The organism is Ignatzschineria sp. PL_is040 (assembly GCF_055813795.1).
Genome location: NZ_JBVPGU010000010.1, coordinates 1 through 57,671, shown reverse-complemented (window position 1 = coordinate 57,671; position 57,671 = coordinate 1). Strand labels below are relative to the sequence as shown.

Sequence of the window (57,671 nt, the reverse complement as noted above, 5' to 3'; positions counted from 1 at the left end):
CTTTTGTAGTTCTGTATGCTTTTTTATTTTATCTTTTTATCTTTCCCCATAAATACTTAATTTAAAAGACCTTATGTGATAATTTTTGTGATTGCATACCGTACTAGAGATTTTTTATATTTCTATAAATTTAATCTAAAATCATTATTTAATATTGACTTAGCAATCTGATCTATATCATTTAGCTATACAGTGCTCTCTATATTAGATCTATACTAGATCAATATTAATAAATAAATTAAATATCTATATACATTAGTCAATTTATTTAAATCGGTATTAGTGGTAGTCTGTTAATAATTAATCACAAATTTAAATGAAAATTAAATGAAAAATTAGATAAAATTTAAGTCTAACTTGAATAATGAATTTATTATTTTTTAACGTTCCTTAAGTGGAGTTTAAATTTAATGGTGTTATTCATTTTCATTTAATTAGATTATTCCGGTCAGTCGATTGAGATGGGTTGGCGAGATAGGTTAATAGACTCAGAGCGAGTCCTAGATAAGAGGAGTACTGTATGGCTCAAGATGATAAAAAGGTGAATCAGTTTAGACGGGGATTTTTGGGGACGACCCTAAAAGCGATCCCTGTAGCGGCGATTACGGCAGTGGGTGCCGGAAAGGTGGCAAGCGCCATTCCTGAAGCGCCTGGATCTGTCGATTCAATGGCAGATCTTTCAGAAAATCCGGCAAAATATATGCCGACATTCTTTAACGATGAGGAGTATGACTTTATTCAGAGTGCAGTAGACCTCTTAATTCCAGAAGATGAGTTAGGTCCAGGTGCCATTGCAACAGGTGTGCCTGAATTTATCGACCGACAGATGGATACCCCTTATGGGCATGGGCAACTTTGGTATATGAAAGGCCCTTTTCATCCTGAGATTATGAAGCAGACCCCTACATTGGGTTATCAACTCAATATGACTCCGAGAGATATCTATAAATCAGGAATAGCGGCATTTAATCAATGGTGCATCGATCGGTATAAGCGTCAATTTGTTGATCTCAACCATCAAGAGCAGACAGAAGCGATGACACTTTTAAGTGATGGGAAAATTGAGTTCCCTGATGACGCTGTCTTTGCATCGGTCTTCTTCTCTCAATTATGGGGTAATTGTAAAGAGGGCTTCTTCTCCGATCCGATGTATGGCGGAAATCGCGATATGGCCGGTTGGCAGATGGTCGGGTTCCCCGGCGCAAGAGGAGATTATCTCGATTGGGCAGATCGATATAATGTGGAATATCCATTACCACCTGTCTCCATCCTTCCTAAGAAATAGCGCAGAATAAAGGCATATTATGGCAATAGAGAAAGAAAAAGTAGATGTAGTATTAGTTGGGTTTGGTTGGACGGGTGCGATCTATGGTGTCGAGCTGACAGCTGCCGGTCAGAGTGTTGTTGCACTTGAGCGTGGACATATGCAGACGACAGCAACCGATGCGAAGTATCCGCAAGTGATCGATGAGCTCAATTACGCAGTGAGAGGCAGAATGTTTCAGCCCTTAGCGAAAGATACCTTAACCATTCGACATAAAGAGGGTGATACCGCAGTTCCTTACCGTGAGTATGGTTCATTCCTACTTGGAAATAATGTCGGTGGTGCCGGATTGCATTGGAATGGTATGTTTTATCGTTATCTTCCGAACCAACTGCGTCTTAGAAGTTATTATGAAGAGAAGTATGGCGAAGATGCGATTCCCCAAGATATGTATCTGCAAGATTATCCTGTTACTTATGAAGAGTTAGAACCTTTCTTTGCAAAATTTGAAGAGGTGTGTGGTGTTTCGGGGCAGGCCGGTAATATTAAAGGGGTACAACAGCCGGGCGGAAATCCATTTGAAGGCTGGCGTTCAACGGCGTTTCCCAATAAGCCTTTAATCAATTCTTATGCTTCAGAACTCTTTAAAAAAGGGTGTGAGGCGATGGGGTATAATCCTTATCCTGCGCCGGCGGCGAATGCTTCCGCGCCTTATACCAATCAGTATGGCGTCCGTTTAGGCCCTTGTAATTATTGTGGTTTCTGTGAGCGATTTGCTTGTTATAACTACTCTAAGGCATCACCGCAAACGACGATTCTTCCAGTATTACTGAAGCGCCCTAATTTTGAATTAAGAACCAATGCCAATGTTATTAAGGTTAATACGGATAGCAGCGGAAAAAAGGCAACCGGTGTGACTTATATTGATGCACAAGGTAATGAGGTGTTTCAGCCGGCAGAGATGGTCATTCTCAATGCTTATGCAATTCATAATGTTCGTCTGTTGCTCTTATCGAAGATTGGTCAGGTGTATGATCCCAAGACTGAGACAGGTACTTTAGGGCGAAGTTACGCCTATCAGCGTAGTGTGGGTGTAAAAGTCGTGATGCCGGAAGGAACAAAACTCAATACCTTTATCGGTACAGGTGCCGGTGGCGTGACGATGGATGACTTCAATGAGGTCACCTTTGATCATACAGGATTAGGCTTCTTAGGAGGCGCGAGTATCCGGACCACCATTTCGGGGGGACGTCCTATTTTACAAACCCCAACAAAAGCAGGTTCACCAAAGTGGGGAAGTGGTTGGAAAAAAGCGACGCAAGAGGGATATCAGCGAATCTTCTCGATCGGTATCTCTGGTTCAGTGATGTCTTATCGTGATGCCTATCTCGATCTTGATCCAACCTACACTGATAATCATGGGCTACCGCTTCTTCGACTTACCTTCAATTGGCATGAGAATGAGAATAAGATGGTCAATTACTTGATGGAGAAGATGGCAAAAGTAGGGGAGGCAGCTGGAGGTAAAGTGGAGTATAAGCCTTATGCATTAGATGCACCTTACGATACTCGAATCTATCAAAGTACACATAATACCGGTGGTGCAATTATGGGAGATGATCCGAAAACGAGTGTGGTGAATAAGTATCTGCAACATTGGGATGTGCCTAATCTCTTTGTCTCTGGTGCAAGTGCTTTCCCACAGAACGTTGGTTATAACCCAACAGCGCTTGTAGGCGCGTTAGCTTACCATTCGGTACACAATATTGTGACCAAATATCTTAAAAACCCCGGGCCGATGGCTTAATAACTAGAAGGAGATAGCGATGAGAATTATCAGAAATATTATAATTTTAGTTATTATTTTAGCCATTGTTGTAATTGGTTTCTTTAGTTTCTATAAAGGGGCGAGTTCAGAAATTCAGCCTACTGCAAAGTTGAGTAAAGAAGAGCTGATTACGCGCGGTGAGTATCTTGCAAAAGCAGGGGATTGTGCCGCTTGTCACACTAGCGATAAAGGAGATTTTGCCGGCGGTATAGGGCTCGATTCCGGGACGCCTGTCGGTTTGATCTATCCAAGCAATATCACGCCTGATAAGGAGACCGGGATAGGAAATTACTCCTTAACAGATTTTGATAATGCAGTGCGATATGGATTGAAAAAATCGGGTGATGCGCTCTATCCGGCAATGCCTTATCCTTCATTTGCTTCTGTGGCTAGTGAAGATGTGGAAGCGCTCTATAACTACTTTATGTATGCGGTAAAACCGGTCAATAATAAGATGCCGGTTGTGTCGGGCAGTTGGCCTTTTAATATGAATTGGCCGGTTAATGCTTGGCGTTTAGCTTTTGCGCCGGAGGTAACGAAGTTAACTGCTTTTACAAGTAATGATCCGATAGAGCGGGGGGCTTATTTAGTTGAAGGGTTAGCACATTGTGGAACTTGCCATACACCACGGGATGAAGCGATGGCGGAAGTCGCCTATAAGAATGATCCTGATCGCCGTTATCTCTCTGGTGGTAAAACTTTAGAGGGATGGAATGCGGTTAATCTCCGTGGTGATGATATGGATGGATTAGGGCGAATGAGTCACGATGAGCTTGTAATGTTGTTAAAGAGTGGACGCAATAGTACCTCTGCCGTATTTGGCTCGATGGTTGCTGTTGTCAATGATAGCTTACAGCACTTAACAGATGCCGATATTGATGCGATTGCAAGTTATATCAAATCTCTATCGCCAGTGAATCCTAATGGTCAGAAATATCACTATAATCCTGCCACATTTGATGCGCTCTCCAATGGTCATGTTGATGAGCCGGGCGCGTTAACTTATCTTAATAATTGTGCTGCTTGTCACCGTTCTGATGGTAAAGGCTATGCCGAGACATTCCCTGCGCTTGCCGGTAATTCAGCGATCTTAAATGAGAATGCGGACTCCTTAATTACATTGATTTTGAAAGGAAGCCATATGCCGGGAACGATTGAAGCGCCGACAGAGTATGCAATGTTAGGTTATGCATGGCGCCTTGATAATCGTGAAGTAGCCGATCTTGTGAACTTTGTCCGTAATAGTTGGGGCAATAGTGCAAAGCGGATCGAAGCGCATGATGTGCGAGTGATTCGTGATCAGGTTACAACGCCAGAGATGATTCGTTATCAAGAATCAGAGATCAATAGTGTACCGCCTTATAATGTAGAGTAGATTACTGTGTGTCGATACTAGATGTAGTAAGAGATAAGTAAGAGATAAGAGTTTATCCTGATGGGTAAGCTCTTTTTTTATATTCTCTTGCAAGAGTCTCTTGTAGGAGGCTGTGTAGGCTAACTATTTTTAGTTTTTATAGACTCAATTATTGGGTTTTTTATTAGATCAATTATTAGATTTAAAAAATAAATAAAAATATAGTATTTATGTAATATATAATGAATCAAGTAATCTCTATTTTCTCTATTTGATGAGATCATCGATTAGGTCATCAATTAGGTCGTTAATTAGATCAAACTTCTTGATATTTAAATAGTTGATTTTAAGTAGTCGATATTTAGATAGAAGATCTACTAGAGAGAAGATAGAACCATCTTTAATTTAATAGAGAGGTATAGTTATATGAGTAAAAAGAGAGTCCTAGTTCTTGGTGGGAATTTTGCCGGTTTAGGCGCAGCCCAAAAGATTCGTGAATATGCGAAGGATGAAGTTGATATCACCGTTATTGACCGTAAGTCCTACTTGCTCTATGTACCCAATATTCCGGCAGAAGTGTTAGAGAATCGTAATCCGGAATATTCATTAAAGATGGATATTCCAAAAACATTAAAGAAAGATAAGATCGACTTTATTCATGCAGAAGTGACAAAGATCGATCCGGCGGCACAAACAGTCTCTATTATCCCTAATGAGCGTCCTGGCGCAGAAGCGCATGAGATGAGTTACGATTATCTTGTGATCGCACTAGGTGCTAAGTTAGCTTTTGATAAGATTGAAGGTTTCGCAGAGTATGGTGATACCGTATCAGATTTCTATCATGGTAATAAATTACGTAAAAAATTGCATGATGGAACCTATAAAGGGGGGCCTATTGTTGTTGGGTCTGCTCGATTCCATCAGGGTGATGGCGCAAAAGGTTTAGAGCCTTATCCTGGCGGACAGATTCCTGATGCGATGGCGGCGTGTGAAGGACCACCTGTTGAGATCAGTTTAGGTTTAGCTGACTGGCTTCAACGCCATAAAATGGGAGATGCCTCAAAGATCACTATCACAACACCCGCTGAGATGATTGCAGAAGATGCGGGCGATAAAGTTGTTCCGCAGTTGCTTGAAGTTGCCGGAAAGATGGGTTTTAAATATGTGAACAATACCAAAGATATTGTGAAGCTAACGAAAGATTCCATCATCTTTGCCAATGGAATGGAGTTGCCAGCAGAGCTTAAGATTGTCTTCCCTGATTGGGTCGCGCACGATTTCTTAAAAGGCTTAGAGATTAGTGATAATCAAGGTTTTATTATTACAGATCTCTTAATGAGAAATCCTAAGTATAAAAATATCTTTGCCGCCGGAGATTGTGCTGCGGTAACGATGCCAAAATTAGGGGCGATCGGTCACCAGCAGTGTGAAATCATTGGTCGTCAAGTAGCTATGGATCTAGGTAAGATGGTGCCAGAAAAAGCAAATGAGCCATTGAAACCTTGGGTCTTCTGTATCGGTGATATTGGAAGCGGTAAAGGATTCTATATCCGATCTAATTCTTGGTTTGGTGGTGACACACAAGTTCTAAAGATGGGGCGCCTCCCTTATATGTTGAAGATGCAGTATAAGACCCTCTTCTTTGAAACAGATGGAAAAGTTCCTGTTTGGGGCCCGGATGTTGCCGAGATTATGGCAGAGAAGCTTTAAGAAAGTCATTTAGATGATAAAGAGCTATAGCAAGTGTAGAATAGCTTAAAACCGAAGACCTCAGTATTCATAATTAATACTGGGGTCTTTTGCGGTTTAACTCTTTAAATGCAAGTTGCAGAGGTCTTTATTTTACTCCGCTTAGAATTTTGGTTTGTTCAGTGAGTAGCAATTATATGTTACTTCTGTAAAATGGGGCTAATCTCAATATCTATTCATATCTATTAACATCTATTTATGCCTATTTATATCTATTGGTGTTTGTTGAATAGCCTGCTTCCATCTATCTGTTTATCTGTTTATATTTACATTTGATCTCATTGTTTAATGAATGCCTGATAGATATTTCAGATATTGATATTTCAGATATTAAAACTTCAGGTATTGAAACTATTTAAAATTATTTAACTTTATTTGAAAGTTATTTGTGACAGACTTTGATCAAGGTGAAAATACGATATTGCGTATATATCACTTATGGAGAAAGAGAAGAGTCTTAGAAGATTAAATCTTAAACGCATATCAGTTTTATGCAAAGTAGAGGAATTTTGGTTAAAAAAGGAATGCAGAAAAATATTTTTCATCGCTCCAGTGGGGGCATTCTCTTAATAGCGATACTCCTACTCTCTTTGATGGGGGGTGGGTTAACATTTGCACAGAGCAATACGCAAAGTAGCGAACCACGAAGTGTTGTGCAGGAGAATACTGCATCGCTTAATCAGATTCGGGGCAATCTCGATGATGTAAATGCAAAACGAGAAGTGATTATTGCAGAATTGAAAGAGACTACCGATCCTGATCACCGAATGAGTCTTGAGGTGACGCTCTCACAGCTCGATCAGCAGAAGCGTAATTTTGAACGAATGTTTGAAAGGACTGCGCTTGGGGGATTAGAGGTTGAGCTCTTTGATATCTCCGATAATGAAGAGGAGGAGATTCTCCATTATGATTGGCAAAAAGAGCTGATCAAGATTGTTCAGCCTGTCTTCAGTTCACTTCAAAATTTAACGGAATCACAGCGCAAGCGTGATTTTATCCGTACAACTCGTGCTGAGCTAGAGCAGAACCTTATTGCGATTGATGAAGCATTGATCCATCTTAATGAGATTGATGAGTCTGAACTCAATCCCGCCTCTTTAAAGCAACTCGATAAGATCAAAAATAGTTGGGAGATTAAGCGTGCTTACTATGCCAATCAATTAGAGTTGATTAACTTACAATATCGAGAACTTGAGAAGGAGGGAACGCTCTCTGAACGGATTACTCAAGGAACTTGGAACTTTATTACCAATGAAGGAAAGATTCTTCTCTATAGCTTAGGGACATTTTTTGGACTACTCTATATTTTTTCTTGGATTTTGCGTCGTCTTGTTAAACGTCATGAGCGTAAAGTGCAAGAGAACCGACATACAAAACGAGCGAATCTTCCTTGGCGTTTAATGTTGTTGCTCTATGAGATCTTCTCATTTATTATCGCCTTTTCAGCGATGCTCGTTATTTTGCACTCATCGGGCAATATGGTGCTCTTCGGCTTTGCGATCTTAATTATCTTAGCAATGCTGATCAGCTTCCGTAATTCGGTGCCAGCTTATTTTAAGCGTCTTCGCACCTTCCTCAATATGGGGTTAGCACGTGAAGGGGAGCGTGTAATGTATCAAGGGATTCCATGGGAGATTGAGCATATCAACCTCTATTCTGTCTTTCTCTATAATCCCCTTCTCGATAATGGAAGAATTCGGCTCACAATCGATCTACTTGAGAATATGATCTCTCGGGATGTTCCGCATGATGAAGCGTATTACCCAACAAAAGCGGGAGATATTGTCATTATCGATTCAATTTATGCAGAGATTGTGCGACAGACGCCAGAGACGATCTATCTCAATAGTTATGGAGCGGCGATTGAGTACGGAACCGAGGAGTTTGTAAATCGTAAGCCCAAAAATATCACTGATGGCTATGCAGCGAGTACACAGTTTGTTTTAGATCAAGATCATCGACATGATGATATCGATGCAATTTTAGAAGCGCTTAAAGTCACTGCAACGGCAGAGATTGAGAAAGATCCTGAGATGGCGGCAACAGTTTTAGGCGTTCATTCCAACTATCGTGGAATAAACCCTTACGGCGATCTGATCTTTGGAATGAGTATTAGCTTTGGCCCTAATGCCGCAGGTTACTACAACTCGGCACCGCGACTGTTACAGAGAAGCGCGCTAATTGCCGCTGAGAAGAATCAGTGGAAATTGCCACGTAAGGGATATATTGCCGTAGCGGAGTAATCTAGTGGAATAATATCTCTTATCTTATTACAAGACCTTTATTGGTCTAATAGAGTCGATAAGCGCTAATGAAGGAGTACTTTTGATAAGTGCTCCTTTTTTATCAAAATATTTTTTTGAGATCTTTTCTTTTGAGATCTCTTTCATTTGATCTTTTAATTTTGTGATATTCAGCATACTTTTTGTCAATAATCGAAAGAAATCTTTTACTTACCATGATTAATTGCTAATATCTTCTAACAATAATTTATAACTTATCTCTATGCGGTTACATCGATTAGGTTATCGATAAGTAAGTTACAAGTAAGTTATATCTTAAAAAATGATACATCTTAAATAGGGCCCAGATCGTTATAGGGATTGTAAGGTGAGATATGCAGAAAATAATAAAAAAGAGTGAGCATATAGGTAGGCACGGAAAAGAGAAGGTCACCGTTGCCGCGATCGATTTTATTCCGGCATGGGGTGATTTAGAAGGCAATATTACGCGTCTTGTTGCTGCTGTTGAAAAAATCGGTCAGGAAGAGATCGATTATGCTGTTTTTCCTGAAACGGCGACTTGTGGTTATCTTTTCCGGGATTATCAAGAGATCTCTCCTTTTTTAGATACCATTCCCGGCAAAACAACTGCGGCACTTCTACCTCTGCTCAAGAGATATAATCTCTATATCAGCGTAGGTATCGCAGAGCGAGATCAAGAGAGTGGACTTGCTTACAATAGCGCGGTCTTATTAGGGCCTGAGGGGATTATCGGGACTTATCGTAAACGGGGGCTTAATAGTCAAGATCAGCGTATTTTTGCCCCGGGAAATAGTGAAACGACGGTCTTTGATACAGCGCTCGGTAAAATTGGACTTCTGATCTGTTATGACGATACCTATTGGCAATATGCGCGTCTCTTGACGTTAAAGGGGGCGCAGATTATTGGTTGGCACTCGGTGTCGGATCGGATTATGCCTAATGCAGCGCCGAGTGAGCGAGTTGGTGATCACTCTACAATTGCACATGTGCAACATATTAGTGCGCTTAATGGCGTTTGGTCGATCTGTGCAACTCGCAGTGGAATTGAGACTAATCCATTGACGGGAGCCGAGCTCTACTATAATGGTGGATCGAGTATTTGGGCACCAACAGGAGAAAAAGTATTGCAAGCCCCCGTGATTCCTCCTGAAGAACTTGCTCCTGGTTTAAATGGAATTTATCGCGCTACAATTGAGCCGGCAGAAGCAGATACTTATCGTGATGCAATTTTGGCAAGAAGAAGAGTTCAGCTTTATATGCCTCATTTAGCCCTTCATCGTGCGCCTGATGATGCTAATGCAACTCAAGAGCGCCGGCAGGTATTGTTGAGCGCAGCTCAATGGCCTAAAGAGAGTTCTCTGCTTGATAAGGTGCGCGTTCAAAAGAATCAGCTTTTAGTTTTACCAGCATTCTCTACGATTGCTGATCCCCATTCAGAAACGGAGATTTTTGCAGCAGCTGAAGGGCAAGGTGGTTCTTTTGAGACAAAAATATCGCAAATTGCAGTGAAGGGGGGCGGTTATGTTGTGGGATCCTATCCTGAAGTTGAGTATGACCGACTCTACCATACAGTTGTTTTAGCAGGGCCTGAGGGCAATATTTTAGGTCGTTATCGTGCAACTCATCTTGATGCATCTGATAAGGGATGGGCGGTTGCAGGAGATCGGATCACGGTCGTGGAGACTTCGATCGGACGAATCGGACTGGCACTGGAGTATGAATTAGCGGTAGCAGAACTAGGGGCGCTCTATAGTGTTGAGCGTACCGATATTATTGCCGCACCGGCGCGATTACCACTTCCTTTAAAGGTAGAGATCGATGCAGCGCTCTATTCGACCGCTAATCCCCCTACAGGAAGGGCTAATTATTATCCTTATGCAGCGGCAACATTACATCAACTCTGGGTTGTTTGTGGTGGAAGAGAGGAGAGTGGTTTTACCTCCAGCGCTATCTATGGGCCTGAGCCTATCGTATTAACGCCGGCATTATTAGCAAAATCTGGAGAGGATTTGCTCTATTGTAAGACGGTCGTACCCGCACCTGACTCATGGATTAGTCAAGAGCGATTAATTCATGGGCAAGCTGCCATTTGGTTCCCCCCATTAGTGCAAGAGTAGAGGGTAAGAGAGGGTGTTGATAGATCATATGTGTAATATTAATTCAGTAAATAATGGGAGAAGCTCTTTATTGATAGCGATTCACCCCTATTATATGAAGTAGGAGCATTAAAGAATAGAAAATAGAAAATAGAAAAATAAATTTTATATAGTGGAGTTAGCGTAATAACAAGTTTTATGACAAGTTTTGCAACTAGATAACAGACATAGAGATATAACATAAATAGCATTCAAAGGAGCCATTCCCTGTTATATAGATTATGAACGTTATATGTAAAAATATAATATATATCGATCTGTTTTTATTACCATCTCTTCTTAAGATTAACTTTTTAATTAACTGCTTAATTAACTGTTTGATTAATTTTTTAATTGGTTTTTAATTAAATATTTAAGCCGACACTGGTATTTATATTAGCTTTTAAATCTTTATAGCGAGTTTGTAGAAATAGATTATTAAAAAAATTGTAAATAATGGTATGTTGGAGTAAATGTATCGCAGTGAGTATGTAGAAGAAAATAAGACTTACAAAATAAGATTTACTATTTAACCTTATAGGTTTTATCACGATTTATCATTATTTGAGGGGATCTACTATGAAAAGTTCTTCATCACAGCCGGAGCAGTCGGTGAAAAGTCGGAATACATTGGCTTCTTCAATGTTAAATCCTGCTTCAACTGCCGTCCCGATTATGGAGCGTCCTGAAATCGCTTTTGTATTAGCGATTATCGCAGGATTGATGAATGGTTATACCTACCATGTCTCTAAAATCTTTAGTACGGTGCAGTCGGGTAATATTATTCTTTTAGGGGAGACGATCGCAACTAAAAATTGGCCCCATTTCTATGCGATTATGTTTACCGTGTTAGCCTTTGGCGTTGGCTCGATGTTAACCGCGATTGTTGAGAGGATCTATCGAAATAAGAATAGCCATAGTTGGACCTTCGTGATCATCGCTATTGAAGCGCTGGTACTTATTATTCTGGCGAGTGGTTATTTTAATAATATTCTCTCCATCTCAACAATCTGCATCATTATCTCATTTGTTGCAGGCCTTCAGGGAAATGCCTTTCATAAGGTGAAAGGGATGCTCTACGGGAATGTGGCCGTCACTTTAGTGGTACAGTTAGCATTTAGTAATTTAATGCAAGCGATTCAAGGGGATAGAGGTACATGGCGAAAAGCTGTGATCTTCTTCTCAGTATTATTAGGGTTTGGTTTAGGAGGTTATGCTGGCACATTAGCGACGATTCGCTTTGGTGAGGCGGCCCTTCTTTTACCGGCAATTTTATTAATTTTACTCTTAATCTACCTTCTTTTGGCAAAAGAGAAGGGGGATGATTCAATCGATCCTGCTTCTTAAGCATCATTTCTGGAGAGTAAGGAGTAGTTCGTTTTTTCAATCAGTGATTCAATCGATATGCTTGATTGCTGATGATATTAACTTAGATAGACAATGGAGATTTTCTATGCCTATAGATAAGAATACCCCGCAGCCGTTTCGCCCATCAGATGGTAAAGGTTGGATCGACCATGGTCCACGTAACATCATGCGTGATCGTGAAAATCCAGATATTTTAGTGCCACCACCAACGGATCATGGCACCATTCCTAACTTACGTTTTAGCTTCTCTGATGCTCATATGCGTTTAGAAGAGGGGGGTTGGACGCGTGAGATTACTAATCGTGAACTACCGGCATCGCTCGATATTGCTGGCGTGAATATGTCGCTTGAGCCAGGTGCTTATCGTGAGCTTCATTGGCATAAAGAGGCAGAGTGGGGCTATATGCTCTATGGTAATGCTCGTGTTACAGCGATTGATGAAGATGGCCGAATCTTTATTGATGATGTTAAAGAGGGTGATATCTGGAACTTTGAAGCTGGAATTCCCCACTCTATTCAAGGATTAGATCAAGGGTGTGAATTCCTTTTAGTCTTTAGTGAAGCTGATTTCTCTGAAAATAACACCTTCCTCTTAACAGAGCTAATTTCTCATATTCCACAAGATGTGATCGCAGCAAACTTCAAGATGGATGTGGATACACTGAAAAAATTACCACAAGTTGAGAAGTATATCTTTAAAGGCGAGGTTCCAGGGCCGATCAATGTTGTGCGCAAGCATAATGAACATGGTGATGTTCCTTCACCATTTACATTCCATCGTGATTCAATCACGCCTCATGAGTGTGAAGCAGGTAAAGTCTACTTTGTAGATGAGCGTAACTTCCCTGAAGCGAAGACGATTTCAGCAGCATTTGTAGAGATCGAACCTGGTGGTATGCGTGAAATCCATTGGCATCCACGTGCGCAAGAGTGGCTCTACTTTATTGAGGGTAAGGCGCGTATGACGGTCTTTAACTCACAAGGAACGGCAAGAACATTCAACTATCAAGCAGGTGATGTAGGGGTTGTTCCTATTGTAGCGGGACACTATATCCAAAATATTGGTGATGAGCCTGTTCGCTTTATCGAAGTATTTAAACGTCCAGATGCTTATCCGATCTCTCGTTACTCCGATATTTCTCTTAATGCTTGGTTAGCGAGTACACCTACACAGATCGTTGCAGATCATCTCAATTTAACGTTTGAAGAGGCAGAAGCGCTCCCAAATCCAGGGCGTCCAGAGCCTGTTATTTGGTATAAAAAGCCAGAAGGTAAATAGTTGCTGTCGTGAGTGATCTATTGTGTTGATGGATCTGGAAGTATAGTAAATCCATTATCGATCTACCATTAACTCACTTACAATTGACGCACAATTCTATTTTTATTTTTTATTTTTAATATCACCAGTATCGATTCATCTACTTATTTTGAATCGATACTGGTTTTTTGATTGGTTATTTAAATCATCTATTTAAATCATCTATTTGAATCATCTATTTGAATTACTCATTGTGAATTGGTCATTAGTAATCTAAGTAGATCGAGATTTTACTTCAGCTAGACTCCGTTAGATTCAACTAGATTTAGTCCGCTCGGTCTGTTGCAATAGAGGATAATATAGAGAGAGTAGATAGAGATCGATCCGATCGTGATCGATTATAAAAGATTAAGTAAGGGGTAAGTCATGAGTATGGAGATCTCCCGCCGAGGCTTTATTAAACTCGGTGTTATTGCTGGTATTACGATAATGGTAGGAAAGCTTCCAATCGCGGAAGCTGTAGAGATCAATTCAGGACCGACATCCACAGATTGGATGGGGCGTGATGGTCGGGCAAAGATGCGTTGGGATGCGATTCGTAAAATAACAGGTGAGAAAAACTTTGCCCGAGATTATCGTGCGAAAGATCTGGAGGGTTGGCCAGATCAACAAGCTTACGCCTTTATGCTTAAAAGTACGAAGGCTGATCGAACTTTTGAAGGGATTGATCTTTCGATTCTAGGAAGCGAGCTACAGCCCGATCGCCTTGTGATGCAGGAAGATCTAGTGCGAGATGGACTCAATACTCCTCAAGATACCAGCATGGGTGCCGGCTTTTATGGGAGTAATATTCTTCTTCCGAAAGGGGAGACGCCCCCTATCTATGGTCATCCTGTTGCGATTTTGATCTATAAGAATTTTGACCGATTTAGTGCCGCACAACGTCTATTACAATTTGATGAGAGCGTTATTCAATATGGCGCAGTGACCGGTATTAAACCGCCCAAAAATTATGGTGCTGCTCGCTATGTACGGATTGGCGGAGAGACACCGATAGCCCCTTCAAAATTTTCCCCTTATCAAGACTCGGCAATTAAAGGCGTCTTTGATGGCAATGAGGTGATTTGGCCTCCCGAGGGGTATTCTACTGACTCTTTAGTCGCAAGTCTTAAGCATAAGGATCGTGGTGGTGGGTTTATCCGTGCTTTAGAGAAGGCCGATAAGAAGCCGGAGATTCAACATATAGGGATGCAACATGCTAAAGCGATAGCTGCTGAGGTAGAGCGGGCAAAAGAGGATCCTAATAAAATTGTTCTAACGCGAAAAGGCTTTTCGCAGTCGATCGATCCGAGTGCGATGGAACCCGATAACTGTAATGCTTGGTATGATGCTGAGAATAAGACGCTTCATATCTTAACAGCGACGCAATCGCCGGCAGGAGTTGCGAATATGGCAGCAGATCTGCTAAAGGAGAGTCGTTTTAAAGAGGTTGAAAATATCCTACTTTTGACGGGTTCGACAGTAGGCTATGGTTCTAAGGATTACTCTGTTTTCCCAATCTATGCGATGGCGGCTAGTTTCTATAGTGATGGATTGCCGGTACGAATGGCTAATAACCGCTATGAGCAATTTCAGATGGGCATGAAGCGACATGCGGTGGAGATGGAGGTTACTATTACAGCAGATCGACAAAGTGGCCAATTTGAGATTTTAAAAGGAACTTATCAATGTAATGGTGGGGGGAGAGAGAATCTTTCTGTTGCAGTTTCTCATGTGGCCGTGCGGGGCGCGCAGTCGATCTACTATTTTCCTAAGTCTGATTTGACCGCTTTAGCGATGGCAACACCGGCAGTTGAAGCCGGTTCAATGCGTGGCTTTGGCTCTCTCCAATCGATGGCAATTACAGAATTATTGGTCGATGAGTTAGCACATGAATTGGGGATCGACCCGATAGAGTTACGTAAAAAGAATGCGGTTCGAGAAGGGTATACCAATACTCAAGGAGGCGTTTTTGCCGGAGATCCCCGTAATATCGAGATGTTAGAGATGGCACAAAAGCATCCACTTTGGCGTCATCGTCATGAAGCAAAAGTGAAGTATGAGGCAGAAAATCCTGGTCGACTCTATGGTGTAGGATTTGCCCAAGTACAGCAAGTTTATGGCTCAAGTGGTGTTCCTACAATTCTCTCTCTAGAATTTGATGAGATGGGAAAACTCTCAATGCGCCATTGTGTTCAAGAGATTGGAACGGGTGGAACAACAGCGCAACAGGTGATGATTTGGCAAGCGTTAGGAAAGGTTCCTGATTATGTCGAATTTGGTGTGACGCAATTTGATGAATTGCCGCTCTATACCAGTTGGGCAGATCAGAAAAAACAGGATCAACTCGCGAAGAATGATCCCTATTGGGTGCCGGCATTGATTCCTGATATGAGTTCTTCAAGTGGTGTTTACTATATCGGCTTTGGAACGCGACAAGCCGGGAAGTTTCTTTTAGAACATTCACTCTGGCCGGCGGCAAAAGCGATCTGGAGTGAAGGGATTGGGGGTGGATCTTTTAATAGCCTCAATATGTCTCTGGCAGATCTTCGAATTACAGAGCTCGGTATCGGTGGTGGCGGTATGACACCACTCCCCTTTGAGGTTGTGGCGAAAAAAGCACATGAAATGGGGTTGGTCACTGGTGTTGCCGTACATGCTTACTCTAGCTGGCAGTGGGCACGTGCAGAGTTTGATATTCCCACAGTAGGGATGCTCAATCTCCCCTTAGATGCGCTTGCCGTAAAATATGGGAAAGGGGCACCGGCAAGCTTAAAAGCGAGGATGACGACAGGGGGATATGATTTTATTAAACGAAAGGTTGCCTATTTCCCAGATACAGATCGATCAGGAGCAGATCCAACGACAGTCACGCCGGCATCGTCACTTGTAGAGTTGAGTGTTGATAGCTTTAGTGGTGAGGTGGAGATTCTTTCACATCATATGATTATGAATCCCGGTAAGCTCATCGTTCCTGAATTAGTCTCAGGACAGATCCAGGGCGGAACGGCAATGGGGTTAGGGCATGCGCTAATGGAGGAGCTTCCGCTCTATGAGGATGGTCCGGGAAATGGTACTTGGAACTTTAATCGTTATCGATTACCAAGAGCAAAAGATGTTGCAGTATGGCATCAGACAGCACAATTTCTTCCCCCTTTGTCGGAAACTTCTCCTCCAAAAGGGATGGCTGAACTTGGGATGATCCCTATTCTGCCGGCCACTAGTAATGCATTAACCCATGCAACAGGCAGACGTTTTTACCATTTTCCAGTAACGGCCGATAAGATTCAGAAAGCGCTCTCAGAGTAGTATTACGAGTATCAAAAAAAGGGAGTAAAGATGAGTAGAGAGATAGAGAAAGAGCATCACGTGGGCACTTTATCGAATCAACAAGGATTAGATCTACAAAAAAATGATCAACAAAATCATGACGAGAAGAGCCATATTGTGAAAGGGCACTTTGATAGTGAAAAGATTCAGCAACGTTATCCTGCAATTGAGCGTAAACCCCTTACACTCACAATTAATGGGGAGGAGGTTGGACCAATTGAAGTACCATTGACGATGACAATGATCGACTTTTTACATGAGTATCTCGATTTAACAGGGACTCATTTTGGCTGTGGGCAGGGGATTTGCCATGCCTGTACTGTTATGGAGATTCATCCTGATGGGTCAAAGAGTGAAACGAGAACATGTATCTTTGGAGCGCACTATTTTGCCGGCAAAAATATTGTGACGATTGAGGGGCAAGCGACAAAAAAAGATGGAGTATTGATCTTAACGCCTATTCAACAGGCTTTTATTGATAATTTTGCTTTCCAATGTGGTTATTGTGCGCCAGGATTTGTTGCGGGTGCAACGGTCTTTTTAGATCGCTTAAATCGCCACCCCATTAAGAGAGCTAATCTAGAAAAAGCTATTGAGGAGGCGCTCAATGATCATATCTGCCGTTGTACAGGGTATGTCCGTTATTATGAAGCAATTCGGGATGTCGCCTTAGCTACCCCCGGTTGTGTTATCGATTAAGGAGTAGAAGATGCGTTATGTTGAAGGTATCGATTATTATCGTCGCAGTAAGCAGAAAGGGAGCTTAAAGCGCTGGCTCATTTGGCTCCTATTATTGTTGATTATCTTAGCGGTATTAATCCTAATCGGTGTGTTTCGTCAAGATTCTGTGACTGCTAAAGGTACTTTGAGTGAAGCAGAGATGGAAGCATTGATACCTAAAGGGCGAGAGCTAGCCCTTGCTGGAGATTGTTTTGGTTGTCATACCCGGGAAGGAGGAGAGATGGGAGCAGGGGGTGTTCCTATTACAATGGCACCATTAGGAACGATCTACTCTACCAATATTACTCCTGATAAGAGATATGGAATTGGCAACTATACGCGGGAAGATTTTCATCGAGCGCTTAAAGATGGGGTAGGCAAAGAGCGAGGGAATCTCTATCCGGCAATGCCTTACGTCTTTACCCATATTACGACTGATGAGGATATCGATGCGCTTTACGCTTACTTGATGAGTATTCCTCCTTTAGCAATTCCTAATGCTCAAAATAGTGGGATATTTGCTTGGCCCGTACGCCCATTTTTGAATTTTTGGACACTCTTTAACTTTCCAGATCGATTGGCACCGCATGATCCTAATCGTTCTGAAGTATGGAATCGAGGAGCTTATCTCGTTGAGGGATTAGCACATTGTGGCGCTTGCCACTCTCCTAGAAATTTTATGATGGGGGTGGATTTTAAAGCGGCATTGACCGGAGGATTTGAAGATGGGTTAGCGATTCCTGATATTACAGCTGAGACATTGGCGAAAAGAGGTTACTCATTAGAAGATCTTACTGAGTATTTAGCGACTGGAATTGCGCCGGAAGGGGATTCTTTTGCGGGAATGGAGACAGTGACCCATTTCTCGACAAGTCAGATGAATCGTCAAGATGTGATTGCTATGGCAACCTATCTTCTTACCGATAAAGGGGGGAAGATTCTTTCGCCTAAGCGCTCTCCTATTATGACTAATCAAGTTATAGGAGCGATGAAACAGGCAGATCTTGTAGCGGGTCGAGAGAATTATTTAGCGGCTTGTGCGACTTGTCATGGGATAGAGGGTAAGGGAATTCCACATGTAGCGCCAGCGTTAGAGGGAGATGCGATCGTGATGATGGAGGATCCACAAACTCTAATAGCCGTTGTACTCAATGGAATACCCACAACCTCCTACTCTAATGGGGAGCGTATGTACGCTATGCCAGGGTTTGAAGGCGCATTAACCGCGAAGGAGATTGCCGATCTTCTTAATTGGGTGAGAGCTGAGTGGGGAGGCATTGAAAAACCGATCAAAGCAGATCAGGTTGCCCCTCAAGGAGAATCCCTACTCCATTTATAAATCCAGAATCCAGAATCTAGAGATCTGTAGTCTTCGACTCATGATTTCCAACATGATTTATAATGTAGCTCTACACTCTACACTCTACACTCTACATTAAGGATAATAGTAGGAATAGCAGATGAGGTAGATAGGATAGATAGTATAGATAAGGTAGATAAGAGAAAGCCCACTATTGAGTGGGCTTTTTTGATTCATTGTCTTAGGATGAATTTTATTATTGATGTTTTGATCTGAATTTTAAAGCTACTAATATGTAGCTTTAAAACCTAATCGATTATTCAGCTGTTACGTTAACAGTGATTTCAACATTCACATCAGCGTGGAGGTGAAGTGTAACTGTGTGCTCGCCGAGTGAACGGATTGCACCATCATGGATACGAACTTCTTTACGCTCAACAGGTACACCTGCATCTGTAATAAGAGTTGCGATATCTTGAGCTGTTACTGAACCGAATAGACGACCTTCTGAACCTGCGTTTGCAGCGATAGTCATCACTAAACCAGCAAGTTTTTCACCACGTGCAGTTGCTTCCGCTAATACTTCAGCTTGTTTCTGCTCGAGTTCTGCACGACGCTCTTCAAAGCGAGCAACGTTAGCTTCAGTCGCTTCAGTCGCAAGACCTTGTGGAAGAAGGTAGTTACGTGCAAATCCTGGCTTAACATCGACCATGTCGCCAAGAGAACCTAAATTTTCAATTTTTTCTAAAAGAATAACTTTCATTGATTATCTCCCTTTGGACAAATTAGTGTTGATCAGTGTATGGGAGCAATGCAATGTAGCGAGCACGTTTAATTGCAGTTGCGAGCTGACGCTGATAGCGTGCGCTTGTACCCGTTACACGGCTAGGTACGATTTTACCTGTCTCTGTAACATAATTTTTTAAGAGATTAACATCTTTATAGTCGATTTCTTTAACGCCTTCAGCGGTAAAACGACAATATTTTCTACGACGAACATAACGTGACATAATTTTATTACCTTTTGTCTATATTTTAAAAGAGATCCGATGCTTATGCTTCTTCGCTATCTGCGTTGTCAGCATCATCGTTGCTTTCAGCTTCAACTTCACGATTGTCATGATGACGCTCAGGTTTTGCTGCAACAACAGATGGTTCAGTTTCCGCTTCTTCTTTGTTGATGATAAGATCACGGATAACCGCATCGTTAAAACGGAATGCGCTTTGTAGCTCTTCTAAAGAGGCTTTATCACATTCAATGTTCATAAGAACGTAGTGTGCTTTATGAATTTTTTGAATAGGATATGCTAATTGGCGACGGCCCCAATCTTCTAAACGATGGACTACGCCACCATTATCAGTCACGATTGCTTTGTAGCGATCGATCATTGCAGGAACTTGTTCACTTTGGTCTGGATGAACCAGAAATACTACTTCGTAATGACGCATTATTCATGCTCCTTATGGATTTAAAAAATATTTAAAGTCTTCTAAACACAACTTAAAAGACAAGGAGACCTAGAGTCTTGTAGTTTTGATTGGCACTATTTTTTTTAAACTTTTTCAGTAACTAAAAAGCTTAGAAAGCACCATCTCATTAAAAGACTCAAAATCAAGCAAAGCATTATACCTGTTAAGATTTATAAAAGAAAGGGGAAAGAGCGGAGAAGTGCTAGAAGCTCTCCTCTTGAAGATGAAAGAGCGGTTCACCAAGTTTAATGGGCTGATACTCTTTGATGAGAGGATCGAGCATTAAATTCCCTTTCTCTGCAATAACGATTGCTGTTGATCCCATATTGAAGCGACCCATCTCCTCCCCTTTTTTCAAGGAGATCCCCTCTTTTTGATAATCACTATATTGTAGTAATTTGCCATAGGGTGGTGTAACGGTTCCTGACCAGACAGTTTCAATACTAGAGACATTAATGGCACCGACTAAGATAACGATCATCTTGCCATAGGGGGTCTCAAAGAGTGAGACGTGACGCTCATTCTCCGCAAAAAGAGCGGGGATTTTTTCAGCAGTCTTTAAGGAGACACTATAGAGTTTCCCCGGGATATGAATGGTCCGTAGAAGGGTTCCATCCACTGGCATATGGATACGATGGTAATCCCTTGGTGAAAGATAGATTGTTGCAAAAGAACCATCTTTAAAAGTGTCTGCTAATTGTGGATCAGCAATTAATGACTCTAAGGTGAAGTTGTGACCTTTGGCATGGATAAATTGAGTCTTATCTAATGCTCCACTTGCTGCAATTTTCCCATCAGCAGGGGAGATGAGCGCTGCGTCGCTTATGGGGCGAGCTCCCTCTTTTAACTCACGGGTAAAAAAATCATTGAAGTTAATAAACTGTTCTGGACTTTGACGCTCATAATCTTGCCAAGCGATCTTGTAGATTTTCGCAAATTGGGAGATGAAAAGGTTTTTAAACCATGCTGTTTTGATACGTGTAATTTTACGAAATAGAGCAGATGAGAAGCGTTGAAATGAGAGGTTGTTGAGAAACATGGATAATCTCCTAAATTTTTAAGTATTAAGCCGACCGTGAGTTTAGTCTATGATTTAGTCGAGGTGCTTATTTGAGGGTGCTTAAAGAGTGAATCCAAGATTCTGCTGTGATTAGATCAGCTTCAGTATCGATACCGGCAGGGGGTGCTTCTGTAGTGATTGCGACAGCAATTTTATAATTGTTCGCCAGGGCTCTGAGCTGCTCTAATTTCTCTAAAGACTCAAGATGGGAGGGGATTAAATGGGGATAGGCATTGAGAAAACTTGCACGATAAGCATATAGACCTATATGACGCAGATAGGGGGAGTCTTCAATTACGCCTGTTACCGGCATTGCATCTCTCTGGTAAGGAATCGCAGCTCTTGAGAAGTAGAGTGCTTCATCAGCCTCATTGAGAACAACTTTTACGGCATTAGGATTATGAACTTCTTCCCATTGATGGATCGGGGTTGCCAATGTACTCATTGCAACAGAAGGGTTTTCTTTGAGGGCTGTTGCTACAAGATCGATTAAATTAGTGGGTAGAAAAGGTTCATCCCCTTGCCAATTAACAATGATCTCATCATCGGGGAATTCTAATTTTTGAGAGACTTCGCTGAGACGATCAGTTCCAGATTCATGGGAATCTTTTGTCATAATGACTTCTGCGCCTAAAGCTTTTAAATGATGATAGATTGCATCACTATCCGTCGCAACGATAATGCGCTTCGCATCGCTCTTCAATGCTGCCTCCCAGGTCCACTCTATAAGAGGCCTGCCGGCAAGGTCGCGCAACATTTTATTAGGAAGGCGAGTCGACTTTAATCGTGCGGGGATGATAATGGTATAACTCATAATTAATTTAATGCTCTCTTTTGTAAATGAAAGTTGAATAGAATAATTGAATGGAGCGATTAAAATAGTTTTTTATAAGACTCCATTGATTAATGGGAGAGATTATAGCAATAGGGGGCGTTTGGCGCGAAGAATTAAATTAGTGATCATTGATTTGGGTTTTCTCACCTAAAAAGAGAGAAAAATTTGATGAAGAAAATAGGAAGTTGTTCAAAGATTGCATCACTTTTTAACGCGTCTCTCATTGTGAAAAAAAACAGAAAAAAAGATCTAAAATTAGCTTGACTTATTAACATCTTTTCAAAAGCTCGATAATTAGAGGGTTATGTCGCTATTTGACTTTTGTGAGTTTATGATTTGTGAAATCGATTGATATTACTAGCTTTAGAGAGGTGTCTAATTATTGATCATTTTAATAGATGAGCCATTTTAATGCCCTTTATGCTCCTTATCATCGAGTTATACACAAGGTTATCCACAGTATCTGTGGGTATCTATTTTTAGGTCAATTACTTTCTAAAAGTCAAATTTTGGCATCTAGTCTCATCACTCACTTTGAAAGATACTTTGATGAGATTATTAGGATGCTATTCGGTCTTTAGTTTTATTTAAAAATAACAATATAACGGGTATCATAAGCCCCATCATTAGTTGTAATCATTAGTTGTAAATTAGTGGCATTAAGCTAATCAATAAGAATAGGGAGTAGGAAAGCATCATGGCTCATAGAGAGAGATTAGATCACTTATTAGAGACGATGGCTCGATTGCGAGCTGAGGATGGTTGTCCTTGGGATCGTGCGCAGACGCATCTTTCTCTGATTCCCTATTTAAAAGAAGAAGCCGCTGAAGTGATTGATGCTATTGTTGAATTAACCGAAGCGGATCAGATAGCTCGGCAAGAGAATATTAATGATAAAATAGAAGAGCCTTGTATTAATGATCAAAAGCAGATTAGAGAAGCTGCATTAGAAGAGGAGCTCGCGGATCTATTGCTACAGATCCTTCTCCATTGTGAAATTGCAAAGGAGCGAGAAGCTTTCGATTTTAGTGATGTGATGGCGCGTCTCAATGAGAAGATAATACGTAGACATCCCCATGTTTTTGCCGGAAAGCAGTACCATTCAATCGCTGAACAGAAGGCTGATTGGGCTCGTATCAAAGCAGAAGAGCGAGTAGAGAGGGGAGTAGAGGTCAATCCATCATTACTCTCGGGAATCCCCAGAGCTCTCTCTCCTTTAAGACAGGCAGAATTATTACAGAAAAAAGCTGCGACAGTAGGTTTTGACTGGAATGAGATTGATCCTGTTATTGAGAAAGTTGAAGAGGAGCGTTTAGAGTTTTTTGAGGCAATGGAGAGCGGGGATCGAGAAGCGATGAAGAGTGAGTTGGGGGATCTCTTCTTCTCATTGGTCAATTTAGCACGCTTTTTAGAGATTGATCCTGAAGAAGCATTGCAATTGACTAATCTAAAATTTAGACGTCGATTTAATTATATTGAGAAGAGCGCCACAGCGCCACTAGAATCAGTAACGCTCGAAGATTTAGACCGCTATTGGAATGAGGCAAAGCGAGGAGGATTATGAGTCGGCATGATCTTTTCAGCACAGAAAGGGGGGAATATCCTCTAGAGAATCGAGAAAAACGTGACTTATCTGATGCTGTCTATTCAGTTACGGCGCTCAACTTTGCGATTCGTGATCTTCTTGAAGGTGCATTTTTCTATTGTCAGGTTGAAGGAGAGGTCTCTAATGCGGCTTATCCTGGTTCTGGACATATCTACTTTAATCTTAAAGATGAAGGTGGGATGCTTAAGTCTGTCATCTGGCGTTCTCAAGCAGAGCGTTATCGTTCATTGATTACAAATGGCCAGAAAATAAAGTTAACTGGAAAAGTCTCCGTCTATGCGCCTCGAGGAGAGTATCAGTTAATAGTCTCTCGTGTTGAAGAGGCTGGGGTTGGTGATCTTTATCTACAATTTTTAGCACTTAAAAATCGCCTTGCAGAAGAGGGGTTATTTGATACGCATCATAAGCAGCTTATCCCTAAGCATCCGCGTAAGATAGGTATTATCACCTCACGAAGCGCCGCTGCGTTACAAGATGTCTTACAGGTTTTCTCATCCCATAGACCCGATATTCCTCTTAAGCTGTATGCAACTAATGTACAAGGAAGAGGGGCTGAGCATGATATCGCTAATGCAATTGAGCGTGCGAATCGAGAGAATATATGTGATCTTCTACTTCTTATCCGTGGAGGGGGTAGTATAGAGGATTTATGGTGCTTTAATGAAGAAGTAGTTGCTCGTGCAATCTTTGCTTCTAAGATACCTATTATCACAGGAGTAGGGCATGAGACAGATATTACAATAGCCGATTTCGTCGCCGATCTACGAGCTCCAACGCCATCTATGGCAGCAAAATATTCATCACAATCTCGAGATGAGCTCTATCAATATCTTTCAGAGGTTGAATCCCGTCTAATGAAAATGATGCGGGATAAGTTACGTACGCTCGAAAAAGAGATCGATCATCTCTCCTATCGACTCTATCTTAAAGATCCTAAATCGCGCTTAAGTCAAAATAGAGAGCAATTGATTCGTCTAAAAGCAGGTTTAGGAAGAGCGATTCATTATCGATTAGAGCAACTTCAGGCGCGTTATTCAGTTATCAATGATCGATTAAAGAGAATCTCTTTAAATGATCAGATAGAGCGTCATCAAGATCGACTTCAGATGATGAGTGATGGGATGGAGAGAGCGCTTAGAAAAAAATATCAAGAAAGAGAGCAGGCGTTTGTCAATACGGTAGAGAAGTTAACACTATTGAGCCCTCTCAACACGCTTTTACGCGGATATTCTATGACCACAAAAGAGGGCCAGTTAGTCAAAAGTATTACTGATGTCGAGATCTGCGATCAGTTAGAGATAGAAGTGACTGATGGAACGATTGATGTAGCGGTGGTTTCAATTCATTCTTCTTGATTATTATCCTATTTCTATAGTTTGATCATCTTATTATTTAAAGCAGATGTTTTTTATGAAGTGATCACATAATGAGGCAGTTTTTGGATCAAAAAGAATCATTGAATGAGAACGGTTAAGGGTAATAAAGTCGCTATATCCTTCTAACTTTGTCTCATCGAGATAGACTGTACCATCACCAACTAGTGAATCTTTATCAATAGTATCGGTGATTGACTCTAGTAGTAGAGAAGTTGGCCCTTGATTATGGGTTCCTGCGATAATTCCTAAAGGAATGGGAAATTTCCAATATCGATTATAGTTTGGTAGTAGAGTATTTTGAGATTTTCCGATTAGAAAAGATGCATTATGATCTGTCAGATATTGGACAATTCGGGATCCATGAAATGGAGGGGTAATCGCGATGACTCTCTTTAGTTGTTGATGTATTGATTTTTCTAGACTCTTTAAGATGATTAAAGAGCCTAAACTATGTCCGATAATGGCAAAAGGGAAGGAAAATCTCTCTAAATAGTGATAAAAGGAATCGACATTTTTTTCAAAGCTCGTTATGAGTGTTGGATATTTAAAGTAATGTATTTGATATCCAAGTTTTTCAAGACGATACCCCAATACTCTCATAATAAGTGTATTCTGGTATAAACCATGTATTAGGATGACATCCTTGATATCTTCAATATTTTCAATATCTTCATATTTTTCTTTTTTCATATTTTTTCATATTTTCAGAAATAGAGTAGAGGACCTAGGCGTTGTTAATATGATGTAGGGAAGCCCCATAGTAAGCTTCTAAAATCAGCTTTGCATTAAATATCGATAAATTATGATAATAGAGAATATAATAGAGAATAAAAAAATCCTCGTAGCTTAATAGGAGGTATAATGCTACGAGGATGGTTTTAGTTATTATTGTAGGGTTTAAATGCTACTCAATGCCCTGATCTTTGTAATTTTAATCTATTGATCTATTTGATAATTGTTAGAGTCGGTTTTTTATTTTTGTTACTATCTTTACCCTTATCTCTATTTTGTAAGCTCTCTTTATCAGATTGTTCCTCATCTTTAGAACTCTCTTTATGAGAGGTTGGCAGTTGCCCTTTATCTGGCTCAATAATATCTAGTTGAGGCCCCTTCTTTTTGGAGAAGGAGGGCGTTGTGATTTTCATCATATCTACAAAATAATCATCAGGGAGAGCCTCTGTTTGAAAGCCCATTCCCTCACCATTTTCTTGAGCATAGATTGCTGCAACAGCCCCTACAGGAAAGTTAATTTCATGAACGATCCCAGAAAAACGAGCGGAAAAAGAGATCCACTCATCGCCTAAAATAAGATTACTTATAGCTGATGGAAGAACATTAAGAATAATATTACCATCGGTGATAAATTTTTCTGGTACATCGACATAGGGAAGGGTTGCGTCTACTACAATGTAGGGTGTGCAATTATTATCGAGTATCCAGTCATAGAGGGCTCGAATAAAGTAGGGCTTATTTGAGGTCATCATAAAAAGTCCTTAAATAGTTTTCTCTTTTTTATCAAAAGCAGCTTTAACGCTCTCTTTTTCTAATAAACGATCATAATAATCTAAGACTGGCTGAGCCTTTTTTGGAAGTGGAATATCCAAATATTTAACCCACCATAAGAAAGGAGCAATTGTGGCATCGATTAATGAGAAGTCTTCATTTTGGAAGTAGGTTGTCTCACTAAATAGTGGCGAATAGGCCACAAGAAGATCAGCGATCGCTTTATTAGTTCTATTATCTGCTGTTTTACGCCCAATAAGTTTCTCAACGAGAGGATACCAATCGTTAACAATTGTTTTAATAGTTAGACGAAACTTAGCCCGTAATATAGGGTCATTCGGGAGTAGTGGGGGGTGAGGAAAGCGCTCATCTAAAAATTCTAAGATAGTATCTGTATGATAAATAGCGATTTCACGAGTAATAAGTGTAGGTAGAATAACTTGAGGATTAACTTCTAAAAGGTCACCTGGGGGATTAGTTGGGTCGACAATTACTGTCTCACAGGTGATGTTTTTTTCGAGCAGGACGACTTTGACTCGATCACCATCTAAAGAGTTTTTTTCCGTAAAAAGGGTAAATCCTGTGCGTCTTGTTGACATAATTATGCTCTCCTTAATCGCAAGTAAGGAGCAATTAGATTTTAATTGCTCCTTACAGGTTTATTATAGTTTCCAATTATGAGTGGGGTTCATTAAATACTTATTTAACATCTTTCCAATATTCACGATTTAAAGCATACGCAAGTATTGTGAAGATCACTAAGAATCCTAGAACCCAAGGACCATATTTCTTACGTTCAAGCTGTGCAGGCTCGGCAACGTATGTAAGGAAGTTAGTGAGGTCATTAACAGATTTACGGAACTCTAACTCTGTCATTGCACCATCAGTTACCTTCTCAAGCCCTACAACAACTTCCTCATATTGGCACTCATCAGGCTGTGATAGGTCACATTCACCAATAGCTACCTTTTCCACTATAGGACGATTAGTCCCTTGCAGTTCAGCTAAAACATGAGGCATACCCGCATTAGGGAATGCAATGTTATTCATTCCTGTAGGACGGCTCTCATCTTCATAGAATGAAAGTAGATATTTAAAGATGTAGTCAGGACCTTTCGCTCGAGCAATAGTCGAGAGGTCTGGCGGTGCAACACCTAACCAGATTTGAGCATCTCCACGATCCATTGCTGTATAGATGAGATCCCCATCTTTTGTTGCTATAAATTCAGCTTCGCGAGGATCATAGCTACCAGTATTGATTAACTTTTGAATATCTTCTTCCTGTAATCCAATATCACGAGCTGTAATATTGTAGCGTTGAAACTCTAATGAGTGACAGGCAAGGCAGTAGTCCATATAGAGTCTAGCGCCTGATTGAAGAGATTCGTAGTTCGTCACATTAATTTGTGGGTCACCAAGCTGATCTAATGCTTTAGCTGTTAAATCCTCAGAAGTTTGTGCGTTTGCACTCGCTGCCATAAAGAAGAGGCAGCTAGTAAATAGAGTTATGATTTTTCTCATTTCATTGTCACCCTTGTTGGAACTGGTTTAACTTTACCCCATCTAGACCACCATGGCATGCCAAGGAAGAAGACAAAGTAGAAGATAGTACAGATACGTGCAACTAGTGTACGAGTATCATTCGCAGGAACTACTCCTAAATATCCTAAGATAATAAAGCAGACAACAAAGAGAGCAATCATAATTTTGATGAAAGCACCTTTATAGCGAATAGAACGTACAGGGCTTCTATCTAACCAAGGTAAGATGAAGAGAACTGCAATTGAAGCTCCCATAGCTAAAACACCCCAAATTTGCGTACCAAACCATGATGGAACAGCACGTAAAATTGTATAGTAAGGTGTGAAGTACCAAACAGGTGCAATATGTGCAGGTGTTGCTAATGGATTAGCAGGTTCAAAGTTAGGTGCTTCTAAGAAGAGACCAAACATATCAGGAGCGTAAAAGATGATCAATGCAAAGAAGATCAAGAAAATTCCTACTGCAAAAGTATCATGAACTGTGTAGTAAGGATGGAATGGGATACCATCTAATGGCTTTCCATTTTCATCAAGGTGATCTTTAATCTCAATACCATCGGGGTTATTAGAGCCAACTTGGTGCAACGCTAAGATGTGTGCAACAACAAGGCCAACTAAGACAAGTGGTAGGGCAATCACATGAAGTGCAAAGAAACGGCTTAATGTCGCTTCAGAGATAACGAAGTCGCCACGAATTCCTGTTACTAAAGTATCACCAATATAGGGAATAGCGCCAAAGAGCGAGATGATAACTTGAGCACCCCAGAATGACATTTGGCCATAAGGGAGTACGTATCCCATAAAGGCTTCAGCCATCAGAACAAGGTAGATCAACATTCCGAAGATCCATACCAGTTCACGAGGTTTACGGTGTGAACCATAGATAAGACCGCGGAACATATGCATGTAGACAACGATAAAGAACATCGATGCGCCAACGGCATGCATATAGCGTATGAGCCATGTCCAGTTCGCATCCCGCATGACGGCAGTCTCTAATGATGCATAAGCAATAGGAATACCCGTAGGGCCAAGCGCTCCATCGGGTTTGTAGTACATGACTAACCAGATCCCCGTTAAGATTTGGTTCACAAGCATAACGCCCGCTAAAACACCAAATACATAGAGCCAGTTAAAGTTTTTTGGTGCGTAATACTCAGTGACATGAGTACTTAAAGCACGCTTATATGGCAATCGATAGTCGATCCAGTCGCCTAAACGAGCCAATTTCGATTTAGATTGAGTTGTCATTAAGCCCCCTCCCCGCTAACACCCACAATAATTGAGTTTTCATTTTTGTAGTAGTGATCAGGAACAAGTAAGTTAATTGGAGCAGGTAGATTCTTAAATACACGTCCTGCAAGGTCAAAACGTGAGCCATGACAAGCACAGAAGAAGCCACCACGCCAAGATGGACCTAAGTCTGCAGGTGCAACTTCAGGTCTAAAGGTTGGCGAACAACCTAAATGAGTACAAATACCTACGAGTACGAGATATTCAGGTTTAATTGAACGGTACTCATTTTGAGCATATGGAGGCTGTTGATCGCTTTTTGAATCAGGGTCAACTAATGCATCCGGTGGGGAAGTTAGTAAACGTTCTAACATTGCTTCAGTACGATTTAGTACCCAAACCGGTTTCCCTTGCCACTCAACACGGAGTAACTCGCCAGGGGAAAGCTTAGATAGATCAACCTCAACAGGTGCTCCCGCACTTTTTGCTCGTTGACTTGGCATCCAAGACTTAACAAAAGGAACCCCGAGAAATCCTGCTCCAAAAGCCGCAACTGCTACCGTTGCATAGCTCAGGACTCGTCTCCTTTTATGATTAACATTCTCCGAACTCATGTTCTTCGTCTCCATTAAAAAATTACTTTTACTTGTTTACACGAGACACATACTCGCCTGTGCGTGTGTCAACCTTGATCACTTCACCGATTTGTACAAAGAGTGGTACACGAACAACAGCACCTGACTCAAGCGTCGCAGGTTTACCACCTGTTCCCGCAGTATCACCCTTTAGACCAGGATCTGTATCAACAATCTTCATTTCAATGAAGTTAGGCGGAGTCACCGTAAGTGGAGCGCCATTGTAGAGTGTAACAGTGCAAGTATCTTGCTCCATTAACCATTTTTTTGCATCCTCTACCGCACTCTCATTTGCAGCGACCTGATCAAATGTTTCTGGATTCATGAAATGCCAAAATTCCCCATCGTTATACAAGTACTGGAGTTCAACATCCATGACATCCGCACCTTCAACAGATTCTCCTGAACGGAAGGTCTTTTCGATAACACGACCTGTTTTGAGGTTTCTGATTTTGACGCGGTTAAATGCTTGACCTTTACCAGGCTTAACCATCTCATTTTCGATGATTGAGCATGGATCCCCATCAAGCATAATCTTTAGTCCACTTTTGAATTGATTTGTTGTATATGTTGCCATTTTATAATCACTATATCCTGCTAATAAATTTTTCTATGCAGATTATACCTGAACTCCATTTTAAATTCAGCTTACATCTTACCTATTTTGTTTACGCAACTGAGTTGTCATAAAGCTTTGAAATATATTCTCATTGATTCTAAACCATTGGTATTCTTGGTTGAGGAATGCCTTCCAGTGATCATAGACCATTTTGAAGTCAGGATTTTTAGCAGACTCCTCTTTATAGATTTCTTGAGCTACCTCATAAGAGGCTTCTAAAATTTCTTTAGAGAAGGAGCGAAGTTTTGCACCATTTTTAGTTAATGTTGCTAAAGCAGGAGGATTTTCTGCATCATATTTTGCAATCATCCACTGGTTGATCTCGGCACAAACGGTCTCAAAGAGATCTTTATAGAGTTGGGGTAGCTCATTCCATTTAGCATCATTGACATAGAAGGAGACAGTAGCAGCGCCTTCCCAGAATCCGGGGGTATAGTAGTAGGGTGCCACCGCTTGAAGTCCTAGCTTCTCATCGTCATAAGGGCCGACAAACTCAGCTGCATCAATCGTACCTTTTTCTAAGGAAGAGTATACATCGCTTGCCGGGATTGTTTGTGGGATAACGCCTAATCTAGAAAGAATTTCTCCTCCGAAGCCAGGAATACGGAACTTAAGTCCTTTTAGATCTTCTAAGGTGTTAACCTCTTTTCTAAACCAACCACCCATCTGCGCCGTTGTATTACCACCAGGAAAGTTAATGATATTGTATTGTGCAAAAACTTTGCGTAGGATTTCCAACCCTCCGCCGGCATAAAACCATGCATTTTGCATCCTTGCACTCATCCCAAAAGGTAGAACCGTATCGATAGAGAGCGCGGTATTTTTTCCATGATAGTAGTAAGAAGCGGTATGTCCTACCTCAACGGTACCCTGAGATACAGCATCAAAGACTTGGTTAGCGGGGACGAGCTCACCAGGAGCAAAAACTTGAATTTCAAATTGACCATTTGTTAATTTTGCTAACTTTTCAGATAGCATGGTTGAAGCGGCAAAGAGGATGTTGAGATTTTTAGGAAAACCGGCGGCAATACGCCACTTAACTTTTGGGAAAGTTTCCGCTTTAGCTACAGAAGTTGCTGCTAACCCTGAGATTGCTGCTGCCGCACCGGCCTTTTTCATAAAATCACGACGTTTCATCTCTATTTCTCCCTTTATCGAATGCATATTTTATCTTTTAGATAATATAAATTGTATAGTTAATTGTCCCTCTGCAGAGACGATATGGATTGATTTATAAAGCTTTTTTATGAAGCTTTTAGTAAATAAAATTCAAATTCAAATACAAATACAAATTTTATTTAAATATGATTTTTAAGATGTGAACCTTAAAGCATAAAGCTATCTATCAAAAGTAGATTTAGGCTTTAGAGTGAATCTAACTGCGTAAGTTTTAATTTATCGATAAGTTGTATCAGATAGAAGTTCTTACTCAGTGATATCCTAGATTGATGTTAGTGTTATGGGTAGAACGATTCTCTAGTAATCAATCGTGAGGATTAGCATCTTTTTCGCTTTGCATTCGATGTGTAAATCGCTCTAAATATACTCTCTCTCAAGGGGTATGTTGAGATGAGTAACCACCTTTATAGGGTTTATAGAAAGTGGTGCGGTAGATGCTGGTGATATAAAGATAGGTGCTTATTAAAGTTATCCTATTTTTATTTTTTATAAAATTTTGTGTTACTTGTCTTAGTTTATCTTCTATTTTCTAAGTTGTGAAAACATAAATTGCTGAAAGATATTCTCATTGACTCTAAACCATTGATACTCCTTATTTAGAAAGTTTTTCCAGTGGGTATATACTTTTCTGAAATCTTCATTAACTGCTGATTCTTCTGCATATATCTCTTGTGCAACATCGTAAGCGGCTTGTAATATCTCTCGTGAAAAGGAGCGCAACTTTGCACCATTTTTTATAAGGGTCGCTAGAGCTTCAGGACTTTTAGCATCATATTGAGCAGACATCCACATATTAACTTCAGCCGCTGCTCGTTCAAAGATAATTTTGTATCTTTGGGGAAGATTATTCCAGGCATCTTGGTTGACATAGAAAGAGAGCATCGAAGAGCCTTCCCAAAAGCCAGGTGTGTAGTAGTAAGGAGCAACTTCTTGTAAACCTAATCGCTGGTCATCATAGGGACCTACAAATTCGGTAGCATCGATTGTTCCTTTTTCGAGGGAAGAGTAGATATCACCTACAGGAATGTTTTGAGGAATTGCGCCTAGCCTTGCAAAGATCTCTCCACCAAAGCCAGGAATTCTAAACTTTAATCCTTGGAGATCAGCTACGCTTTTGACCTCTTTACGAAACCATCCTCCCATCTGTGTGTTAGAGTTGCCACCAGGGAAGTTTACAATATTGTATTTCTCAAAAAGCTCTCTTAAGACCTCATTTCCACCGCCAGCATAACACCAAGCATTTTGCATTCGGGTTGTTAAACCGAAGGGGAGACAGGTATCGATCGAGAGCGCTTTATTTTTGCCATGATAGTAGTTTGAGGAGCTATGTCCAACTTCAACGGTACCGTTTTGGATAGCATCAAAGACTTGTGTAGAAGGAACTAGTTCGCCGGCAGCAAAAACTTGAATCTCAAACTCCCCATTACTCATCTCATAGATAGAATCTGCTAGACGTTGGGATCCGCCAAATACAATATCGAGGTGGCGAGGGAAACTTGAGGTCATCTTCCACTTTATTTTTGCAGGTGTTGCGGCTTTAAGTAGAGAGAAGGTTACTGCCCCTCCTGTTGCGAGACCAGCTTGCGCTATAAATTTGCGGCGCTTCATATCTTTCTAATTCCTCATCGTGATCTGTGAGGGAGATATTAGATCTTGAATACCTAATATCTTCCTTGCTTTACTTTCAATATCAATATCAATATCAATATCAATATCATCGATTAATATTGATATTATTCGATATTTTATATCGACTTATTTTAGATCTATCTTTTATCTTTCCACTCAATTTATGTTGTCTGTTTTCTAAATTGGGAGAACATAAATTGTTGGAAGATATTCTCATTGACTCTAAACCATTGGTACTCTTTGTTAAGAAAAGCTTTCCAATGGGTGTAAATTCTTCTGAAGTCTTCATTCACTTCAACCTCTTCCGCATAGATCTCTTGTGCGGCATCGTACGCAGCTTGAAGAATTTCTCGCGAGAAAGAGCGTAGCTTAGCACCATTTTGAATTAAGGTTGCTAGTGCCTCAGGGCTTTTAGCATCATATTGTGCTGACATCCACATATTGGCTTCAGCGGCCGCTCTCTCAAAAATAATCTTATATTTTTCAGGAAGATTTGCCCAAGCATCTTTATTGACGTAGAAGGTGAGCATTGCTGATCCTTCCCAAAATCCAGGCGTATAGTAGTAAGGAGCAACTTCTTGTAGCCCTAGACGTTGGTCATCATAGGGTCCTACAAACTCAGTAGCATCAATGGTTCCTTTTTCGAGAGATGAGTAGATATCGCCGACAGCAATATTTTGAGGAATAGAGCCAAGACGAGAGAAGATCTCTCCACCAAATCCCGGGATACGGAATTTAAGACCTTTAAGGTCATCAACTGTTTTGACCTCTTTGCGGAACCAGCCACCCATTTGAGTGTTGGAGTTACCGCCAGGGAAGTTAACAATATTATATTTATCAAAAAGTTCGCGTAAGACCTCCGTTCCACCGCCAGCATAATACCACGCATTTTGCATTCGAGTTGTAAGGCCAAAAGGAAGGCAAGTATCGATTGATAAAGCTTTATTTTTCCCATGATAGTAGTTAGATGTGGTATGTCCTACTTCCACAGTTCCATTCTGAATAGCATCAAATACTTGTGTAGAGGGGACGAGTTCACCAGCGGCAAAAACCTGAATCTCAAATTCTCCATCACTCATCGCATATATGGAATCAGCCAATCTTTGTGATGTGCCAAAAAGGAGGTCTAAATGTTTAGGGAAGCTTGACGTCATGCGCCATTTTACTTTTGCATTGCTGTTTGCTTGTGCACTACTTAATGCGCCAATACCTGCTCCAGCAATGATTCCCGCACGGGAGATAAACTGTCGACGTTTCATGGTAGATAAATCCTCTCTTTAGATAGTAGTTTATAATTTATTGAATTCGATTTGTTAGTTGTTAGTTATTAGTTATTAATTATTGGTTTTAGGCTCTAAATTATAGGTGTAGAGTAGGTAAAATGCGTTAATGCACGACTCTATAAATCTGATGCTTTACAAAGCTATGTTTGATTAATTTATAATTTAGCAATTTGTAATTTGTAATTTGCAACTAGCGAAGACTCTGATAGAGGCTTTAATATTTAAAAATAGACTTTTGTAAAGTAGCTTTTGAGGGTGCACTCTTGAGTAAAGAGTGGAGCATATGAGCAGAGCATTAGTTCTATTCTCTGCAACATATGGGCATATCATATTGGATATAGACATGGTTTTAAAAGCTTTACGACCTTCTCCTTTTTGAGGAGAAGATCGTTTTTATTGCCTCTTTTTTGAAGAGGTAGGATGAGTATGATTAAAAATCAACACCAAAGTCATCAAAGTCGCTAAAGCTATCCATTCCGGTATCGAGATTAAACTCAATATCAGCACCAGATCCTTCAAATCGTTCAATTTTCTCTGTCTTAATAATATCAGGGAAGGCAATCAATAATACAACCATTATAATTTGGAGTATTAGGAAAGGCGTTGCGCCGTAGTAGATATCTTTAGTTGTAACCTCTTTCGGAGCGACTGATTTGAGGTAGAAGAGAGAGAAGCCAAAAGGAGGATGCATAAAGGAGGTCTGCATATTCATCGCTAGAATAATCCCAAACCAGGTCAGATCTATTCCTAATGAGGTGGCGATAGGAAGAAGGAGCGGAACAAGGATTAGGGTAATTTCAAAGAAGTCCAAGAAGAAAGCGACGAAGAAGATCAAGATATTAACCGCAATAATAAAGCCGAGAACGCCACCGGGAAGGTTTCCTAAGATGCCTTCAATCCAAATTCCTCCATTAAGGCTTGTGAATGCTAGAGAGAAGAACATTGAGCCGATCATAATGAAGACAACAAACGTGGTGATTTTTACACTTTGATCGAGAGCTTGATAGAGTAGCTTTTTAGTTAGAGATCTCTTGAAAAGCGCTAAAACCATTGCTCCAACTGCACCAATAGCACCGGCTTCTGTAGGAGTTGCCATGCCTAAAAAGACCGTTCCTAAAACGAGGAAGATTAATGTAACGGGCGGGATGACACTAGTGACTACTTTTTTTGCTAAGGCGGTCCCATGCAATGTTCTTGCTGCTTCAGGGATTGCCGGCATTGATTGTGGTTTAACTAGTGTAAGAATAAAGATAAAAAGTATATAAGCGCCAATCAATAGAGCACTGGGAATGAGCGCTGCTTTATACATTGAACCAATAGAGACCCCTAACTGATCACCTAGAACAATTAAAACTAAACTAGGGGGAACGATTTGCGCTAATGTCCCTGAGGCGGCAATAACGCCGGAGGCAATCCTTTTGGAGTAACCATATCGCAACATAATTGGAAGGGAGATCAGCCCCATGGCAATGACTGATGCAGAGACAATTCCTGTTGTTGCTGCGAGCATTGTTCCTACAAAGATAACGGAATAAGCAAGTCCGCCTCTCATTTTGCCAAAGAGTTGGCCCATGGTATCGAGTAGATCTTCAGCCATTCCTGTTCGTTCAAGTACGAGTCCCATTAAGGTGAAGAAAGGGATGGCGAGTAGGGTGTCGTTACTAATAATGCCGAAAAAACGATCACTTAAAGCACCCAGTAGGGCGAAATCGAGTTGGCCGATGGAGATACCAATAAGTGAGAAGAGTAGGCCTGTTGCTGCTAATGAGAAAGCGATGGGATAGCCTTTTAATAGAAATAAGATTAAGGCTATAAACATTAATGGGGGTAAAAAATCTAACATTGTTGCTGTTGCTCCGAGTGTTTAGCGATGTCGTTAGAGGTGCGAAGCGTAATAATTGCTTTGCAAAGTTCAGAAACTCCTTGAAGGATGAGGAAGAACATTCCAACAGGAAGTAATGCTTTAATAGGGGCTCTTGGAAGTCCACCAGGGTTTGAGGACATTTCCCAAATTTGCCAGGAGCTGATAGCAGGGCCAATTGTGAGATAAAAAAGCATTGTAAATGCGGGAAAGAGGAAAAAGACAATACCAATAATCTCTATAGTCGCTTTCACTTTTGGCGAAAAACGGTTGGAGATAATATCTATCCGAATGTGTTGGTCTTTTAGATAGGTATAGCCAGATCCAAGCAAAAATACTGCTGCAAAAAGATACCATTGAACTTCTAACATACCATTAGAACTCATATTGAAAGCGTATCTAAAGAGCGCATTTCCCGCAGAAATAATCGTAGCTAGAAAAATTGCGACAATTGCAATCTTACCTAGGGTGGCGTTAATCGTATCGATGATATGCGAGATTTTTTTTAAGATATTCATGGTTTAAAACCGTTTATATGTTTTGCTTGAGATAAAAGTTGATACTTTTAGGTAAAACTAAAAGCCTTTGCCATGCGCGCTGTTACATGCAAGTAACAGAGGCATCAGTTAATGTACTGTATATTCTAAATTTTGCAAAATTTCTTAAATAGTCGATATATTGCGGATCTAGACACTTCTCTTGTTTCTGCTGATTATGATCAATTACTTTGGTGATGGTGCTATGAAGAAACCTTCTGATTGAGGATTCGGTATCAGTCTGATTTCTTGCTCTTTTCTTCTTTTTTGATCTATCGAGAAGAGAAGGTACTGATGCCTTTTGGTTTTTGTTTGGTGTTTTTATTTGAAGCCTTATTTGAGGTCTTATTTGAAATCCTATTTGAAAAAAGTAGTTGAATTTTTACTTGAGAGTTGTAGGAAAGGGTGTGGCGAAGGGGATCAATATAAAAAAACGCTGACAAATTGTTGGATGTCAGCGTTTTTGATGGTTCAACTAAAGCTATGAAGCTATGAAGCTATGAAGCTGTAAACCTAGAGAGTTGAGTTAAATGTGGACAGTTAAGTATAGCTTTTACATTGATGAGTGAACTCTTTTCCTGCCTGTTTAGCAAAAGCTTTATGGTTATCAAGAATAATTTTCATCTCATCGGTTGATCCCATAATAACTGGCACACGTTGGTGTAATTTTTCAGGGGCCAGGTCTAAGATGCGCTCATATCCTGTTGATGCGATGCCTCCAGCTTGCTCTACAAGAAAAGCCATTGGATTTGCTTCATACATTAAGCGTAGGCGCCCACCTTTCTCGGTAAGTGAGCTATCCATAGGATAAGCAAAGAGACCACCGCGTTGAATTAAACGGTGAATATCCATCACCATTGCCCCAACCCAGCGCATTGTAAATTTCTTTTTACGTGGCCCTTCGACCCCAAGATCACATTCATCAATATACTTGCGCATCGGCGGTTCCCAAAGATTTCTGTTGGCTTGGTTAATCGCATATTCAGCAGTCGAGCTAGGAATTTGCATATTGGGGTGGGTTAGAATGAATTCGCCAATTGCCGGGTCGAGTGTAAACCCATGTGTACCATATCCGATTGTCAGAACCATCATTGTTGCAGAGCCATAGAGACAGTATCCTGCACAAACTTGTTTCGTACCTTCCTGGAGAAAGTCTTCTTCAGTAGGATCTTTTTTGTCCGTTTTAAGGATGGAGAAGATAGTGCCAATTGGACCATTAATATCGATATTGCTTGAGCCATCTAGAGGGTCAAAAATGAGTAGATAGTTTCCTCTTGGTACATTTTCTGGGATGTTAAATACATCATCCATCTCTTCACTAGCCATTGCTGCTACATGACCGCGGTTAGCATTATTTTTAATGAAAAGCTCATTTGCGATAACATCTAAAATTTGTTGAGTTTCTCCTTGGCAGTTTTCATTGTCTGTAGCGCCAAGAACATTGGCTAGTTGACCTTTCTGAACAGCTGCCGCAATCATTTTACAGGAGACTGCGATATCATTGAGGAGAAGGGTAAAATTACCGGTAGCTTCGGGGAAGCGACGTTGCTCCTCCATAATAAATTGTGAGAGCGTTACGCCAAAGTGAGTCATTTAAATCTCCAGATTCTGATTTAGGTAATAAAAAATTGTGAATATGATATCCTTTTTAGAGCATTAGATAAAGTTATTTGTAGTAAATGTGTAGTTTATAGCCCTGTTAGAAAGGGATAAAAAGCATGCGTCTTCTATGCTTGGAATTGTGATGTTTTACGGTTATACTCACCTTTAGATTAATATCTTAGAAAGGGGATCTAGAGATTGATCATTCTAAGGATTATAAAATAAATTTATCATCCATCTAATCAAGTTAATGGAGATTAATAACTAAATATGAGTTCAACAGAGTTAAAAAATGCTGGTTTAAAAGTAACGCTTCCTCGTCTAAAGATTTTAGATATTTTAGCGAAAGCTGCCGCAACTCCTGTTTGTCATCTGACGGCAGAAGAGATCTATATGCAGTTAAGTAGCTCAGGGGAAGAGGTCGGCCTTGCTACGGTGTATCGAGTGTTGACTCAATTTGAACAGGCGGGGTTAGTGCGTCGTCACTTCTTTGATGGTGGTCAGTCGATGTTTGAAATTGATGATGGCGATCAGCATGATCACATTATCTGTATCAATTGTGGGCATATTGGAGAGTTTTCTCATGAAAAAATACATGAGAAACAGGCTCAGATTGCTGCTGAATTAGGGTATGAGTTGACAGATGCTCGTACGATTTTGCACGGTATTTGTGCTCAATGCAGAGAGAAATAATTTTTTTACGACAAGAGTTCACGACTCGTCGCTACGCATTTATATGGATTAGTATCTGGCTAATCCTTATATTTGCAACATGGTTTTCAAGACCTCTAATCCCATTTCAAGAAACGCTCTTTTCTGGTGTTGTATGGGAGATGTATCAATCTGGGGATTGGCTCTACCCCATTATCAATAGAGAATATCAGCATGCTCTTTTCCCGCTTAATTACTGGTTAGCCTTAGGTGGCTGGCAATTTTTCGGTGTATCGGAGTTTATACTTCGCTTTTTAGCTACGCTCTTTAGTTTGTCAACTCTCTTTTTGACCGCTTGGGCCGCTTATCAGTTATGGCCTGATAGAAGAGAGGTTAGGGCGAATGCTCCTTTAGTATTGATAGGCAGTTTAGTCTGGACCCTTTTTGCGACAGCTAATGTGGAGTATCTCTATTTCACCTTCTATCTGATGTTAACGATGAATTTTTTGATTAGAGTTTGGCGCTTTGATCAAAAAGTTTGGTGGATTGGTTTTACAATCTCCCTCACTTTAGGGTTGTTTTCATCGGGATTGATCTTTCTTTTAGTGACCGCTCCCATCATTTTTCTCTCTCCTTATTGGGCTAATAAGCGGTGGTCTCAGATCTATCTTTACGGACTTATATCGACTGTCGTAGCGCTCTCTCTCTTTCTTATATGGGCATATTTTAGTGCTAGTTTGCTAGGCTTTTCACTCTTTGATGCAATAGGGTTGAAGTCTTTAATTGGGGCGTTGAGTAATACCCCGCCATTTTATGTCTATCTGCTCAATCTTATTATTATTCTTTTTCCTTGGCTTTTTTGGTTAAGAATATATCAGCTCTTTAAGAGTGCAGAGCGTGATGAATCACTCAATTTTGTGATTGTTTGGTTTCTTTATCTGATTGTTATATTAGGTATTTTGAGTCTAACCTCTCTTGATGCACTCTTACCTCTCTATCCCGCTTTTGGTCTTATTATTGCGCGTATCTATCGACAGGGGATAAGTCATAAAAAAGATGTTGTTCTTATTACTCTAGTCATGTCGATCGTTGGGGGGTTATTGATTTTGATCCCTCAAAGCTATTCTTATTGGGGGTTGCCAGATTGGGTTGGACAGGTATCTCCATTCTGGGGTGCCGGGCTTATTCTCTTTAGTATTACGCTCTTTTTTAATGCTGCTAATACCAGAATTATGACCTTAGCCTTGATGAGTGTTGCATTAACGCTAGCTATTAATTTTGGGGTTGTGAGAGTCGCTACAGATTTTTATGATTTAACACCAGCAGGTGAGCGAGTCTCTTGGTATCAGTCAAAAGGAGTTAAGGTTGCCCATCTCTCTGGATATCGCGGTCATCTCCATTTTGTTGGGAAGCTTCAAGAGCCTATTGTTGAGTTAGGAACAATGGATGATCTTGCGACTCTTATTGAGGAAGATCCTCGCTCTAGAGTTATATTATATCTTGAGGGTAAAGAGGAGCTGTTAGATGAGATGGTTGAGTATTGGCAGCCCTTTAGAGGGCGTTACTTAATGATTGTAAAAGCAGGGGATCTTGATCTTTGGTTGAAAACCTTACCGAAAGGAGGTGGGCTATTGGAATAGAGATCCTGAATATAGGGCTATAGTTTGTATAGCTTATATTCGTATAGCTTATAAATGAGTTATTTATTAAATGCTTGCTTGTAGGTATAATTTCTCCATTCATTTTTGATAAAGCTTTAAAGAGTCTTTATCAGAGCGGTGGAATCAAAGAGTTGAGCTTTAATAATATGGACACCTAACTGTTCATTATAGATTGAGAGTTTGAGTTTTTTGGGTTCACAGTTGGATTGGCAAAGATATCGAGATATTGATTAGCCAATAATTCAAATAATAAAGGTGATTTTTAATTATGATGCAATTCATCAGAGACCGTGCAAATAGTGTGTGGGCAAAAGTGTTATTAGGAGGGGTAGCTATCTCTCTTGCAGGGATAGGTGGGACGCAGATATTTAGCGGTCCTAGTGCGGATACTGTTGCAACAGTTGATGGAGAGAAGATCTCTTTACAAGAGGTTGAGGCGCAATATCAGCAACTATTGAATGCTAATGCTCAAAATATGGATTTGTCAGACGAATTACAGCGCCAATATCGCTTAATCGCCAGACAAGATCTCTTGCAGCGTAGGGCAATGGATGCACAAATTAAAAAGTGGGGCATAAGAGCTTCTGATAAGTCTGTAGCAGAGGAGATTATCTCCATTCCTGCCTTCCAAAAAGATGGGGTGTTTGATCAGGAAACCTATAAGAGTGCACTCTTTTATGCAGGATACAATATTGAGAGTTTTGAAGAAGCGGTTAGAAGAGATGTTCAAGAGAAGGTGGTAAGAGAGGCATTAGTCAATAGTGTCTTTATTCCGGAGAAATCTTTAATTGAGCAGATAGAGTTTGCAGGGCAAACACGAGATATTGAAGTCGCAAGTTATAATTATTTGCAAGATTTAGAGAGTGTAGCTGTTTCAGATGATGCGATCTCTAAGCATTATGAGTCACACTCTGATAAATATGTAACGCCTAATCGTATTAAACTACAATATATCGAGCTACTGCCTGAATCGATACCTCTCTCATCGGTAGATCTCAGTGATGATGCGGTTGCGGCTGAAGTTGAGCGTTTACAAAAAGCCAATGAGCAACGACTCTCTGAACAATTTACAATTGAATATACATCGGAAGCAGAAAAGGAAGATGCAATTGCGTTGCTATCTGAATTAAAAGCAAAAATTGATGCCGGAGATCTCACATTTGAGCAGGCAAAAGAGCAGATTACGGCTCTAGATAATGCCTATTACAATCAGAATGGAAACTTTAAATATGGTGTTGCCGGCATTCCTATATTTGACGACGCATTATTTTCATTGACGATGGAGCAACCTATTTCAGCGCCGGTTATTACCGATGGTGAAGTGCATATGATCCACTTGCTAAATGTCAGCTCTCCTTATAGTAGTCAAGATGATTTGGTAGAGGCAGCAAAGCGCTCTTTAAAAGAGAAGGCTCAAGTTGATCGTTATTTAGAGCAAGAGATGCGTCTGCAGGAGTTGGCTGAAACTTATACTGAGTCCTTAAGTGAGATTGCTCAAGATTTAGGCGTTGAGTTGAAAGAGAGTGATTGGTTAGATCTGGATAAACAAGAAGGAATGCTCGCTAATCCAACGGTTTGGAGTGCTATTAGTAGTTATGATGTGATGGAGAATCATCGTAATTCATTGCCTTTTGCTTATAATGATCAGCCTAATCATGCAATGATTGTACGTATTGCAGAGCAGGAGGCGAGTCGACCAAAGAGCTTAGAGGAGAGTTTTGATGAGATAAAAGCAGAACTTGCTCAAGAGACCGCTAAAAAGAGTATTCAGAATCAGGTGTCTGCGATGTTAGAAGCAGGGGATCAGCAGAGTTTCCGTAATGATATTGAGCAGTTAGGATTTGCTTATAACCAATATAATGATCTCTCTATCTCTTCAATTGGGCAGCTTTCAAAGCCTGTAGAGCAGCATGCGGTATCTAAAGGGTTTCAAAAAGTGCCGACACTGGAAGAGGGAAAGCCCGCTTATGTTGTTGAGGATGTAGATGGACATATTGTTGTCGTAGCTATCAATAATATCGCTAAAGGTTCAATGGATGATTTTTCTGATGATGAACAGATGCAGATTAGAGAGTATCTACAAGGTATTGAAGCGAGTTATGAGTATCGCGCATTTCAACAATATCTTCTAAATAATAGTAATATTAAGATCTACAACAATAGTTTTTTTGAATAGATCAGTGAATAGATCAAGTATGTGATTAAATATGTGGGTTGATGAATGAAGGGGTAGGTTGATAGTAATATCAACCTCTCTTTTTTTATCAAAAAGAGATTTATTAGATGTGGATGGTTTATGGTAGGCATGTATGCAGCAGATAACGCAAATTAAAAATATTCAGGAAAATGCTTCATTACAAAAGTTGAATACTTTTGGTGTTCTTGTTAAGAGTCGATATCTCTTCTCGTTGGATAATTTAACTCTTCTACCCCTTTTAAAGCATCTGCCAAAACCGCATCTAATATTGGGAGGCGGGAGCAATATTCTCTTCACTAAGGATTTTTTGGGGACTGTAATCCTAAACCGACTACTAGGAATAGAGGTGATGGAGGAATGTGCTGACTCTGTTGTTGTGAAAGCGATGGCAGGAGAGGAGTGGCATGCATTTGTGCTACAGATGAACCGCAGAGGATATCTAGGGTTAGAGTATCTGTCATTGATTCCAGGAATGGTAGGAGCGGCACCGGTACAAAATATAGGTGCCTATGGTGCTGAAGTTAAAGATTTTATTGTAGATGTAGAGGTTTATGATTTTTATGATGATAAGATCAAAACATTAGATTGTCAGGCTTGTAAATTTTCTTATCGTGATAGTCTCTTTAAACAGGAGAGAGGTCGATATCTGATATTATCGGTGACCTTTAAACTCTTTAAGAAGATGCAGCCGAAGATCTCCTATCGAGCGCTTCAAGAGTATTTTGACGCTAAGGGGGAAGATCTTGAAAACCTTTCGATGAATGATGTGATGAATGCAGTCATTGCTGTTCGTTCTAGCAAACTTCCTGATCCAAATCTTATCGGCAATGCCGGCAGCTTTTTTAAAAATCCTATTGTTACAGAGGCAGAACTTCAGAGAATAAAATCGAAATATCCAAATCTCGTTACTTATCCTGATCAACAGGGTTTTTATAAGCTCGCAGCAGGACAGTTGATTGAGTTAAGCGGATATAAGGGTCTTTATGAAGATGGTGTAGGGATGTATGAGAAGCAAGCGCTCGTCCTTGTGAATATGGGATGTAATGATGGAAAAAAACTATGGAGTCATGCGCTTAAAGTACAAGTAGGGGTATTTGATAAGTTCGGGGTTATGCTTGAGCCAGAGCCTTTAATATTGTAGTTTTTAGCCTTAAGGCGGTATAATTAGCTCATTAATTAGTTTTATATAGGACGTAGAATGAAATATAGCTTTAAAAAGATCATAATGTTTGGTTTTTTTGTGACATTGCTCTCTTTTTTTCAGACAGCAAATGCGCAAGAAGATCCGATAAGTGTTATTCAAAATACATCTGATCAGCTCTTTAAGACATTAAAAGCAGAGCGTGCAACATTGAAGAAAGATCCCAATAAGGTCTATGGCATTGTTGAGAGGATCTTAGTTCCTCGCTTCGATTTTGGAACAATCTCGCAATGGGTGATGGGTCGTGCTTGGAGAGAAGCAACGCCAGCACAGAGAACAGCGTTTACAAATGAATTCCAACGACTCTTAATCAATACTTATGCCGGCGTCTTACTCGATTATTCTGATGAGGAATTAAAGATATTACCACTTCCGCCTAATGCTGCAAAGGGTGATGAGGTGACGGTTCGCTCAGAGATCATCTCTAAAGATCGTCCTCCCATTGCGATCAACTACTCTATGATAAAAGCGGGTAAACGTTGGATGGTTTACGATGTCTCTGTTGAAGGCGTCAGTATTGTGGCGAATTATCGTTCTGAGATTAGAGAGCTCGTCTCTAGAAATGGTATTGATGGAATGATCAATGTCTTAAAACAGAAAAATAAGTAGTGTGACTGATCACTATTACTTATGAGATAGCCTGTTATAAAGGTAGATATATTGAGTAGGCGGTGACTAAATTTAACCGCCTATTTTTTTATTGAAGCATTGTGTCAATAGAGGGAAAGATGAAAAGTAGATTAATAGAGATTGTGAATGAAGGGCAACGATATCGATTTAAGGGATGCTTCGATAAGTTTACGATTCCTGATGAGTGGCTACGCCTAAAGAGAGAGTGGGAGGCTAATCCTCCTAAGATAATTGATCTAGCGGAAGTTGAAGAGTGTGATAGCGCTTTGATTGCATTGCTAGTAGAAGCTAAACGTTTTTCATCGGATTTAACGATTGACTCTATTCCTGAAAATTTAGTACAATTGCTCGAGTTATATCAGGTTAAAGAACTCTTTTCATAACTCTTTTTAGTATGTTGTTAGATCTAATAGGGTTGTATTGCAGTGATAATGCAAATCACTGATAGATAAAAAAGAGGGTATTGCTTAATTGTTGATCTAATGTTTGACTGAAGTAAAATAATCGATATAATACATATCTTCACTTAAGCGGGAATAGCTCAGTTGGTAGAGCACAACCTTGCCAAGGTTGGGGTCGCGAGTTCGAGTCTCGTTTCCCGCTCCAAATATATAGGCTGGATAGCAAAATGGTTATGCAGCGGATTGCAAATCCGTAGACGCCAGTTCGATTCTGGCTCCAGCCTCCAATTTTATGGCCCGTTCAGTGGTGGCCTGTATTGGCTTCCTAACAATGAACTATTGCAAACCGTGTCAGGTCCGGAAGGAAGCAGCACTAGTAAGACCTTCATGTGTTATGGGTCGGCTAATACGGGTCATCTCCATATCTATCTGAAAGTGATGACATAATGACTCAACAAGTTCTCGCACTAAAATGGCGACCTCGAACCTTTAACGAAGTCATTGGTCAGCCTCATGTTGTTCAAGCCCTCTCCAATGGATTAGATAATAATAGATTGCATCATGCCTTTCTATTTACCGGAACTCGGGGCGTTGGAAAAACAACTCTCGCAAGAATCTTTGCCAAATCTCTCAATTGTGAAAAAGGTGTCTCTTCATCCCCTTGTGGTGTCTGTTCGATCTGTAAGGAAGTTGATGAAGGGCGATTTGTCGATCTTATTGAAATTGATGCTGCTTCTCGGACACGAGTGGAAGATACTCGTGAGATTTTGGATAATGTTCAATATGCGCCGACACGTGGACGTTATAAAATCTACCTCATAGATGAAGTCCATATGCTCTCTAACAGTAGTTTTAATGCGCTATTAAAGACATTGGAAGAGCCACCTAGTCATGTGAAATTTTTATTGGCGACAACTGATCCTCAAAAACTTCCTGTGACGGTATTATCTCGTTGCTTGCGTTTTCAATTAAAAAGAATTCAAGATGATGAGATAGCAGAGCAACTAGAAAAAATATTAAGTAGTGAAGGGATACCTTTTGATTCTTCTGCTGTTAAGCTTATTGCAAAAGCAGGGGATGGTAGTATGCGAGATGCGCTCTCGTTACTCGATCAAGCAATTGCATATACTGGGCAGAATGTTGCCTATGAACCGACTCATGAAATGCTAGGATTGATAGATACTCAATATCTACAATTAGTACTTTCGGCTCTGGCGAGTCGTGAGGCTAGTGAGCTTATATCTGCGCTAGGTACTATCCGAGATAACGGGTTAGATTATCACCGCTTTTTAGAGGATCTCATCGATGTATTTCATCTATTGACGATGATGCAGATTTCTGAGGAAGTTGCAGAGAATGAGTCATTAGAATATCGTACTTTAGCTCAGCAGTTTAGGGCAGAAGACTTGCAACTTTTCTATCAAATTGCCCTAAATGGTCGGAAAGATCTGCAAAATCATCCCAATAGTGAAGTAGGTTTTGAGATGACACTATTGCGAATGCTCTATTTTGCACCTCAGGCACCTATAGATACAGCAACCTCACCAAAAGATAAAGAAAATGTAGAAGATAAGAGTGATGAAAGTGGCAAGTCACTATTAGTAGCTTCTTATCATCAAGATTCTGATAGCCCTAAGATGAAAGAGAATTTGGGGTTTTCTCAAAAAAAAAGTATAGATAATGAGGGGGCGTTGCAAACCTCGATTAGCATAAGAGATAGTATAAAAGAGTTGCCGGTAACAGACTTGTCAATATCTGATGATAACGCTCATCCTCACCCACAAAGCTTAGGTGATTTAGTTGTAGAAGCAAGAGAGATGGGGAAGGCTGAAGAGAGTCAAGATGCGTTAGAAAAGGCAACAGAGATCGATCTTCCATGGGATGAACCAAGCTCTAAAGAGATCTTGTCAGTAAAAGAGAGTGACCATAGCATTGATGCTCTTAAAGGAGATATCGGTAAAAGTACTATTGTTAGCGATGCTAGTGGTAGAGACGCTTTGGCTGAAGATGAGATTTCGATGCGAGTCAATGATCAAAATAGAGACGATCGTATCGATGAGATTGTAGAGGTTCCCCAATCTATTAATGTTGATTCCCCCATCAAAGCTGATCAGTTAGTCGATAATGAGGCTTGGTTAACGCTTGTATCTGAATTATCTCTTGAGAGTGTTCTATCAGGAATAGCGCATAGTCTTGTGTTTAAAAGCTTTAAAGGGAATTTATTAACCTTAGAACGCCCTCTATCCGTCAAAGATTTTAGAGTAGATGAAGCGGAGACAAGATTAGCTTTGGCAGTATCTGCTCAGTTAGGGAAAGAGGTTACTTGCAAAATTGAATATGTTGAAACTCTCGCAGAAGAGAACTTTCATGAGCGTGTAGAAAGACTCGATGTAGAGAGAGCACAAAGAGCTTTGCAGGATCTTTTAGAGGATGATGTTGTACAATATTTGCAGAGAGAGCATGGGGCTCGTCTTTTAGAAAGAACTGTTAAATCGCTCGTAGAATAGTATAAAGAGTATATTATTTGAGCTACTGAAGAGATCAATTTTTCGTTACCATTGAGTAGTTTTGTTATATTCGTTGTAGTCGCATGATATAACATAGATTGCAATAATTTTATAAATGGTTAATTTTTGTAATTCAGCTCTATCTATTCATGGGAATAATAGAGATTATAAATAGAACTTATAGAGAGTAGAAGGAGACCTTATGTTTAAAGGTGGAATTGCTGGAATGATGCAGAAAGCACAGCGCATGCAAAAAGAGATGGAAAAGGCGCAAGAAGCTTTAGCTGATATTACTGTCACTGGAGAATCAGGCGCAGGTTTAGTGAAAATAGAGATGAGTTGTCGTCATGTAGTAAGAGCTATTCGTATCGATGACTCCTTAATGTCAGATGATAAAGAGATGTTAGAGGATCTATTAGGCGCGGCATTTAATGATGCTTTGGCAAAGGTAGAACAGACCTCTTCAGAGAAAATGTCTGAGGTGACCGGGGGATTAGGTCTTCCTGCAGGAATGAAAATTCCAGGATTCTAATCTTAAGGGGGCATAAGTGTATCCTAAATCATTGCAAGATGTTGTTGATGCTTTAAGAGTTTTGCCGGGAGTAGGGCAGAAGACGGCTTTAAGAATGGCGCTCTATCTTTTAGAACGCAATCAAAATGGTGCAAAGAATATTAGTAAAGCGCTTGATTATGCCGTCAATACGATTCAAAAATGCTCTCTGTGTCGAAACTTAACAGATAATGATATTTGTGATGATTGTTTAGATGCGCGTCGAGATGAGTCGTTGCTTTGTATTGTGGAAAACCCCGTAGATGTTTTTGCTTTAAGGCAAAGTATTGAGTATAAAGGACGTTATTTTGTTCTTTTTGGACGTCTCTCGCCGCTCGATGGAATTGGGCCACATGAGTTAGGGCTAGATCTATTGGAGTCGCGACTCTCTGAAGGGGTTATTAAAGAGATTATTTTAGCGACTAATACAACAGTAGAGGGAGAAGCTACGGCTCATTATATTGCTGAGATCGCAAAGCAGTATGATGTAGCAGTCAGTAGAATTGCACACGGTGTTCCATTAGGGGGAGAGTTGGAGTATCTCGATGGTGGAACCTTATCTCATGCATTTTCGGCAAGAAAAAGTTATTAGGAGGTTGGTGTGAGTACAATATTTGGTAAAATTATTCGTAAGGAAATTCCGGCAAAGATTATCTATGAAGATGAGGATGTGTTGGCGTTTGAAGATATTCAACCTCAAGCTCCTGTTCATATCTTAGTCATTCCGAAAAAAGAGATTCCTACACTCAATGATCTGAAGAGTGAAGATGCCGAATTGATGGGAAAGCTATTCTTAGCAGCACAAAAAATAGCTAAAGAACAAGGTTTTGCAGAACAAGGATATCGAACGGTCTTTAATTGTAATGAGGATGGTGGGCAGACAGTGAATCATATTCATCTTCATCTCTTAGCGGGGAGAAGTTTAACTTGGCCCCCAGGTTAATTTTTTAGACGTTGATAAATAGATTATAAGTTGTATCAAATGTATTTTGAATACATTTCGAATGGTGACTTAGAAGTGAATCTATAGCAGTCAATAATATATTGACTGCTTTTTTGTTGTTTCGAAGAAGGATTTCCTACATCTACGGATATTAGTTTTGCATCGATTAGATAGGGGAGATAGAGAGATGAAGGTAACAAAAATTTTTAATTGCAAACTTAAAATTAAATTTTTTGATTTAAATAGACTTTTTCTGAAATATCGTCTCTTTTGCTAGGTTTATCATATGAAACTAACTACTATGAAAGGAGAAGAGAATTGATTAGATCTAAATAGCTAGTCGTTAGTTAAATTAATATATTTCACTGCTTTTCATAAAAGGAGACGGTAGATGTTTAGTAGAAAAAAGTTATATACAATTGGAATATTAGCGTTGACAGCAGGAGTCTCATTGGGACAAACAGCTACAAATAATGGATCTGTGCGTCAAGAGCCTATTATCCCGCTTGTTCAAGAAGTCGTTGTTGATGAAGGAAAAGCTGAGTTAGGTAAAAAGCTTTGGTTTGATCCTAGACTTTCAAAGTCGGGTTTTATCTCATGTAATTCATGTCATAATTTAAGTATGGGCGGATCAGATAACTTACCAACATCTATTGGTCATAAGTGGCAAGAAGGACCTATCAATTCTCCGACAGTGTTAAACTCTAGCCTCAATTTTGTTCAGTTTTGGGATGGGCGGGCGGCTGATCTTAAGGAGCAAGCGGCAGGTCCTATTGAAAACCCAAAAGAGATGGCCTCTACCCATGATCTCGTCGTTGATGTGATAGCATCAATTCCTGGATATGTTGATGAATTCACCGAGGTTTATGGTGATGGGGATATCAATATTGATCGTATTACTGATGCGATTGCGGTATTTGAAGAGACATTAATTACTCCTAATTCTCGTTTTGATCAATGGTTGCGTGGTGATGATGATGCGATCAGTGCAGAAGAGTTAGCGGGGTATGAGCTTTTTAGAAATAGCGGTTGCGTTGCTTGCCATTATGGTGAAGGTATAGGTGGTGCAAGCTTTCAGAAAATGGGGTTGTTAGAAGAGTATAAGACTGATAATCTCGCAAAAGGCTTAGCAGATTATACGGGCAAAAAATCAGATGAGATGTTTTTTAAGGTGCCGACACTTAGAAATATCGTTTTGACCTATCCATACTTCCATGATGGACAAGTGAATACATTAGAAGAAGCAACTCAAATTATGGGTAGATTACAGTTAGGTCGAAATTTTAGTGATGATGAGGTTAAAAAGATCGTCGCATTTTACGATACCTTGACGGGAGAGCAGCCTCAAATTGTCTTGCCTATCCTTCCCCCATCTAATAATGATACCCCTTTACCACGTCCTTTTGATGATGAAGAGGAGATCGTTGTAGAGGAGAGTTAAAATTTTAGGCTAATAAAATTACTCTGCAATATCATTACCAATTTTGTTTCAATTTTCTAGCGTATAGCAAAAGCCTCTATGGTGATTTGATAGTAATATCATTTATCCTAGGGGCTTTTAATTTGTATTAGCAATGGGTTATAAAGTGGTAGGGTTATTTTGGTGAGTATTAGTTAAGTACCAATTGAAGATCACTTCCTACCTTTAATCTTTACTTTTAATCTCTACCCTCAATGCGTTTGATTTTTTGTTCTGCTAAATCTTCAATGGTATGTCTTTGATCTTCAGCGACAAGCTTTGCTGTCCATTCGATCTCACCAACAAATTTCATCTGCCGTTGGGGGCATTCTTGAAGCGCACATATTTCACATGAGAATGGTTTGCAGTCATCGGTATGAATATACATCTCATGTTTCTCACCGAACTTATCCTCCAATGCTTTTGTCATTTTATCTAGTTCAACATGCGCTTCTCGCATATTGAGATACCAGGGGAGGGTAAGATGTGCATCAAGATGAACATGGTTGCCATACTTAATAAATCTTACTTTATGAAGATCAACCCAATAGGGAGAACGGTGTTCGTTGACTGTCTCTATAAACTCTTCAATAAGATCTTCATCTACTTCATCCATTATGCCGGCGATAGATTTACGTATAATCTGAATTCCAGAGTGAATAATGATTCCCCCAAATATGAGCGCGATTGCCGCATCCAACCATTGCCATCCAGTGAGCCAGACAAGAAGTAGGCCGATGATAATACCGATAGTCGAATAGGTATCTGAGTGAAGATGCTTGCCAGCGGCGATTAAGGGTAACACATTATGTTCTTTACCTCTTTTTATTGCAAGATAGCCTACGATATAGTTGACAACGGCTGTAATGGCAATCAGGACGAGACCTGGGCCTAAGCTCGAAAGTGATGCGTCATCGAACAGAAGACGTTTTACGCCCTCATAGATAATGATGATGCCGGCAAAAAGAATGAGAGCTCCTTCAACGCTTGCCGAGACAAATTCAATTTTCCCATGACCATGAGGGTGGTTATGGTCTTTAGGTTTTGCAGATAGATAGAGGCTAAAGAGAGTAAATGCACCAGCTAGCATGTTGGTGATGCTCTCTAGCGCATCTGTTAAAATCGCTACCGATGAGGTGATATACCAAGCAATAAACTTTAATATGAAGAGGAAGATTGCAACGCCAAGTATGATTTTTTGAAAATTATAATTGGCGCGATCATCTGCGTTCATCATGATGATGCTCCTAAACAGCTATTGAGTGTAACCAGATAATCAAGATTACATGGTTCTAAAAGTATTGTAATTTTTAATGATAAATTTTAATGATAGTTTTTAATTATCTATTGATGCGACTATAGACGACCTGATCGACAAAATCACCACAGAGGTTTTTAGTGTGTCGTAACACTCCTTCTTTTTCCATGCCGATTTTTTCCATCACTCTACCAGAAGCGCTATTTTCTGCGGCATATTTAGCCCAAACACGCTCTATTTTTAGAGTGTTAAATGCAAAATCGAGCAATTTTCTGGCAGCTTCTGGCGCATAACCTTTTCCCCAATATTTTTTATTGATGGCATAAGCTAATTCTGCTGATTTTTCATCTTCATTCACTCGAAGATCGCATGTTCCTATCATCTTGCCATTCTCTTTAAGTTCGATTGCGAAGTTACCTAAAGGATTACGCATGAAAAGATTCGCTATAATCCATTGGCTCTCTTCTAATGATTGATGGGTAGGGAAAGTATGCTTTGTATTTTCAGGATCGCTCGCATATTCAAAAAGATCCTCGGCATCTTCTAAGGTTATTGGGCGAAGAATTAAACGTTCAGTTTCAAGGATGCGATGCTTAGCAAGTTGATAAAACATAAAGTGATACCTCTAATTTTTGAATAGGTCCGTTTTTAGTTTAGGGATAGATAAAAGATCATATCATTTTAGGATCAAACTTCCCTAAATGGCTTTTGTCTCGATTTTTAATAGATAGCTATCAACTATCAAACTATAGATGAGTTATATAGATAGTTATAATTAACCCAATATCATTTAGATAAGTTAAGGCGAATTGAGCTGGAGTCATCGGGTGTTTGAAATAGTGTTTCCTTGCCTAGTAAACTCAAAAAAATCGCTAATCATCCCATTGGTTAAATGTTATGAGAAGATTATGAGTATATGAATTTTATATAAAAATCGGTACATAAAGATAGGTTCTTATTTTACCACTTCTTCCCTCTATTCGTAATATAAAGGAGGCTTCTCTATCTATTAGTTGTCATCAGTTAGAGGCTTTAATCTATTTCCCTAAATATTTCCCCAAAGTTTTTCCAATAATTTTCCAATAACTTTTCTCTCGATTGTTTGTAGAGCCATGGTGAGAATCTATAAGATAGATTAATATGAGGCTTAAGATGAGACCAATAGGTATACAAGTATATAGGTATATGATTAATAGGATAGTTGAATGGTAAATAGTACGGTAGTTATCTTTTTGTTGGTTTATTTAGCGATGGCATTAGGTAAGTTGCCGGGGTTTAAGTTAGATAGGACAGGAAGTGCTTTAGTTGGTGCTTTAGCATTATTAGTAATAGGAGATATTACTGGACAGGAGGCGTGGGATGCCATCAACTATAAAACAATTGCGCTCCTATTTGGATTAATGGTTCTCTCCGGTGCTTTCGGAATTTCGGGCTTTTATAACTATGCGACCTATAAAGTGGCCTCTTTAAAAGTTAGCAACCCCCTTTTATTGGCTATTTTGATCGGTGTTTCAGGAGTACTCTCTTCACTCTTAACAAATGATGTTGTTGTAGTTGCAATGACACCACTTTTAATTTCTTTGACGATGGCGCGTAATTTAAATCCTATTCCATTTGTTTTAGGATTCTGTTTTGCTGCTAATACAGGATCAGCAGGAACGCTTATTGGTAGCCCGCAAAATATGATCGTAGCTCAAGATCTGCATCTCTCCTTTATTGATCTTATTAAAGTGGCCGGCATTCCCTCGCTCATTTCATTGGTGATTGTTTGGGGGGTTATTAGTTTTTTATATCGCGGGAAATGGGCTCTGGCAGAAGTAGCGGTTCAAAAGAGATCTCAATCCTTAGGGGGTGTTCATAATGGGGGTAATAAGATTGCGATGAATAAGTTAGAGCTTGCTAAAGCGGTTGTTGTCACTGTGGTTGTGATTGGCGCATTCATATTAGATTTGTGGCCACAAGCCCTTGTAGCATTAGCCGGCGCTGCTATTTTACTCTTGAATCGAACCATCTCCTCTAAGGATGTATTAAAGGAAGTTGATTATAATCTTTTGATACTAATCGTGAGCCTATTTGTGGTCAATCAAGCTATGGCAAATACAGGGTTACCTCAGACATTTTTAGCTGATCTGAAGGCCCAGGGTTTAAATTTAAATGAACCGGTTTCGCTCTTTTTCTCAAGTGCAGTTTTAAGTACGATTGTAGGGAATAATCCTGCGGTAATGCTTTTAACGCCCTATATTGATATAAGTGCCAATACAGATGCATTAGGAGCCGCGCTTGTTTTGGGGACGGGCTTTTCGAGTAATATTATTGTATTTGGCAGCTTAGCCGGAATTATTGCAGTTGAGCAATCTAGTCAGCATGGTATTACCATTACGTTTAGGGAATTCTCACGTGCGGGCATGCCTGTTGCATTGGCTTGCTTGATGATGGCGATGCTCTGGATCTTATTGTTATAGGCTTTACTGATCTTAGCTACGCACTTTGATTGATTCATATCAGCGTTACTGTTAATATAGTTTTAAAGCTCGATGGTAAAGATTGCATGTGAATAGGCCCTTTTGTTATATTAGATAGTATGAAGATCAAGATACGACTCAAACAATTTATATGCTTGCTGTTTGCAATAACATTATTGCAACCGCTTTTTGCGGGTATGAGTATGGGGCATGTCGTTGATGAGCAGTATGTCACGATTCAACAAAAAATAGTGATGTATACGGATTTAGATCTAGGAAATAACGCTACTTTAAGAGATAGCGTGGCATCGATAGGTGCAGAGAGTGAAAGTCATCAGGGTATGATCTGTTGTGCGGGTAATGATTTGCAGATGGCAGACCATTGCTTTAGTAGTTGTTGCTATTTAATGGCATCATTCTCTTTTCCGGATATTTTAGTGTTTTCAGTATCCCCAATGACCAAAGATATTCAGTGGCTCACACAATTCTCATTGTTAGAAAACCCACCGCCGATAGTTTAACTTTTTCACTTTCTTGTATTGATGGAAAGTTTATAAGCCTCTTTTAATCCTATTTATTTCTCTCTTTATGAATTGCAAATCTGTATCAAGCACGAAGAGTAAAGTGTGATTGAGAAGAGTTCCAAGTTGGCTTGTTTATATATAAACATTATTCGTTTTTATATTTTTATCTTAATAGGTTTTAATATTAGTAGCGGTCATTTTTAATATGCTATTAATATAATGAAATTGCACTAAGGTGGTATCTATTCAGAGGGTTAAAGATAACTCTTGTGGGATAGCACCTGATTTATATAAGGTGGATTGCAATGAAAAAAAATATCTCAATAATTACACATACAGATTCTCAGATGAATGATCGTTTAGAATCACATTATCGCCGAGATTTTTTAGTGAAGGGAACGGCGGCAGTATCATTATTAGCATTCCCTATTGCTTTTGCGCAACAACATCATGGAATGATGGGATCTGGAAATCATATGCAGCATGGTATGAGTCATGGTGAAATGGGTATGGGCATGCATGGCGGACATGATATGTCCGGTATGATGGGTGGCGATATGGGTGTGCCTCCAATGGTACGAGAGGGTTATCAGTTGGGCGTGAACACATTAACGCAAAAAGATATCGATATCATGGCGCGTGCGAATGTTGATTTAATGGCTGAAGATAAGATGCCGAGCGGGAAAAGCCTCCCAACCCTTAAAAAGCTGGTCAATGAATCCAGCGAACAGGGTGTTTTTAAAGGTACATTGCGTGTGCAAAAAGCATCGGTGGAATTGATTCCTGGAACGATGACAGAAGTTTGGGCATATAACGGAGAGTTGCCAGGGCCTCAAATCGAAGTGTATGAGGGGGATCGTGTCTCAATAGAGGTGTTCAATGATCTTCCCGAGGCAACAACCGTGCATTGGCATGGATTGTTAGTGCCAGCCGCCGAAGATGGGAATCCGCAAGATCCGATCGAGCCAGGTAAAAGTCGCGTATATAGTTTTGATATTCCTGAAGGTACGGCCGGGACTTATTGGTATCATCCGCATGGGCATGGCACAGTTGCAAAGCAGGTGTTTAAAGGATTGGCGGGGACATTTATTGTAAAACGTAAAAATGATCCATTTGCAGATATTCCCGAGCAACAGTTATTGATTTCAGATCTGAAGTTACATAGCGATGGTTCAATTGCCGAAAACTCATTTTTTGATTGGATGAATGGTCGTGAAGGTCAATTCACGTTAGTAAATGGCGCTTTAAATCCTAAAGTGACAATAGATGGAGCGACAAGGCTTCGTATTTGGAATGCATGTTCTGCGCGCTACATAAATTTGGACTTTGATTTTGCAGAGAGTTATCTGATTGCAACCGACGGTGGTTATATCGAAATGCCGGAAAAATTAACAAAGATATTACTGTCACCGGGTGAGCGTATTGAGGTTGTCGTTATTCCGAGACGAAATGCGGATGTGAAGTTTATGAATATGAGTTATAATCGCAATAAGATGGGGCCAGTATCTGTAACGCCAAGTTATTCTTTAGCAACATTACAGATGAAAGTCGGTGCTGACTATACGTTGCCACAAAAGCTCGCTGAATTACCAAATTATGGTGCGCCAGCTTCAACACATCATATTGAATACACGGAAGTGATGAATATGGGGCAGCTTCTCTTCTTAATTAACGACAAAATGCATGATATGAATCGTGTTGATGAAGTTGTTCAGAAAGATGCCTTAGAAGAGTGGGTTGTGTTTAATAACTCCCATATGGATCATAACTTCCATATCCATGGAACTCAGTTTATGGTGAAATCACATGAAGTGAATGGACAGAAAACAGTTGAAACACGGAAAGCATTCAAAGATACGATTAATCTTAAGCCATATGAAACTGTGACTTTGTTGATGAAGCAGGATTTCACTGGGCTTAGAATGTATCACTGTCATATTCTTGAGCATGAAACATTAGGAATGATGGGACAGTTAGAGACAAAAGCGTAGATATTATTTCTGAGCCAGGGGTCTTAGGCGTAATTTGAGGTAGTAATAATGAGTATAGCTAAGTGAATAGCACTAAATACTATTGAATGCTACTATCTAAAACCATTAAAGTTGGTAAGGAGAGGTCTTTAAAACAGGCCTCTTTTTTATGAATGAGTATCAATTTGCAAATTGATAGGGCCAATAATCAGTATGTTAGTCGTACATTTTGTTTTTTTGGGTAATAGTTGTGCAGTAAATGGGGTTGCATCTGTTTTGAAAAAGCGTATTATACATCTTCTCAGGCAACAACAGATGCTTGATCAGAAGTCGGAAGTAAGCAATATCAACGAGTTTCATGGATCGGTTTTATCAATCGATTGAGAAATTGAAGTTTTTGGTGGTTTATTTCACGGTTTAGTTTTAAGGTTTCAAACATGAATTGAAAGATTCACTTTCATCTAGTAGTTTCGATGTAAAAGAGTTTGAAAAAAGATTAAAATTAAATTTGACAACTTCAAATCACTTCTGTAATATAGTTCGTCTGCTTAGGGCGGTAAGAGATTCAGGTTTGATTCACTTTAACCCTAAAGTTCTTTAACAAATTAATCTTAAGTAAGTTTGTATGGGGGCTTGTATTTGTTTGCGTGAGCAAAAGAATAGAAGTCTAACCAAACAAT

Annotated in this window: 46 protein-coding genes, 2 tRNA genes, 1 other RNA gene and 1 pseudogene; 30 read left to right on the top strand and 20 right to left on the bottom strand. The window is 40.0% G+C overall.

What is annotated here, in order from left to right; translation table 11 throughout:
- Positions 1–520 precede the first annotated feature (520 nt).
- The 11 genes from AC0SAP_RS09530 to AC0SAP_RS09480 all read left to right on the top strand — a co-directional run bounded on the left by AC0SAP_RS09530 (position 521) and on the right by AC0SAP_RS09480 (position 18,648).
- Complete coding sequence (locus tag AC0SAP_RS09530) at positions 521–1,285, top strand: gluconate 2-dehydrogenase subunit 3 family protein (RefSeq protein ID WP_286481779.1); 765 nt, start codon at positions 521–523, stop codon at positions 1,283–1,285.
- Between the two features lie 19 nt (positions 1,286–1,304).
- On the top strand, positions 1,305–3,071 hold the full coding sequence (locus tag AC0SAP_RS09525; protein WP_473383989.1) for a GMC family oxidoreductase: 1,767 nt from the start codon (positions 1,305–1,307) through the stop codon (positions 3,069–3,071).
- 19 nt (positions 3,072–3,090) lie between these two features.
- On the top strand, positions 3,091–4,467 hold the full coding sequence (locus AC0SAP_RS09520; RefSeq protein WP_473383988.1) for a c-type cytochrome: 1,377 nt from the start codon (positions 3,091–3,093) through the stop codon (positions 4,465–4,467).
- A gap of 405 nt (positions 4,468–4,872) precedes the next feature.
- The gene (locus AC0SAP_RS09515; protein ID WP_473383987.1) at positions 4,873–6,156 is read left to right on the top strand and encodes an NAD(P)/FAD-dependent oxidoreductase; all 1,284 of its coding nucleotides are present in this window, start codon (positions 4,873–4,875) and stop codon (positions 6,154–6,156) included.
- A 563-nt stretch (positions 6,157–6,719) separates the two neighbouring features.
- Positions 6,720–8,438 (top strand): DUF443 domain-containing protein, encoded by a 1,719-nt coding sequence (locus tag AC0SAP_RS09510; RefSeq protein WP_473383986.1) that lies wholly within the window; start codon positions 6,720–6,722, stop codon positions 8,436–8,438.
- Between the two features lie 374 nt (positions 8,439–8,812).
- Positions 8,813–10,576, top strand: coding sequence for a carbon-nitrogen hydrolase family protein (locus AC0SAP_RS09505; protein WP_473383985.1), 1,764 nt, complete (start codon positions 8,813–8,815; stop codon positions 10,574–10,576).
- Between the two features lie 597 nt (positions 10,577–11,173).
- Positions 11,174–11,941, top strand: a complete 768-nt coding sequence (locus AC0SAP_RS09500; protein ID WP_473383984.1) for a YoaK family protein — start codon at positions 11,174–11,176, stop codon at positions 11,939–11,941.
- Between the two features lie 106 nt (positions 11,942–12,047).
- Entirely contained in the window at positions 12,048–13,241 is a 1,194-nt protein-coding gene (locus AC0SAP_RS09495; RefSeq protein WP_094568492.1) for a cupin domain-containing protein, read from the top strand.
- 405 nt (positions 13,242–13,646) lie between these two features.
- Positions 13,647–16,568, top strand: coding sequence for a xanthine dehydrogenase family protein molybdopterin-binding subunit (locus AC0SAP_RS09490; RefSeq protein WP_473383983.1), 2,922 nt, complete (start codon positions 13,647–13,649; stop codon positions 16,566–16,568).
- Between the two features lie 165 nt (positions 16,569–16,733).
- On the top strand, positions 16,734–17,288 hold the full coding sequence (locus AC0SAP_RS09485; protein WP_239990399.1) for a (2Fe-2S)-binding protein: 555 nt from the start codon (positions 16,734–16,736) through the stop codon (positions 17,286–17,288).
- Between the two features lie 10 nt (positions 17,289–17,298).
- Positions 17,299–18,648, top strand: a complete 1,350-nt coding sequence (locus AC0SAP_RS09480) for a c-type cytochrome (RefSeq protein WP_473383982.1) — start codon at positions 17,299–17,301, stop codon at positions 18,646–18,648.
- Positions 18,649–18,925: 277 nt separating this feature from the next.
- On the opposite strand, the gene rplI is transcribed toward AC0SAP_RS09480, so the two are convergent.
- The 5 genes from rplI to kdsB all read right to left on the bottom strand — a co-directional run bounded on the left by rplI (position 18,926) and on the right by kdsB (position 21,953).
- Positions 18,926–19,372: a 50S ribosomal protein L9 gene (gene rplI / locus AC0SAP_RS09475; protein WP_094568488.1), complete on the bottom strand. Its 447-nt coding sequence runs from the start codon at positions 19,370–19,372 to the stop codon at positions 18,926–18,928.
- Positions 19,373–19,394: 22 nt separating this feature from the next.
- Positions 19,395–19,619 carry a 30S ribosomal protein S18 gene (rpsR, locus tag AC0SAP_RS09470; RefSeq protein ID WP_109202128.1) on the bottom strand — a complete coding sequence of 75 codons (225 nt, stop codon included), beginning with the start codon at positions 19,617–19,619 and terminating at the stop codon, positions 19,395–19,397.
- 43 nt (positions 19,620–19,662) lie between these two features.
- A complete protein-coding gene (gene rpsF, locus AC0SAP_RS09465) occupies positions 19,663–20,058 on the bottom strand; it encodes a 30S ribosomal protein S6 (protein ID WP_094568486.1) in 396 nt (131 codons plus the stop codon).
- 223 nt (positions 20,059–20,281) lie between these two features.
- A complete protein-coding gene (asd, locus tag AC0SAP_RS09460; RefSeq protein WP_473383981.1) occupies positions 20,282–21,118 on the bottom strand; it encodes an archaetidylserine decarboxylase in 837 nt (278 codons plus the stop codon).
- A 67-nt stretch (positions 21,119–21,185) separates the two neighbouring features.
- Entirely contained in the window at positions 21,186–21,953 is a 768-nt protein-coding gene (gene kdsB, locus AC0SAP_RS09455) for a 3-deoxy-manno-octulosonate cytidylyltransferase (RefSeq protein ID WP_473383980.1), read from the bottom strand.
- A gap of 718 nt (positions 21,954–22,671) precedes the next feature.
- Between kdsB and mazG the strand changes: the two genes are divergently transcribed.
- Together mazG and xseA are read left to right on the top strand one after the other, a co-directional pair.
- Positions 22,672–23,538 (top strand): nucleoside triphosphate pyrophosphohydrolase, encoded by an 867-nt coding sequence (gene mazG / locus AC0SAP_RS09450; RefSeq protein WP_473383979.1) that lies wholly within the window; start codon positions 22,672–22,674, stop codon positions 23,536–23,538.
- Complete coding sequence (gene xseA / locus AC0SAP_RS09445; RefSeq protein WP_473383978.1) at positions 23,535–24,935, top strand: exodeoxyribonuclease VII large subunit; 1,401 nt, start codon at positions 23,535–23,537, stop codon at positions 24,933–24,935. The genes mazG and xseA overlap by 4 nt, the downstream gene beginning before the upstream one ends.
- Before the next feature lie 33 nt (positions 24,936–24,968).
- Here the strand turns inward: xseA and AC0SAP_RS09440 are convergent, their stop codons facing one another.
- From AC0SAP_RS09440 to AC0SAP_RS09380, 13 genes and pseudogenes are all read right to left on the bottom strand, one after another.
- Positions 24,969–25,646, bottom strand: a complete 678-nt coding sequence (locus AC0SAP_RS09440; protein ID WP_473383977.1) for an esterase/lipase family protein — start codon at positions 25,644–25,646, stop codon at positions 24,969–24,971.
- A 254-nt stretch (positions 25,647–25,900) separates the two neighbouring features.
- Entirely contained in the window at positions 25,901–26,440 is a 540-nt protein-coding gene (locus AC0SAP_RS09435) for a ClpXP protease specificity-enhancing factor (protein WP_473383976.1), read from the bottom strand.
- A 9-nt stretch (positions 26,441–26,449) separates the two neighbouring features.
- Positions 26,450–27,058: a glutathione S-transferase N-terminal domain-containing protein gene (locus AC0SAP_RS09430; protein WP_286481762.1), complete on the bottom strand. Its 609-nt coding sequence runs from the start codon at positions 27,056–27,058 to the stop codon at positions 26,450–26,452.
- Between the two features lie 100 nt (positions 27,059–27,158).
- Positions 27,159–27,980: a cytochrome c1 gene (locus AC0SAP_RS09425; protein WP_109202120.1), complete on the bottom strand. Its 822-nt coding sequence runs from the start codon at positions 27,978–27,980 to the stop codon at positions 27,159–27,161.
- Between the two features lie 2 nt (positions 27,981–27,982).
- A pseudogene (locus AC0SAP_RS09420) lies at positions 27,983–29,251 on the bottom strand (cytochrome b); the annotation flags it as partial.
- Positions 29,251–29,847: a ubiquinol-cytochrome c reductase iron-sulfur subunit gene (gene petA / locus AC0SAP_RS09415; protein WP_109202118.1), complete on the bottom strand. Its 597-nt coding sequence runs from the start codon at positions 29,845–29,847 to the stop codon at positions 29,251–29,253. The gene petA and the pseudogene AC0SAP_RS09420, both read right to left, overlap by 1 nt.
- 28 nt (positions 29,848–29,875) lie before the next feature.
- A complete protein-coding gene (gene efp, locus AC0SAP_RS09410) occupies positions 29,876–30,445 on the bottom strand; it encodes an elongation factor P (protein ID WP_094568475.1) in 570 nt (189 codons plus the stop codon).
- A 78-nt stretch (positions 30,446–30,523) separates the two neighbouring features.
- Entirely contained in the window at positions 30,524–31,624 is a 1,101-nt protein-coding gene (locus AC0SAP_RS09405) for a TRAP transporter substrate-binding protein (RefSeq protein ID WP_094568474.1), read from the bottom strand.
- A 564-nt stretch (positions 31,625–32,188) separates the two neighbouring features.
- A complete protein-coding gene (locus tag AC0SAP_RS09400) occupies positions 32,189–33,274 on the bottom strand; it encodes a TRAP transporter substrate-binding protein (RefSeq protein ID WP_473383975.1) in 1,086 nt (361 codons plus the stop codon).
- 182 nt (positions 33,275–33,456) lie between these two features.
- Positions 33,457–34,554 carry a TRAP transporter substrate-binding protein gene (locus AC0SAP_RS09395; protein WP_094568472.1) on the bottom strand — a complete coding sequence of 366 codons (1,098 nt, stop codon included), beginning with the start codon at positions 34,552–34,554 and terminating at the stop codon, positions 33,457–33,459.
- Between the two features lie 454 nt (positions 34,555–35,008).
- Entirely contained in the window at positions 35,009–36,421 is a 1,413-nt protein-coding gene (locus AC0SAP_RS09390) for a TRAP transporter large permease (protein WP_286481760.1), read from the bottom strand.
- Positions 36,415–36,957 carry a TRAP transporter small permease subunit gene (locus tag AC0SAP_RS09385; RefSeq protein WP_109202114.1) on the bottom strand — a complete coding sequence of 181 codons (543 nt, stop codon included), beginning with the start codon at positions 36,955–36,957 and terminating at the stop codon, positions 36,415–36,417. Before AC0SAP_RS09385 ends, AC0SAP_RS09390 begins: the two co-directional genes overlap by 7 nt.
- Before the next feature lie 558 nt (positions 36,958–37,515).
- The gene (locus tag AC0SAP_RS09380) at positions 37,516–38,568 is read right to left on the bottom strand and encodes a class 1 fructose-bisphosphatase (RefSeq protein ID WP_473383974.1); all 1,053 of its coding nucleotides are present in this window, start codon (positions 38,566–38,568) and stop codon (positions 37,516–37,518) included.
- A gap of 279 nt (positions 38,569–38,847) precedes the next feature.
- Between AC0SAP_RS09380 and fur the strand changes: the two genes are divergently transcribed.
- The 14 genes from fur (at position 38,848) to AC0SAP_RS09310 (ending at position 50,759) form a co-directional block, all read left to right on the top strand.
- Complete coding sequence (gene fur, locus AC0SAP_RS09375; RefSeq protein WP_094568468.1) at positions 38,848–39,270, top strand: ferric iron uptake transcriptional regulator; 423 nt, start codon at positions 38,848–38,850, stop codon at positions 39,268–39,270.
- Positions 39,255–40,868, top strand: a complete 1,614-nt coding sequence (locus AC0SAP_RS09370) for an ArnT family glycosyltransferase (RefSeq protein WP_473383973.1) — start codon at positions 39,255–39,257, stop codon at positions 40,866–40,868. The genes fur and AC0SAP_RS09370 overlap by 16 nt, the downstream gene beginning before the upstream one ends.
- A gap of 289 nt (positions 40,869–41,157) precedes the next feature.
- Entirely contained in the window at positions 41,158–43,065 is a 1,908-nt protein-coding gene (locus AC0SAP_RS09365) for a peptidylprolyl isomerase (RefSeq protein ID WP_473383972.1), read from the top strand.
- A gap of 133 nt (positions 43,066–43,198) precedes the next feature.
- Positions 43,199–44,227 carry a UDP-N-acetylmuramate dehydrogenase gene (murB, locus tag AC0SAP_RS09360; RefSeq protein WP_473383971.1) on the top strand — a complete coding sequence of 343 codons (1,029 nt, stop codon included), beginning with the start codon at positions 43,199–43,201 and terminating at the stop codon, positions 44,225–44,227.
- Positions 44,228–44,311: 84 nt separating this feature from the next.
- Positions 44,312–44,896 (top strand): MlaC/ttg2D family ABC transporter substrate-binding protein, encoded by a 585-nt coding sequence (locus tag AC0SAP_RS09355; RefSeq protein WP_473383970.1) that lies wholly within the window; start codon positions 44,312–44,314, stop codon positions 44,894–44,896.
- 119 nt (positions 44,897–45,015) lie between these two features.
- Positions 45,016–45,300 carry an STAS domain-containing protein gene (locus AC0SAP_RS09350; protein ID WP_473383969.1) on the top strand — a complete coding sequence of 95 codons (285 nt, stop codon included), beginning with the start codon at positions 45,016–45,018 and terminating at the stop codon, positions 45,298–45,300.
- A 147-nt stretch (positions 45,301–45,447) separates the two neighbouring features.
- A tRNA-Gly gene (locus AC0SAP_RS09345) sits at positions 45,448–45,523 on the top strand.
- 8 nt (positions 45,524–45,531) lie between these two features.
- A tRNA-Cys gene (locus tag AC0SAP_RS09340) sits at positions 45,532–45,605 on the top strand.
- A gap of 28 nt (positions 45,606–45,633) precedes the next feature.
- Positions 45,634–45,730: signal recognition particle sRNA small type (gene ffs / locus AC0SAP_RS09335), an RNA gene on the top strand.
- 34 nt (positions 45,731–45,764) lie between these two features.
- Positions 45,765–47,825, top strand: coding sequence for a DNA polymerase III subunit gamma/tau (gene dnaX, locus AC0SAP_RS09330; RefSeq protein WP_473383968.1), 2,061 nt, complete (start codon positions 45,765–45,767; stop codon positions 47,823–47,825).
- Positions 47,826–48,027: 202 nt separating this feature from the next.
- Positions 48,028–48,357, top strand: coding sequence for a YbaB/EbfC family nucleoid-associated protein (locus AC0SAP_RS09325; protein ID WP_094568461.1), 330 nt, complete (start codon positions 48,028–48,030; stop codon positions 48,355–48,357).
- A gap of 16 nt (positions 48,358–48,373) precedes the next feature.
- Positions 48,374–48,967 carry a recombination mediator RecR gene (recR, locus tag AC0SAP_RS09320; RefSeq protein ID WP_094568460.1) on the top strand — a complete coding sequence of 198 codons (594 nt, stop codon included), beginning with the start codon at positions 48,374–48,376 and terminating at the stop codon, positions 48,965–48,967.
- A 9-nt stretch (positions 48,968–48,976) separates the two neighbouring features.
- The gene (locus AC0SAP_RS09315) at positions 48,977–49,318 is read left to right on the top strand and encodes a histidine triad nucleotide-binding protein (protein WP_109235219.1); all 342 of its coding nucleotides are present in this window, start codon (positions 48,977–48,979) and stop codon (positions 49,316–49,318) included.
- A 391-nt stretch (positions 49,319–49,709) separates the two neighbouring features.
- Complete coding sequence (locus AC0SAP_RS09310; RefSeq protein WP_473383967.1) at positions 49,710–50,759, top strand: cytochrome-c peroxidase; 1,050 nt, start codon at positions 49,710–49,712, stop codon at positions 50,757–50,759.
- A gap of 217 nt (positions 50,760–50,976) precedes the next feature.
- Here AC0SAP_RS09310 and AC0SAP_RS09305 read toward each other — a convergent pair whose 3' ends face one another.
- Together AC0SAP_RS09305 and AC0SAP_RS09300 are read right to left on the bottom strand one after the other, a co-directional pair.
- Positions 50,977–52,014: a cation diffusion facilitator family transporter gene (locus tag AC0SAP_RS09305; RefSeq protein ID WP_473383966.1), complete on the bottom strand. Its 1,038-nt coding sequence runs from the start codon at positions 52,012–52,014 to the stop codon at positions 50,977–50,979.
- Positions 52,015–52,117: 103 nt separating this feature from the next.
- The gene (locus AC0SAP_RS09300) at positions 52,118–52,648 is read right to left on the bottom strand and encodes a GNAT family N-acetyltransferase (protein WP_286481748.1); all 531 of its coding nucleotides are present in this window, start codon (positions 52,646–52,648) and stop codon (positions 52,118–52,120) included.
- A gap of 592 nt (positions 52,649–53,240) precedes the next feature.
- Here AC0SAP_RS09300 and AC0SAP_RS09295 point away from each other — a divergent pair.
- The 3 genes from AC0SAP_RS09295 to AC0SAP_RS09285 all read left to right on the top strand — a co-directional run bounded on the left by AC0SAP_RS09295 (position 53,241) and on the right by AC0SAP_RS09285 (position 57,012).
- Positions 53,241–54,497, top strand: coding sequence for an ArsB/NhaD family transporter (locus AC0SAP_RS09295; RefSeq protein WP_286481747.1), 1,257 nt, complete (start codon positions 53,241–53,243; stop codon positions 54,495–54,497).
- A 119-nt stretch (positions 54,498–54,616) separates the two neighbouring features.
- Entirely contained in the window at positions 54,617–55,018 is a 402-nt protein-coding gene (locus tag AC0SAP_RS09290) for a hypothetical protein (RefSeq protein ID WP_286481746.1), read from the top strand.
- A 308-nt stretch (positions 55,019–55,326) separates the two neighbouring features.
- Entirely contained in the window at positions 55,327–57,012 is a 1,686-nt protein-coding gene (locus AC0SAP_RS09285; protein WP_286481745.1) for a multicopper oxidase family protein, read from the top strand.
- Positions 57,013–57,671 lie beyond the last annotated feature (659 nt).

Coding starts and splice junctions, on each gene's coding strand:
- AC0SAP_RS09395 (WP_094568472.1), bottom strand. CDS start 34,554: ATGAAACGTCGACAGTTTATCTCCCGTGCGGGAATCATTGCTGGAGCA.
- AC0SAP_RS09435 (WP_473383976.1), bottom strand. CDS start 26,440: ATGATGACCTCAAATAAGCCCTACTTTATTCGAGCCCTCTATGACTGG.
- AC0SAP_RS09525 (WP_473383989.1), top strand. CDS start 1,305: ATGGCAATAGAGAAAGAAAAAGTAGATGTAGTATTAGTTGGGTTTGGT.
- AC0SAP_RS09530 (WP_286481779.1), top strand. CDS start 521: ATGGCTCAAGATGATAAAAAGGTGAATCAGTTTAGACGGGGATTTTTG.
- AC0SAP_RS09290 (WP_286481746.1), top strand. CDS start 54,617: ATGAAGATCAAGATACGACTCAAACAATTTATATGCTTGCTGTTTGCA.
- rpsF (WP_094568486.1), bottom strand. CDS start 20,058: ATGCGTCATTACGAAGTAGTATTTCTGGTTCATCCAGACCAAAGTGAA.
- AC0SAP_RS09325 (WP_094568461.1), top strand. CDS start 48,028: ATGTTTAAAGGTGGAATTGCTGGAATGATGCAGAAAGCACAGCGCATG.
- rpsR (WP_109202128.1), bottom strand. CDS start 19,619: ATGTCACGTTATGTTCGTCGTAGAAAATATTGTCGTTTTACCGCTGAA.
- AC0SAP_RS09400 (WP_473383975.1), bottom strand. CDS start 33,274: ATGAAGCGCCGCAAATTTATAGCGCAAGCTGGTCTCGCAACAGGAGGG.
- kdsB (WP_473383980.1), bottom strand. CDS start 21,953: ATGAGTTATACCATTATCATCCCCGCACGATTAAAGTCGACTCGCCTT.
- fur (WP_094568468.1), top strand. CDS start 38,848: ATGAGTTCAACAGAGTTAAAAAATGCTGGTTTAAAAGTAACGCTTCCT.
- petA (WP_109202118.1), bottom strand. CDS start 29,847: ATGAGTTCGGAGAATGTTAATCATAAAAGGAGACGAGTCCTGAGCTAT.
- AC0SAP_RS09355 (WP_473383970.1), top strand. CDS start 44,312: ATGTTTGGTTTTTTTGTGACATTGCTCTCTTTTTTTCAGACAGCAAAT.
- AC0SAP_RS09385 (WP_109202114.1), bottom strand. CDS start 36,957: ATGAATATCTTAAAAAAAATCTCGCATATCATCGATACGATTAACGCC.
- AC0SAP_RS09440 (WP_473383977.1), bottom strand. CDS start 25,646: ATGAAAAAAGAAAAATATGAAGATATTGAAAATATTGAAGATATCAAG.
- asd (WP_473383981.1), bottom strand. CDS start 21,118: ATGTTTCTCAACAACCTCTCATTTCAACGCTTCTCATCTGCTCTATTT.
- AC0SAP_RS09480 (WP_473383982.1), top strand. CDS start 17,299: ATGCGTTATGTTGAAGGTATCGATTATTATCGTCGCAGTAAGCAGAAA.
- xseA (WP_473383978.1), top strand. CDS start 23,535: ATGAGTCGGCATGATCTTTTCAGCACAGAAAGGGGGGAATATCCTCTA.
- AC0SAP_RS09495 (WP_094568492.1), top strand. CDS start 12,048: ATGCCTATAGATAAGAATACCCCGCAGCCGTTTCGCCCATCAGATGGT.
- dnaX (WP_473383968.1), top strand. CDS start 45,765: ATGACTCAACAAGTTCTCGCACTAAAATGGCGACCTCGAACCTTTAAC.
- AC0SAP_RS09510 (WP_473383986.1), top strand. CDS start 6,720: ATGCAGAAAAATATTTTTCATCGCTCCAGTGGGGGCATTCTCTTAATA.
- rplI (WP_094568488.1), bottom strand. CDS start 19,372: ATGAAAGTTATTCTTTTAGAAAAAATTGAAAATTTAGGTTCTCTTGGC.
- efp (WP_094568475.1), bottom strand. CDS start 30,445: ATGGCAACATATACAACAAATCAATTCAAAAGTGGACTAAAGATTATG.
- AC0SAP_RS09405 (WP_094568474.1), bottom strand. CDS start 31,624: ATGAAACGTCGTGATTTTATGAAAAAGGCCGGTGCGGCAGCAGCAATC.
- AC0SAP_RS09515 (WP_473383987.1), top strand. CDS start 4,873: ATGAGTAAAAAGAGAGTCCTAGTTCTTGGTGGGAATTTTGCCGGTTTA.
- AC0SAP_RS09380 (WP_473383974.1), bottom strand. CDS start 38,568: ATGACTCACTTTGGCGTAACGCTCTCACAATTTATTATGGAGGAGCAA.
- AC0SAP_RS09305 (WP_473383966.1), bottom strand. CDS start 52,014: ATGATGAACGCAGATGATCGCGCCAATTATAATTTTCAAAAAATCATA.
- AC0SAP_RS09365 (WP_473383972.1), top strand. CDS start 41,158: ATGATGCAATTCATCAGAGACCGTGCAAATAGTGTGTGGGCAAAAGTG.
- AC0SAP_RS09430 (WP_286481762.1), bottom strand. CDS start 27,058: ATGTCAACAAGACGCACAGGATTTACCCTTTTTACGGAAAAAAACTCT.
- AC0SAP_RS09490 (WP_473383983.1), top strand. CDS start 13,647: ATGAGTATGGAGATCTCCCGCCGAGGCTTTATTAAACTCGGTGTTATT.
- AC0SAP_RS09370 (WP_473383973.1), top strand. CDS start 39,255: ATGCAGAGAGAAATAATTTTTTTACGACAAGAGTTCACGACTCGTCGC.
- mazG (WP_473383979.1), top strand. CDS start 22,672: ATGGCTCATAGAGAGAGATTAGATCACTTATTAGAGACGATGGCTCGA.
- AC0SAP_RS09520 (WP_473383988.1), top strand. CDS start 3,091: ATGAGAATTATCAGAAATATTATAATTTTAGTTATTATTTTAGCCATT.
- murB (WP_473383971.1), top strand. CDS start 43,199: ATGCAGCAGATAACGCAAATTAAAAATATTCAGGAAAATGCTTCATTA.
- AC0SAP_RS09505 (WP_473383985.1), top strand. CDS start 8,813: ATGCAGAAAATAATAAAAAAGAGTGAGCATATAGGTAGGCACGGAAAA.
- AC0SAP_RS09295 (WP_286481747.1), top strand. CDS start 53,241: ATGGTAAATAGTACGGTAGTTATCTTTTTGTTGGTTTATTTAGCGATG.
- AC0SAP_RS09500 (WP_473383984.1), top strand. CDS start 11,174: ATGAAAAGTTCTTCATCACAGCCGGAGCAGTCGGTGAAAAGTCGGAAT.
- AC0SAP_RS09285 (WP_286481745.1), top strand. CDS start 55,327: ATGAAAAAAAATATCTCAATAATTACACATACAGATTCTCAGATGAAT.
- AC0SAP_RS09300 (WP_286481748.1), bottom strand. CDS start 52,648: ATGTTTTATCAACTTGCTAAGCATCGCATCCTTGAAACTGAACGTTTA.
- AC0SAP_RS09310 (WP_473383967.1), top strand. CDS start 49,710: ATGTTTAGTAGAAAAAAGTTATATACAATTGGAATATTAGCGTTGACA.
- AC0SAP_RS09390 (WP_286481760.1), bottom strand. CDS start 36,421: ATGTTAGATTTTTTACCCCCATTAATGTTTATAGCCTTAATCTTATTT.
- AC0SAP_RS09350 (WP_473383969.1), top strand. CDS start 45,016: ATGAAAAGTAGATTAATAGAGATTGTGAATGAAGGGCAACGATATCGA.
- AC0SAP_RS09425 (WP_109202120.1), bottom strand. CDS start 27,980: ATGAGAAAAATCATAACTCTATTTACTAGCTGCCTCTTCTTTATGGCA.